This window comes from Nostoc sp. (assembly GCF_036917615.1).
Taxonomy (GTDB): domain Bacteria; phylum Cyanobacteriota; class Cyanobacteriia; order Cyanobacteriales; family Nostocaceae; genus Nostoc.
The window spans coordinates 1-57,671 of the sequence record NZ_JBALCZ010000085.1; the positions used below are offsets into that span (position 1 = coordinate 1).

Genomic DNA, 57,671 nt, shown 5'->3' on the forward strand with positions numbered 1-57,671 from the left:
CTCCGCCAGTAATTACGCCAGTAACTCCGCCAGTAATTACGCCAGTAACTCCGCCAGTAATTACGCCAGTAACTCCGCCAGTAATTACGCCAGTACTTCCTCCAACCACCTGAAACTCTCCCAGAACTGAAGCGATGCTAGCAATCACCGCCTACTGAAACGGGAACAGCAACCCCTCTCAGACTATTTGGAAATATTAACCACATCAAACTGCTGAGGTAACTTGTATTAGAACGTCTTATCAGTTGATTTATCCTTGTTCAGGACAGAGGGAATTACATCACCTGACTAGGACTTTCAGACTTGTAGGAATAATTTATAAACTTAGTTTTTCCAACGTAGCATCTGCATAGATTTATACTCAGCGCCAGAGGCAGAACTATAATGAGTGTTAACTTCTGTCTGTATTGCTGTCAAAGCAAATAGTAAGATTCCCTCTTACCAGAGAACATCTGCTAACGCTAGATTAAATCAAGGATAAGATTTATGTAGGGTTCACTGGATATCCTTTATAGTTCAATCACATTCTCTGTGTAAGTTCCCAGGAACTAACTTGTTGCTAAAGAGATATATAAATTTATGACTTTTGATTACGACCTGTTTGTAATTGGTGCGGGTTCTGGAGGTTTGGCGGCTTCTAAACGGGCGGCTAGCTTTGGCGCAAAAGTGGCGATCGCTGAAGATGATTTAGTTGGTGGGACTTGTGTAATTCGCGGTTGCGTTCCCAAAAAACTCATGGTCTATGGCTCTCACTTTCCTGCACTATTCAGTGACGCTTCAGCTTATGGCTGGAAAGTGGGTAATGCGGAGTTGGACTGGGAACATTTCATTACATCTATAGATAAAGAAGTTCGGCGACTGTCGCAACTACATATAAGCTTTTTAGAAAAAGCGGGAGTGGAACTAATTCCTAGTCGCGCCACGTTGATAGACCCCCACACCGTAGAAGTTGATGGACGTAAAGTTACAGCAGACAAAATTTTAATTGCTGTTGGGGGACGTCCTGTCAAACCAGATTTATCAGGGATGGAATATGGCATTACCTCGAACGAAATCTTTCATCTCAAAGAACAACCAAAACACATCGTTATTATTGGTGCTGGTTATATCGGTACGGAATTTGCCTGTATTATGCGCGGTTTAGGTTCTGAGGTGACACAAATTACCAGAGGTGAAAAGATTTTGAACGGGTTTGATGAGGATGTCCGCATAGAAATCGAAGAGGGGATGACAAACCACGGAATTCGGCTGATTAAGAATAATGTGGTAAAAACAGTTGAAGATGTGCCAGAAGGGTTAAAACTGACTTTATCAGGGGATGATCAACAACCAGTAATTGCCGATGTCTTTTTAGTAGCGACCGGTCGGATTCCTAATGTAGATGGATTAGGTTTGAAAAACGCTGGGGTTGATGTTGTCGCTAGTTCTATCGAAGGGCCTGGATACCCAACCACAAGTGTGATCGCAGTCAATGAATTTAGTCAAACTAGTCAATCAAATATATTTGCTGTTGGCGATGTCACTGACCGAATCAATTTAACTCCCGTGGCCATTGGCGAAGGTCGCGCCTTTGCCGATAGTGAATTTGGGAATAACCGCCGCGAATTCAGTCACGAAACTGTACCCACAGCCATATTTTCTAACCCAGAAGCCGCTACAGTTGGCTGGACAGAAGCCGAAGCACGGGAACAACTTCGTAATGCTGTAACAATTTATCGCACTCGCTTCCGCCCCCTGTACCACAGTTTAACTGGTAAGCAAGAAAAGATAATGATGAAGTTGGTGGTTGATAGCAACACCGACAAAGTACTGGGCGCTCACATGGTGGGTGAAAATGCAGCTGAAATCATTCAAGGTGTAGCGATCGCACTCAAGATGGGCGCGACCAAAAAAGACTTTGACGCCACTGTGGGTATCCATCCCTCAGCCGCAGAGGAATTTGTCACAATGCGGTAATAAGAAAGAGTTAGGAGTTAGGAGTTATGAGTTATGAGTTGAAGAAAGAAACTTATAACTTAAAACTTAAAATTCTTAACTTCTCACTCCTCACTCCTAACTATCTACAGCTTTGCACTACATCTATCTTCACGGCTTTGCTTCCAGCCCTAATTCTGCTAAAGCACGGCATATAGGCGATCGCTTTGCCCAAATTCAGACAAAGCTGAAAATTCCTGACTTGAATACTGGTGATTTTTCCCAGTTGACAATCACTCGTCAGATCATTCAAGTTGCCGCAGAATTCAACAATGATTCTACGCCAGTAACACTTATTGGGTCAAGTTTGGGTGGTTTGACCGCTGCTCACTTGGGTGAGCAATATTTACAAGTACGACGTCTGGTGCTGCTAGCACCAGCTTTTGGGTTTTTATCCCATTGGTTGCCCAAGCTAGGGGATGAGCAAATAGAGTGTTGGCAACAGGAAAAATCTCTCATGATCTACCACTATGGGGAGCGGCGATCGCTTCCTTTAAGTTACGATTTCGTTACAGATGCTGCCCAATACCAAGAAAAGCTTTTACAACGTCCTATCCCTACCCTAATTTTGCATGGTAAAAAGGATGAAGTCATTCCTATCGAAGCTAGTCATGACTTTGCGCGTTCGCGTCCTTGGGTGGAGTTAGTCGAACTCGATAGTGACCACGCCTTGGGTGATGTTATGGAAGAAATTTTACAGGCAATTCGCCTCTTTTGCCAATTACCTTAAGGCTGTAAAATATTAAACTCTCACATAACCTAATATTTTTCAGTAAGTACAACTTAACTCGTAGATTCAAGGAGGCTATATTCACTCACTATCAAGGATGGTTAGGGGAAAATAAGTCTTTTGTGAACAGTATTAATTTAAAATCCAAAATCTAAAATCCAAAATTGATATGCTTCCCTTCATTCGGTCAGATTTAGCCCAATTTACCGCGTACAAACCCCACCCTAGCAGCGATACAGCCGCATCTGTCCCCATACAGTTTGATCGACTGGATACCAATGAAAGCCCCTACGATTTACCAGCTGAGTTAAAAGAGAAGCTGGCCTGGACGTATCAGCAAGTAATTGAAACAAATCGTTATCCCGATGGCGGACACGAAACACTTAAGGATGCGATCGCCAAGTACGTCAATGAGTCAACCACCCTCTCGCTATCCAATACTGCGGCCAATATTTCTGTTGGCAATGGTTCAGATGAGTTGATCCGCTCTTTATTAATCGCCACCTGTCTAGGAGGAGAAGGTTCAATTCTAGTTGCCAATCCCACTTTCTCTATGTACGGAATTTTGGCACAAACTTTGGGCATTCCTGTAGTGGCGGTGGGTAGAAATGAAACAAATTTTGAAATTGACTTAAAAGCTGCACAGTCCGCCATCGAACAAACTCAAAATCCCCCCATTCGCGTAGTTTTTGTAGTGCATCCCAATTCACCGACTGCCAATAGCTTAACTGCGGCAGAGTTGGCATGGTTAAGAAGTTTGAGCGAAGATGTTTTGGTAGTAATTGATGAAGCTTACTTTGAATTCAGCCAAACTACCCTAGTAGATGAATTAGCACAGCATCCCAATTGGGTAATATTACGCACTTTTTCTAAAGCCTTCCGATTGGCAGCTCTCCGTGTTGGCTATTGCATCGCTCATCCCGAAGCGATCGCCATTTTAGAAAAAGTTCGCTTACCCTACAATCTCCCCAGCTTTTCCATAGCAGCAGCATTAGTTGCTTTACAAAACCGTACACTCTTACTTTCGTCAATTCCCCAAACCCTGAGTGAACGAGCCAAACTCATCGAAGTTTTATCTCAGCAACCAGAACTACAAATTACCGCAAGTGCTGCTAACTTTATTTACCTACGTCTTAAACCAAATGCCTTTAATTCACAAGATACTGCATTAAAAACTTTCCACCAGAAACTTAGAACACTTGGCACCCTTGTGCGACACATTAGCGGAGGATTGCGAATTACTGTAGGGACAATAGAGGAAAACGCCCGCACCGTTAATCGAGTTCAAGCTGCTTTGGCAAATTTGGAGTTTTAGCAATTCACTCAGTAATTAAATCGGCTGTCTACCTCACTGCCCAAACGGCGTACTATTCCCACTGTTTGTGGCAGCACACCTACTAAAAGAGCAAAAGCAACATCCGGCAGAAGAGCCACTATTTCTGCTGGAAAGTATTGTTCAAATTGATCAAGAATTTTCTGAACTCGCTGCCCAGGCACTGGGTTTTCTGTAATTTGTTTAATCAATCGAATCCACTGTCGCCTAATCAAGTAAGCCTTCTGACGCTCTTCATTAGATTCGGGAGTTAATAAAGACAGATTACCTATGGGCAGTGCCCTTTGGCAATCACAATCGTAATCCCCACCCACAGCAGCCCCAGGTCCAGCAAACTCTGCATGGTAGCGTTTAAAGAGTATTAATCCATTTCGTCTACGACTATTGACGATGAAAACTTCTCCACTGTGTAAACGTGTAAGAATATCCGAGCCTTGCGATTGCTCAGTTCCATCTGGCATGACAAGAGAGTCAAGGAAACTAGTTTCAGGGTAATAAGTTGATACCATAGAGGTCTGATAGCGTCGATGCTGTTCGCTATCCATGTTTTTTAAACTTTCAACGAATTTGGTAGTATGCACTTCAAGACTGAATTAACTGTTATGTCAAATCAGGTTTTTGAATTCTTTTATTATCAAGAGTCTTTTGGTCAATTTAACTAAGATAAAAATAAATAGGCATTATTTAGTAATTGAGTGATCATATTTTATGGGATATAACTAGATTTGTCTTCAAATTTAGAGAGTGTTTTCTTAAAGTTTTTATAAAGATGAATATCTTAATTACAAAGTTATTATGAGGAATTGCTGATTTATTAAGGGAATTGTACAGCTATTTCCATTATAATTAATTTATTTATATAGAAAAATACTCTAAAAAAGTTGTTGTTTAATGACAAATTAAAAGAAATAAAATATCACATTTAATAATCTAAATGAGATTTCCCAAATTTATACTTTTATTAATGTAACAAATAAGAGTAGCCGGAAAAAGTCTAAATAAAATATTCTTCAATAAATCATCAAAAGCTATATATATCTAGCTATTTAGTTAGATTTAGCTAATATTAGCTAAGTTTTAATGAGGTTAGTTTGTGCTTTGATTGTCGATATTGGTGAGAAATTTTCTCCAAAGTAATTACAACATGAAAATTTATAATTGCCAAAATAAAATTCAGATAGTGGAATCAGCACTCAGGTGCTTGTGCAAGAACATCTGGCTTGAGCGTCCTAGTAAAAATGTATTCCAATTCGATTCGACCTTATGCACCCGATATCCCACCTTGAAATAAAGTTGCCTTGCCTGATGATTATTTTCCAAAACGTGGAGATATAAGTCTTGAAATCCCCACTCGCGAGAGACTTTTTCACAGCTAGTCAGTAACCCTGAAGCCACACCAGATCTACGGTATTTTGGGTGAACCGCTAAATTAGATAAGTAAGGAAAACCCATACCAACCTGGCTCCACGAATCACTGTAACGTACACCCAGTTCCACACTTCCCACTAAGTTATTAGCCGTACCAGTAGTAGCTTCAAAGGCAACTAAACAAATATGACGCGGTGGAGGAGATGCCATACGATGCCTTAAGTCTTCGTAAATACCCAAACGTAGCAATGGAAAGGCCCATCCCCACATACCCTTTTGGGAGTGAAAGCTTTCAGCAATAATTTGGGCAACACCGATCAAATCAGCAGGTGTTGCTGTACGAATTTGAAATTGGCAGCAAGCTGGATCGATTGGCTGTTGCTGGGATGGATGAAAAAACCGATATTTCAAGGCTGGTTTAGTATTGATTTTATTCAACGAAAATTTTCTCAAATATCCTCAAACACCATTTAAACTGAATAAAAACTTCATATCTGCCTAAGAGATTGAACTCACTTAAGATTGCTAATGCGCTTTTGCTTATGGAGCATACAAAGTTTTACACTTTAATTTGGGACTTTATAGCCTGCATTTTTGAAAGAGTCTTAGAAGTTACAGCTTGATAAATCTACAATCTTAAGTTCAGTAGGTTCCGGTGCATCCCTTTTAAGTAGGAAAGATATCAGTCTGTTTACCACAAAAACATCTGTCAAGTCGTACAGGTTTAAGTGAATGGGTAGATAAATAGCATAACCTGTCCGTAGGCATAACCTACAAAATTGTTAAGTAAGTACACTACCGACAAACTCTGGTTGCAAACTATCTTTGGTTGCAGTACTGAACTTATTTAAGCAATTGCCGCTACACTAACAGGACTTTGTTACTAGGTCATAGGAACAGGCTGTACAGGTACTGGGGAAGAATCTGCAAGGTTCCTAATGCCTAACTTGTTAATCACTACCACTTGTCTTAATGATAGTTATGATTGCTAAATTAGAAAGAGGTATTTGTCTAATAGTATACTTTGGCTTTAAATCTTATTGTTTTAATATTCCTGACTCTATTATGACTACCATAAATAAAATTTACCTGCAAGTGTTAGTACAACTGCTACGTGGGGAAAACTTAATATGCAGCTTCATCTGGATTTTCAGCTAGCTATCAGCGCTGTATGTAGTATCCGACATTGCTCACAGGAGGTGAAAGAAGATTTGGCTAGCAAGGCAAGCACCGACTCCATACCCTAAAACTGACTATGAAAGCAATAAAACAGCATCAAAGCAAACGCTAATGAGGGCACAAGCCATTGAGACGAATTACTGTCAGAAATACTCCTACACTCAGCAGTCATGTAGCCAAACAGCCTTATTGGTCAAAATGCTCTGCTCTCACCTGACTCAGAAAAATCCTTACCTGATCAGATTATTCTTTATCCGACTGCCATTGCAGCAGGAAAGCGGTGCATGAAATCCCAAGCAAACAGTAAGCCTAAAATTTTGGTTGTCGATGATGAACCAGACAACCTTGATTTGCTTTACCGCACTTTCTATCGCGACTATAAGGTGCTAAGGGCAGCCTCTGGCCCTGCGGCACTGGATCTGCTGGCTCAAGAAGGAGAAGTCGCAGTGATCATCTCCGATCAGCGGATGCCAATGATGAGCGGTACAGAATTTTTGAGCCTGACAGCAACTCAATATCCAGATATTATCCGGATTATTTTAACTGGCTACACCGATGTCGAAGACCTGGTAGAAGCAATCAACGCTGGTAAGGTATTCAAATATGTCACTAAACCGTGGGAAGCAGAGGAACTTAAAGCAGTAGTACGCCAAGCTTTGGATACCCACAATGTCCTCAAAGCCCGCACCCACGAACTTACCCGCACACTCCGACAAGAATCGCTGTTGAATACCGTCACAAATACGATTCGCAGTGCTTTGGACTATCGCCAAATTTTGCAGGCAATTGTAGATACAGTGGGTCATATGTTGGAGGTGGATGTCTGTCTGTTGCGTCCCTTCCAAGATGAGCAGTTGGCGGATAAAGGATTCATTTATCAGAAAGCTCTTTCTGAAGAAGCTCTTGAGCAGGGGACTGGGGGAGCAGAACAGCAGACGAGCAGAGGGGAAGTTGCAGTAAATCTTTCCTCTGTTTCCTCCCTATCCCCAAAGGGGGTACTGAGTCCTTCCATCCTTTCTCCCTCTCTGCCACTTTTAGCTCAGACGGTGTGGGAAACCCGCGAAGTCCAGGTGATTCACGATGTGATAGATGATGAGCGCATTCACGGTAATACTCCTGAACTGCGCCAGCGTGGGGCAGCTTTTGCTGCCGCTAACATTTGTTCTAGTTTAGTTGTGCCATTGATCTGCCAACAAGAACTGATGGCAGTACTAGCACTGCATCAGTGTTCTCTGCCTCGCTTCTGGGGGAATGATGAGGTGCAGCTAGTATTGATGGTAGCGGATCAGGCAGCTTTAGCTTTGTCTCAAGCTTATGCTTACGAACAAGTACGTGCCCTTGCCAAGCGAGAAGCCCTAATTAATACGATTACTAGCGCGATTCGCTCTAGCTTAGATCCCCAAGATATCTTTGCGGCTATCACCCAACAATTAGGACAAGCTTTACAAGTCGATGGCTGTGTCCTGTCTTTGTGGACAGAGGAAGATGAGTTTGTCGAGTGTGTGGGCTTGTATGACAGTTTTCAACATCCGGAAAATTCGCAATCGCCAGCCCCAAACAAAAATTTAAGTAGCAATAATAACCTATTAACACAGAGATTACCTTATTCTCATGCATCTATACAGGAGAATCCAATCCTCCAACAAATGCTACAGACACATGAACCAGTGGTAATTGGTAATGTGGGTCATTCTCACTCACAAGTGCAGAGTTTTGATTTGCCTTTAAAAATGCCAGCGCGATCGCTAATGTTTGTGCCATTATTGGCTGATGGTAAATGTATCGGTAGTATTACTTTGCATGAAGGTAACAAAGTCCGTAGATGGCTGTCATCTGATATCGATTTGGCTAAAGCAGTAGCAGCTCAAGCAGCGATCGCTGTGCAGCAGTCACACTTATATCAAAAAACTCGCCAACAAGCTGAACGCTTACTGGAATTAGACAAACAAAAAACCGAATTTTTCCAAAATATCTCTCATGAGTTTCGCACACCCATCACCTTGATTCAAGGACCTTTAGAGTCGGCGGTGGTGGCTGGTGAGGGATTATCTTACTCCCAATGTGCGATCGCTCTGCGTAACTCCCGTCGCCTGCTGCGACTCGTAAATCAACTGCTGGATCTACAACGCCTGGACGCGGGGAGAATGCAGCCTAGTTTCCGCCCTTGCGATCTAGTCGAATTTGTCAGCCAAATTGTAGAGTCTTTTCGTCCCTATTGTGAGAAAAAAGGACTGCATCTCACGACCCAGTTAGATGAATGTTCTACGGTGTACTTGGATATGGAAAAATTTGACAAAGTGGTTTACAACCTCCTGTCAAATGCCATGAAGTTTACGCCTGAAGGTGGCACGATCAGCATCAGACTAAAATCGGAAAATAACCGTTGCTTACTGCAAGTACAAGACACTGGTATTGGCATTGTTAAAGAACAAATTCCCCACCTATTTGAGCGTTTTCGCCAAGCTGAAGGTTCAGCAAATCGCTCCTATGAAGGCAGTGGTTTGGGTTTAGCTTTAGTTAAAGAATTGGTAGAATTACATGGTGGTCAAGTCACTGTGGAATCAGTTTACGGCCAAGGCACTACCTTTAGTTTATGGCTTGTTAGTGGAAATGCTCATTTATCCGCACAGCAAGTAATAGAAACGCCTACGGAACTGAATACGAGCCGCGCTAGCGTAGAATTGGCTGATTTAGAAGTGGTAGAGTCAACAACAGACAATATTGAAGATATTACAAGAAACTTCTCCCCCAGTATTGATACTAAAGACTCAGCACTTAAGACTCAGCAACGCCAGACCGCTCAACAGGGGGAAAATACGCACACGGCTGGCTCCTCAATTTTAGTTGTAGATGACAACCCGGATTTGCGAACCTATGTATCTGAAATTTTCCGCCGCAACGGCTATCATGTCCAGACGGCTCGTAACGGTTATGAAGGGCACAGTATAGCTAAGGAAATTAGACCCAGCTTGATTGTGACTGATTTAATGATGCCCTTGGTGAGCGGACTTGAGATGATTCAAATGATTCGCAATGAGGAGAAGCTCAAAGGAACACCAATCATTCTGCTGACAGCGAAAGTTGATGAGGAAACCCGCATCGAAGGTACAGAAAATGGCGCGGATGCTTATTTAGCAAAACCATTCAATGATCGGGAACTTTTGGCGGAAGTTCGGAATCTTTTAGCATTGAAGGAAAATGAACGACGAATTGTGGAGTTAAATACTTATCTAACAGAATCGGTGCTAAAGCGCTTCTTGCCGACTGTGTTGGTGCAAAAAGCTGCAACCGGAGATTTAACGTTAGATTTGCGCCCAGAACCACGCTTAATTACAGTTTTGTTTAGTGACATCGTGGGTTTTACACAGCTAGCAAATACTCTCAGATCCCGGCGAGTAGCAGAGTTGCTAAATGAATATTTAGCAGCCATGACCAAAGTTGTCTTTAGCAATGGCGGCACTGTAGATAAATTTATGGGAGATGCTATCTTAGCTTTATACGGAGCGCCGGAAGAACTAACCCCTAATGAACAGGTGCGTCGTGCCATCAATACAGCAAGAGCAATGCACCGCTCACTGGCTGACTTGAACCAGCGCTGGCAAGACCAAGGTGTATTCGATGGCGACAAACTTACTAGCGTACAGTTCCGGTGCGGTATCCACCAAGGTACAGCTGTTGTGGGGATGTTTGGTAGCGCTGAACGTGCCGATTATACTGCCATTGGCCCAAGTGTGAATATTGCTGCAAGGTTGCAAGCTGCCGCTGTTCCCGGTACGATTTTGGTTTCTGCTGCTGTGGCTGATTATTTACAGGAAGAAGAAATTACTAAAGGTAGTCCGCTAGAACTTAAAGGAGTAGATGAAACAGTTTTGACCTTCGCTGTTACACCAGAGATAATGGTTAAACGCTAAAATTTAGACTGGTTTTTTAAAGCATTACCAATGAGTAAGAGTGCCTAATCATATCCAGTTTCTATAATATGACACCATCGGTTGCAGACAAAACTCCAATTCCAGCTAAGGTTTGGAGGCGACACACTGACCCACCAGGTTTGTGGATTTCTGTAGTTATGGGTTCAGTCTCTCTGCACTTGCTGGCGTTCTGGCTGATGCGCTCATCTAATGCATTTAGTCTGTGGTTTCCCCAGCAAAGTCAATCTGTTGTTCCCATTGAATTGATAGACATTACTCCCAAAACAAAATCAATAACCAAATCAAAATCAACAGCCAAAACAGTTTCGCCAAAGCCACTATCATCAACTCAAAAGTCTGTAACAGGACGTTCCTCAAAAACAGGACGAACTACACCCAGAAATCAAGATTTTGGTGCAATAAATTCAGCTGATAATCTTCAACAAAAGAGCCGAACTTACGCCTCTCAACCTAATAGCCAAGCCTTTAGGCAACAGAGAGTTTCCACGCTGACACCGAAACCTACAGCCACACCAAAACCTATAGCCACACCGAAACCTAGAGTTCCAGTCGGGAATCTACCTTGGAACCGCCGTCAAGAAATCAAAATGGGAAAGGGAACGCCACTACCAACAGGTATTCCATCAAATCCACCAGTTTCGGAAGCTGAAAATAGAGAAACTCCACCAACTCGAACTAGAGAAACTTCACCAACTCCCACCAGAGAAATTCCACCAACTCGAACTAGGGAAACTCCACCAACTCCGACTAGAGAAACTCCACCAACTCCGACTAGAGAAACTCCACTAACTCCGACTAGAGAAACTCCAACAACTCCGACTAGAGAAACTCCAACAACTCATACTGAGGGAGTATCGGTAGCAATAGTAGCTCCTTTACTGAGAGATGAAGTAAGTAACTTGATACAATCAGGAAAATTACGACAAGATGCTTTACCCGACGTTATCGCTTTATACAGGGGAAGCAACACAAAACAATTAGACTCAAGTTTTCTTGTCCACAATTCTGGACTTGAACCAGCACAGCTTTTGGCTAGCTTAATAATTGATCACAATGGCAACTTTCAACAAGCTCTAGTTATAGAAATAGAACCAGCAACACTACAAAGTGAAAAAAGCACATATGAGCGAGTTCTCAATGATGTTTTCAAAACAGAAAACTTTCTTGCCGCTCATAATAACGATGGCACAAAACCAGATTTGAGCAATCTGTATGTAAGAATCAAAATCCAACCTGTTAATTCAAAATAAATGCTTGAATTTTTGCAACAACTGTGTTATATTTATTAGGTTGGAAATTCGCGGGCGTAGTTTAGTGGTAAAACTATAGCCTTCCAAGCTATTAATGCGGGTTCGATTCCCGCCGCCCGCTTAGAACAAAAAACCCTGAAATGCACTAGTGCAAGAAAAAAGTCTGGGCTTAGTAAAATAAGTAGTTAAAAATTTACTGTTTAAATCATGGAATGCATACTATGTAGTGCTCATAAAACCTACAAGTATGGAATAAATAGCAAGGCAAGCCAACATTAGTACTGCGCTATGGGTCACTCTATTGTGGAGTGGGTATCTTGTCCACCCAGCAATGGAAGTCTGATGTTAAACAGCTTAATTATTGCTTTTCTTGACCAAGAAACAACCATAATTGATCAAGTCAGCCAACCTGGGCAAACAAATAAAAAACTAGAGGAATATCGCACAGCTTTAATTTTCGAGTATCCCTCATTGCTTTAACATCAACAATGTGTAATATTTATCCAAATCTGCCGCTAACGTAATCTTTGGTATCTTGTTGCTGAGGATTGTTGAAAATTAGTTCTGTTGCGTCGTACTCTACCATGTAGCCGTTACGACCACCTGTCTCTGTAGTCCGAACATTAAAAAAGGCTGTTTTATCAGAAACCCGCGCTGCTTGCTGCATATTATGGGTGACGATAACGATGGTATATTGCTCTTTAAGTTGGTGAATTAGTTCTTCAACCCGCAAGGTGGAAATAGGGTCGAGGGCGGAGCAAGGTTCATCCATTAATATAATTTCAGGTTGGACTGCGATCGCTCTAGCAATACATAACCGCTGTTGTTGTCCACCAGATAAAGATGAGCCACTTTGTCGCAGTTTATCTTTGACTTCTTCCCACAAAGCTGCTTGCCGCAAACTCCGTTCCACCAATTCATCCATATTACCTTTGTAACCGTTGATTTTGGCTCCAAAAGCAATATTGTCATAAATTGATTTAGGAAACGGATTTGGTCTTTGAAACACCATCCCAATCCGACGACGCACTTCTACAGGATCAATGTCAGATGCATACAAGTTTTTATCGTAAAAAAGTATTTTACCTTCTGCCCGAAATGACTCAATCAGGTCATTAAGGCGGTTATAGCATCGCAACAACGTACTTTTACCACAACCAGAAGGACCGATAAAGGCTGTCACCTGATTTTTCGGTATATCTAGCCAAATATTCTGCAAGGCTAAAAACTTGCCGTAGTAAACGTTGAGGTTTTCGGTGCGTAAAACGGTTTGAGTATCATTGACTGTGCTAATATTAGTAGCCATAAATTAAGTTGAATGTTAGTTTTAGCGATACAAATCCGTTATTTATTTGACTAGTAGAGCACGGCGTAAATAAACCAACCATTCAAAATGGCGCAAAAGCCCGAAATATAATTTTTTTGACTTTTGACTTTTGACTTTTGACTTTTGACTTTTGACTTTTAACTTCCGCCTTGCGCTACTAGGCTTTTTTGCGAGTTGCCCAGCGAGCGATGATACTTGTGATCAGAACCATCAATACCAAGATCAAAGATGCTGCCCAAGCTAGTGATTGCCAATTTTTAAACGGAGAAATGGCATATTTGTAAACCAAAACAGCAAGGGAAGCTGTTGGTTGGAATAAGCTATCGGGCCAAAAGTTGGAAAACAGAGCAGTAAATAGTAAAGGTGCGGTTTCTCCAGATGCTCTGGCGATCGCTAGCGTTGCTCCAGTTACAATTGCTGGTAAAGCTGCTGGTAAGACTACTTGACTCACTGTTTGAAAGTTAGTCGCTCCTAACCCTACAGATGCTTGTCGCAAATCTTGCGATACTAACTGCAAAGCTTCATCAGTAGTTCGCAGAATAATTGGCAACATCAAAATTGCCAGTGCAAACCCTCCACCGAGAGATGAATATGATCCTAAGTTCAACTTTACCAGTGTCAAAACTACAATGCCATAGGCAAATACCCCAGCAATAATTGAGGGGACTCCACTAAGGACGTTAGCCGCAAAACGTACCCATCTGGCTACTTTCGCCGAACTAAATTCTGTGATGTAAATCGCTCCCAAAACCCCAAAGGGGATACTAATCAAGGCAGCAATTCCTACCATCAGCAGTGTGCCTAAGATTGCATTACCAAAACCTCCTCCCTTTTGTAGAGCTTTGGGTGGCAGTTCAACAAACACGGCCAGATTCAGACTGCTAAAGCCTTTAATAATCACGTAGGAAAGCACTGCTAGCAAAGGTAAAAGTGCCAATACTCCGCAGGTAAATGCGACTACGGTCATCACTGTATTAAACAGTGTCCTCTGAGACGTGGGGGAGCGAGTTAAACTGCGCTCTGGAAAACTAGAAGTCATAATTTAACCCAAAACTAAGCTACAGTCGCTTGACTCTCAGAACAATCAACTCTGCCAGAATATTGACTACCAGCGTCAAGAAAAATAGAACTAAAGCCGCATACATTAAAGCCGCAACTTGCAAACCACTCGCTTCTGAGAATTGATTTGCCAGTAGAGAAGAAATCGTATTGGCTGGTGCTAAAAGAGAGATACTGATGTTGTTGGAGTTGCCAATTAACATCGTTACAGCCATTGTTTCTCCCATTGCCCGCCCAAGTGCCAACATCACAGCACTAACTATACCTGAAAAGGCTGCTGGGATGAGAACTTGCAAAATCGTTTCCCAGCGCGTTGCTCCTAGTCCTAGAGCAGCTTGGCGCAAACTGGGGGGTATAGAAATCAAGGCATCGCGGGATAGAGCTGTGATGATGGGCAAAGTCATTATTGCTAATATGACTCCCGCCGGCAACATTCCTGGCCCTGTAGGAGAAGTGCTAAAAAATGGCAGCCAGCCAAAATAACTATTGAGCCATTTTCCCAAGTTGGTTAATATTGGCACCAAAACAAAAATACCCCACACGCCGTAGACAACGCTGGGAATAGCTGCGAGCAGTTCTACTGCGAAAACCAGTACCAGCTTCACTTTAGCGGGCAAAAAATCCTCGCTCAGTACAATAGCAGTACCAATCCCAATTGGTACTGCTATCAGTAGACCAATAAAAGAACTCAACAGAGTTCCATAAATTTGAGGTAGCACCCCGTAGCTATCATTAACCGGGTTCCAAGTCGTGTTGGCTAAAAAGCTAACACCAAACTTTTGGATAGCAGGCCAAGCGCCAATTGCAACCTGCGACCCGATCCATAATAAGGTGGCAGCAACCCCAAAGGCGAAAATTTTAGTCAGCCAAATAAAACCCCGATCTAGGGACTTTTCTGAGTCAGAGCGATTTTTTATCGCTGATGACAGATTTTGAGAATTTGTAGTCATGAATACCGACTTTAACAATTAAATCAGAGAAAAATGTGGGAGGCAAGCAGATTAGTAAAATTGTTGCCTCATCATCTCTTTAAACTGATACATTAGTAACTCTGTGTTCCCAGTTACTAATGTCCATAAAACGACCAGTTGATCAATTATTGATTAGGGATGTTTGATACTTACTTGCTAGCGCTACTACCACTGCCAACAGAGATTTTATACTCTGGACTGATTTGGTCAGCAGCAGCAGCTACCTTGGTGATGACATTTTGGGGTAGAGGAACATAGCCTAGTGTAGTAGCCTGCTTCTGACCCTCAGTTAAAGCGTATTCAATAGCAGCTTCAACTGCCTTAGCTTTAGCCGCATTGGGATATTTCTTATAAGCCAAAATCCAGGTATAAGTGACGATGGGATAGGAATCAGCCCCTTCGGGATCGGAAATAAAGACGCGGAGATCAGCCGGTAGAGTTACTGATTCCAGAGTTTTAGAGGCTGACTCCTCACTAGCTACAACAAACTTACCGCCTTTGTTTTCCAAAGCAGCAAACTTGAGACTATTTTGTTTGGCATAGCCGTACTCGACATAACCAATAGAACCTTGAGTTTGTTGAATTTGGGCGGTAACACCCTCGTTACCCTTAGCACCAACTCCCGTAGGCCAGTTGACAGTTTTGCCTTCACCAACTTTACTCTTCCACTCCGGGCTAATAGCACTGAGGTGTTTTGTGAATACACCCGTGGTTCCGCTACCATCAGAACGATAAACAACTGCGATCTTGTCTTTAGGAAGCTTTGCACCTGGGTTAGCCTTGGCAATTTGGGGATCATCCCAAGACGTGATTTTGCCTAGCAGAATATCGGCATAAACGGCTCGTGGTAGCTTGAGTTCTGGAACATCTGGCAAGTTGTAAGCCAGCACGATACTACCAGCAGTCACAGGTAGTAAAATAACACCCCTATCTGGTGGTACTTTCTGGATTTCTTCATCCTTCATTGCAACATCACTAGCACCAAAGTCTACAGTGCCTTTGATAAATTGCTCAACTCCAGCACCGCTACCAACCGATGCATAGTCAACTTGCAGATTTGGATATTTTTTGTTCAAATCCGTGAACCAGGTATCGTACAGTGGTGCCGGAAAAGACGCACCAGCCCCGGTTAACTTTACGGTTCCGCCAAGGTCTAATTTGGCTGGGTTAGAGGCAGTAGTATCTGTAGCAGTGCCAGAAGGCGTATCCTTGGTCGCTGTATCTGGGGTTCGCTGTCCGCCACAAGCAGCTAGGCTGATTGTCAGTGCTAACACTGAAATTGAACCTGTGAGGCGATGAGTTTTTATTGCACTAAGACGTGAGAGCATCGCTATCAATTTTTTAGTAACTTTCCAGGTGAGCGTTTCTAAGATACCCCTAAAGGACAACGATCAAGATTAACAACAGGTTAATAAAGCAAAAAATCTTTGTTTTTTTTTGATGAAGAGCAAACCCTTATTTCTAGTTTTGCTTGATAAATTTTATACTCTTGCTTTAATTTTAAGCTACAAATAGTACCATAGTTAAGTTGGTTATACGTGTTTACAAAACTTTATCGGTAGTGTAATTTCGTTGGTCAAGTTATGAAAAAAGTATGTAAATAGATGATTAAGCGTCGTCAAACAAAAGGGTTATAAATTTGGGAGCTTATGGAAAACAGTTTCTGCTTACCAGCCGAAGCAGACATGAAGCAAATAACTAAACAATCATCATCTAGGCAGTGAAATTATTGTTAGACAAAGTAGGGGAAGAGAAACAGTAAATTGCTTATGTATAGCAGAATAGGTGGGGCGATCGCCTAACAAAAAGTGCATTAAGAAAATATCTTGAGCACTTTGTAACTAATTTTGCCAGTGCTCTGAGAAGTTAGTATAAATACTGAACTAGCTGATATATATTTTACCATATTTTCGGTCAAATACCACAATCAGAACCCGCCTCAGTCAATAAAATCAGGTAATAGACACCTAAGCCGCAATTCGCAGAACTGAAAAATTACATACCAAAAAAGCAAAATCAAATATGCTAGTTCTTAAGATATCAGCACAAATTTCATTTCAATATTAATGTTTATACTGGTTCCTGTTGGTTTTCCCTTTTGCCTTTCCTTGGTTGCCTGATAAATGTTTGCTGCTTCCAATCAATTACTATGGTCCATGATTGGCTTACTCCTGACAATGGGGGGCAATTTCCTAGAAGCTTATGGCATCACCTTACCTTGGAGTTGGAGTAAGCACGGAATTCAGACTTTTTCTTTAGGTGTCACTTTTCAAATTGGCGCAGTACTGTTGGTGGGTTGTTTAGGGGGCAAAAATGCCGGTGCGCTCTCGCAAATTGCCTATTTAGTAATGGGGTTAACCTTATTACCTGTATTTGCCGATGGCGGCGGTATTGGTTATATCAAGCTATCTCAGTTTGGCTATCTACTAGGCTTTATTCCTGGAGCTTGGATTTGTGGCTTGTTCGCTTTTAAAGCTAGACCTCGACTAGAAACTCTCGCCTTTAGTTGCATCTGTGGCTTGTTAACTCTCCACCTATGCGGTATTACTTATTTGATTATTAGCTATATTTTTCAGTGGAAAGGCACGGAAAATCTACCCTTGATGCAAGCAATCCTCAGATACTCCTGGTTTGCACTACCAGGGCAACTAACTGTGGTCTGTGCCGTTACTGTAATAGCATATGTATTGCGTCACTTAATGTTTTATTAGTTCATTGTCTTTCGTTCTTTGTTATTTGTCAAAAGCTGATGACCAATGACCAATGACCAATGACCAGTGACCAATGACCAATGACCAATGACCAATGACCAATGACCAATGACTAATTCGCCATGCGTTTAAAAAATCGCCTTTTCTGGATCGCTGCCTTCATAGCTTTTTTCTTAGACCAAATAACAAAATACTGGGTAGTGCAAACCTTCACCTTAGGGCAAACACTATCACTCTTACCTGGGATATTTCACTTCACCTATGTCACTAACACTGGTGCTGCTTTTAGTCTGTTAAGTGGGAAAGTAGAGTGGTTGCGCTGGCTATCTTTAGGAGTGAGTTTAGTATTGATAGCGTTGGCTTTGTTTGGTCCAACGTTAAATTTGTGGGATCAGTTGGGCTATGGCTTGATTTTAGGTGGAGCTATGGGCAACGGTATTGATCGTTTTGTTTTAGGCTACGTCGTTGATTTTCTTGACTTTCGCCTGATTAACTTTGCTGTATTTAATGTGGCAGATTCATTTATTAGTATCGGTATTGTTTGCCTGTTAATTGCTTCATTGCAAAAAACACCGACTTCAACTGGCAGGTCGCATTAAACTATTAAGCCTGGGATGATTAATCCCAGACTATTGATTACTAAAACCCTTGCTCAGTCCTATATGCGAAGACTTGATCTATAGGTTCGAGCGATTTTGATTTGTGATTTTACACCTTGACTGTCTAATCAGTATATTTGCGTTTATTCTTTAACGATGATGGTGGGGTTCAAGCTTTTAAATTGAGTTATTGTATACCAATAACACAGCCAGGGATCTTACACCAGTTTGGATAACTGGTGGAAGATATCAAGATGCACCGACGATCGCTGACAGCAAACTAGTATTCAGATTATGCCTCAGCTTTTAATTTAATTACCTGTGCTAGGAGTTTTTGGCGAACTTGGAGTACTGGGAGAATTTCCTGGTTCGGTAGTGCTGCCAGGAGTGCCAGACTCAGGTGAAGTTGAGGTTCCTGGTTGGGGATTGGTGTCAGTAGTACCAGACTCAGGTGTAGTTGGGTTTCCTGGTACGACATTGCTACCAGGAACGCCAGGTTGATCTGGGGTAACGCTTCCTGGTTGGGTAGGGCTGCCAGGAGCGCCAGGTTGATCTGGGGTAACGCTTCCTGGTGCTGGAGTTAAGTTGCCAGGAGCGCTAGGTTCAGATGGGGTAATGGTTCCTGATCCTGGAGTGGTTTCGGGAGTGCTAGATCCACGTGGTGTTCTGGTTCCTGGTCTGGTTCCTGGTGCAGTTGTACTATCTGGAGTAGTGGTACTACTGGGCGTGGTTTCTGGTGGTACCGTAGTGCTACTAGGAGCGCTAGGCGTGGCTGCTGTGCCACCGGGACAGCGAGAGTTGAGCGGAAAATACTCGCACAGAATTTTCATCCCTTCTGGCGACATCTTAATTTCCGTTGGTGCACTAGTGGAGTCGCTGCTGGATTGGGCTATGGGGGATTTACTGGATTCGGCTACAGCAATGTTAGCGGTGAGCGCCAAAGATAGAGCTGTACCAATCATGGTCAGAGATTTTCCCAACATTCTAAAATTAACCTCAACGGAACACTCGCCCCATTAAAACAGACAATAAGATTTAGAAAATCTTCCTAAATGAAGATATTTAGGTTTTTTTCAGAATATGTGGCTCTGTAAAATCGGTAAAAATTCAATCTGTTGCTTCTTGATGATTAGTGTTTAAAAATACAATAAAAAATTATTCTTGTAGTTATTGAACTAGTAATAGTAGATGCAATAAGCTTTTGAGAATGTATAAAAATTTGTATCTCTGGAAATAAGTGACGAAAATCACAAATTAATTCTGATTGCCAGTTAATTTTTAGTATAAATTAGCTCAGTAAGTCCCGTATAGTTAATTTCTGCTTTGGCTTATGAGTAAAATGATGAAAGACTAACATCTAAATTGTAATTCGCCCGATTCTTCACTAAAAAGTGTGATGTGAATAGCCGATGAGTTTTCCCCAACCCCCTCAAAAGCCACAAACGTTACTTGGTCAACTGACTCAAGCGGTACATACTATCCAAGCTAGGGTCGATTTTTCTAAATTGGCGCTCAAGCCTAATGCTAAAGTACCGGAACTCTGGGTGCAGGACGCGGGGGCGGATAAGGCAGAGGTATATCCATTGTTGGGCGATCGCTATATTCTAGGTCGTAGTTCCAAATCCAGCGATATCGTCATCCGTAACCCTGTTGTCAGCCAAATTCACCTGTCACTATCGCGGAATTCTACTCAGCGCACACCAGTTTTCGTCATCAAAGACGAAAACTCCACCAATGGCATTTATCGTGGCAAGCGTCGTGTCAATTCTTTAGAACTGCGTCATGGGGATATTCTCACCCTCGGTCCCCCAGAACTTGCCGCTTCTGTGCGGTTGCAATACGTCGATCCACCAGCCTGGTATGTTAAAGCTGCAAGTTGGACAGCTTATAGTGTCGGCGGTGTCAGTGCCCTGTTAGCGTTGGTGATTGGCGTCGAATGGCTGAAATTTTCAGTTAAACCTCTACCTACAGCTACACGCGCCCCAGTAGTTGTTTACGCTCGTGATGGAGCCACCCCGCTAAGAGAGCCTCGAACTATCTCTCACGTAGATATAAAGCGATTAGAGGAATTTGGCCCTTATTTGCCTGCTGCGGTGGTGGCTTCAGAGGATAGTCGTTATTACTGGCACTTTGGTGTTGACCCTCTGGGGATTTTACGAGCCGTGTTGATCAATAGCCGCAGCGGAGATGTCCAACAAGGAGCCAGCACTGTTACCCAGCAAGTTGCCCGCAGTTTGTTCCGCGAGTATGTAGGGAGACAGGATACCCTTGGACGCAAATTGCGAGAGGCAATTGTCGCCCTGAAGCTAGAAACCTTTTACAGCAAAGATGAAATTTTGCTGATGTACTTAAATCGGGTTTTTTTGGGGGGAGATACCTCTGGTTTTGAAGATGCATCCCGGTATTACTTTGAGAAGTCGGCTAAACAATTAACTTTGGCAGAAGCAGCAACCTTGGTAGGAATTTTACCAGCTCCCAACGCTTTCGATTTTTGTGGGAATGGGCCAAATAAGCTAGAAGCAGCTGAATACCGGAATCGCGTGATTAAGCGGTTGCTGGAGATGGGCAAAATTAAACCTGAGGATGCGAATCGAGCCAGACGCTCCACCGTCCAAGTTAGTCCTAAAGTCTGTGAACAGCAAGCTAAGACGATCGCTCCTTATTTTTACAGTTACGTCTTCTCTGAACTTGAATCAATCTTGGGGGAGGGAGCCGCAAAGGAAGGGAACTATATCATTGAAACCCAGCTTGAACCAGCGATCCAGAGCCAAGCAGAAGCAGCGTTACGGAATTCAGTCAACAACGGTGGCGCAAATTTTAATTTTTCTCAAGGGGCGATGGTGACTCTTGACTCCAGTACTGGTAGCATCCTGGCAATGGTAGGGGGCACTGATTACAAAAAAAGTCAGTTCAATCGTGCTGTTCAAGCCAAAAGACAACCAGGTTCCACCTTTAAAATCTTTACTTATACTGCCGCTATTCAACAGGGAATTTCAGAATCAAAAAGTTATTCTTGCGCCCCTTTAACTTGGCAAGGGTTTACTTACAAACCCTGTCGTGCTGGTGCTGACACTAGTTTAGATATTGCCACCGGGCTGGCTCTTTCAGAAAATCCGATCGCCCTACGAGTTGCCAGAGAAATCGGGCTGAATAAAGTGGTGTCAATGGCACAGAATTTGGGAATAAAGTCAACCCTTGATCCAGTTCCTGGCTTGGTACTAGGTCAAAGTGTCGTCAATGTTTTGGAAATGACTGGTGCTTTTGGCGCTATTGGCAATCGTGGTGTGTGGAATCCTCCCCATGCGATTAACCGGATTTTAGACAGTGGTGATTGCCGCGATCGCAATGATATAAAAACCTGCCGTGTAATCTACTCCTTTGACCAAGATCCGGATGCCAACAAACGAGTGCTGACAAATGGTGTCGCCGATGAGATGACAAGTTTGATGCGCGGTGTAATCACAAGAGGTACCGGTCGTAGTGCTGCCATTGGACTGGGGGAAGCTGGTAAAACTGGCACGACTGATAAAAACGTTGACTTATGGTTCATAGGTTTTATCCCCAGTCGGCGGCTTGTAACTGGTGTTTGGCTGGGAAATGACAATAATGCCCCTACATCTGGTAGCAGCGCTCAAGCAGCTCAGTTGTGGGGGAATTATATGAGGCGGGTTACAAGGTAAATTGGGCATTGGGCACTTGTCCTGAGCGTAGTCGTAAAGCCTGCGGCATAGCTACGCTTAGGGCGCAGCCCAAGGTACAGAAGTATTGGGCATGGGGCATAGGGCATGAGGATTGGGAACTATTGATCAATAAATGATCAATGGACTTTTGTGAGAAGACCTGATTTTTAGGATCTAAAAGTTTATCAACTCGCCCAAAAGCTAGCTAATGAAATTTGGCGTATTGTTCAAGGATGGGACAATTTCACTAAAGATACACTGGGCTAGCAAATTGTTCGGTCTGCTGATAGTAACCCAAGTTGCGGGTTATCAGACAGAGGAATGCTTTTCACCTCAAGGTTCGCCGCACACGACATTTTATAGACGGTAATTATTTCATTTAGCATACTCCCTGGAGTTTTTTCTAACTGGAGGGGATTTTATTGCTTTTGTGTGGGCGTAGCCCGCACTTCTCTACGAGACGCTGCGCGAACGACTTCGCTCAATGACCATCGTAGACATCGCTTTCTCAAATAACTAGCAGCTTGGGTTAATACGGCTACAGCAGTTTAAAGCTGCCACCAAGCCATGCCACAGTTAAAGGAATTGTACAAAATTATCAAACCAGACTTGATGACCATAACTCTAACACTTCCCTTAGATCAGTCAACAGGGTACAGGCTTCGCGGATTCTTGCAGGACTGAACAGACACACGCTGAACAAGGTGCGATACCGAATAGCCCGCCGCAGGCATCGCGGTCGTTGTCTAAGCCATCACTGAAAATTAGCTGTATCTCTGACTACGTTAGAACCTTGGCGCGTCCGTGCCGATTGATTTTCATTGTCAGACTGTAAACCCTGTATCACAGCATACACCTTAACTGTCTTAACTGTCCTTGCGTCTTTGTCAAGATTTTGAGATATTAGATTGAAAAACTAATTCAGATAGAAACTTATGACAACCGAGCAAGAGCTTCAATTGCTTTTTAATACCTTAGATAGCGATCATGACGGCAAAGTCTCCATTAATGATCTTTTTTTAAGTCCTGGCTTAAGTGCAATTATCTCATCAGAAACAAATACCAGTAGTCCCCAGGAGTTACTAGTACAGTATGATTCAGACAAAGATGGTAGTATTACTTTTGAAGAGTTAAAGGTAGCAGTTGAGAAAGCAAGTAATTTAGACTAGCAGTCAAAAATCCACCTCCACCTTTGCTAATCCCTAACACCCAATCGACCTAATCCCTCTCTATAAAGAGGGATTCGCTTTTATACGCTCTTTGGTGACTCTTCAACAGCCTTACTATACGTAAAGCTAGAAGCTGATTCTAAAAAATATTCAGTACAGTCACTAACTTATTTTAGTATCATTCCCATTTGATCAAATAAATCGTTTATCAGCATTGATATCTCGTATACTCGCCGATTCCAGCGCGATTTTTCTAACATGTTGGCAATTAGATGATGGTCTTTCATGTACTCGCAGGCTTTAGTCTGGTTGCAATCATTGAACATCGCTGCGGTTATTAGCGTTGTAATAATTTCAGCATCGCTCACCTGTCTTTGACAGTCTTCACTATGCCCAATCGCCTTGAGCAGGTCATCGATGATAGCATAGACGGTAATTATTTCATTTAGCATACTCCCTGGAGTACTTTTCTAACTGGAGGGGATTTTATTGCTTTTGCGTAGGCGTAGCCCCTCGTAGACATCGCTTTGTCAAATAACTAGCAACTTGGGTTAGTATTTGTGCGAACATCGCAGAAGGTAGAGGTAGGTACAACGATCAAGACAATCGACGTTTTGTCAAGATTGCAAGAGGGTCTTTATATGAAACTATCAGCTGGTTAAAATTAGCCTACGCCAGACAGTTATTGACAAATGAACAGGTAAGCAGATTTAAACCAATTCTTGATGAACTATTACCCAAGCTCAATGCTTATCTAAAATCTATAGGCAATAGGCAATAGAAACTTAATTTTCTTCTCCATGCCCCATGCCCAATGCCCAATCACTGATATCCCTCCCAAGGAGTGACTTCCAGTTTGCCGTTAGGCTTGAATATCACTTGGAAGTGAGCCAGAGGTTCTTTATCGTTGGGAGCTGCTACATTGGAACCGTAGATAGCGTTGAACATCTTGGGAAGGGGTGTTTCTCGGAAATAGTCAAAAGCGACTTGGTTGAGTGGTTCATAGTCAGCAATTACACCATCTTTGTTGACCGCTACCCGATATTTCAAATCTCGCGTAAATGTGGGAGTACCACTCCAGGTTTGGCGAACTGTACTATAAAGCTTTTGGTTTAAACCTTTGACTATATTAGAGTCAGTAATTTTTGCGCCGACTACATCTGGTGTGCTAGCATATCCACGCCAAGGGCTAACTTCTAGCACACTTTGTGTAGTAAATACTACTCTAAATTGAGCAATTGGTTCATTAGAAATCGGAGCGCGGTTAGCAGAATTGTAAAGTAGGTTAGGCAGAGGAGTTTGCCCCACTCCTAGATTCGCCTCTTTATTCACGGCTTTATAACCGACAATCGCCCCATCCGCAGCTACACCTAGACGATAAATCAAATCCTGTTGTAATCCTGAGCGATTAGTCCAAGCTGGATGAATTTGATTATACACTTGGCGATTCAATGCACGCAACTGGGATGGATCAGTAATTTCCGAAACTGTATTTAAAAGTGCTTCTAAATCTTTAACTGCTGGCTTTGCACTAGCTGTGGGCGTTGGTGTAGGCGTTGCAGCGACTATGGGAGTGGCAGCCGCTGATGCTGGAGGAGTGATGCTTTTTGTTGTAGAGCTAGTTTGCTGATCTGCTTTAGGCTGCGGTGGACGTATTTGAGGAGGTGGAATCAAGTTAAAGGCGATCGCTGCTACTGCTAAAGTTGATACTCCCACAGCAGCAGGTACAGCCTGCCTAATCAAAGCCTGACTAGCACCGCCATAGTGTCTAGTAACTGGTTGTAGTTCTAAAGAAAGTTCTGGTAAAGTTTGGGTATCAGCAAAAAACTGATCCACTGCTTCCACCAAATCAAACAACTGCACCGTATTCAAATCTATTTCAATAGGCGGACGTTTGGAATTGTTAGAGTGCTCGAACCCCTCTGGTGCACCTTCTGAATGTATAATTAGCCTGTGTCGGTTGCTGTCAACCTTCTGAAACTCTACTAGCTCCGATTCCTGGTTGTGTGCTTGCGGATTGGGTACACTACTTAAAAATTCTTGGGCATAGCCACTAACAGCCCTCACCAAACTTTCAAAAAATTCCCGCCCTCCCGTTAGGGGTTGATTGTAACCAGATAAATAGCATTCTGCATTTACCAATATTGATAATTCTGGGCGCATTTCTTGGAAGTGTGCAGCCCTAGTGACATCACTTAACCCTTCTAAAAGCAGTGTACAATTAGGTAGACTGTACTTACGTTGAATATTCATTCCACTTCACCGTCAAAAAGACTAATCCAGAACCGCTGCATTCCAGCTGTACCAGTACAAAATAGTAGTTGTCCTAACAAATTTATCGCTAGCTCATCTAATTTTTCATCGGAAGTTAATGCTAGTACACCAGAACGTCGAGCATTCATCCGGCTCTTAAAATGCGCTCTAAACCGCTCTAAATAATTAGATAGCCGCAAATTCTGTTCTAATGGAATCTGTTTTTCTTCCATTTGTTGACATATCATTAGTAACTGGCGGATGACAACAGTTAAACGCCGCGCTATGTAGCAAGCAATAACCACCAGAGCTTTTGCTTCCATGATAGTTAAGGGACGGCGCATGTGCGCTCTTCGTAGCGGGTTAGAACTACGCATCCGCCATAAATTCACCCTGTCTTTAACAATTCCTTTAAGATCCAACTCTTGAGCAAAAGCCAGGATTGCTTCCGAACCACCAAGCTCTAAAGCTTCAATTGCCAATAAAATCAGGTCAATTTGCAACCGAGTTCTCCGAGGACACGTTTTGGAAGCGATCGCAGGATCTGGTAAAGTGTCCAGAACCATCGGCAATGACTCTTGGATTGGACTGTTGAACGGCGTTAAACTTGCTGAGACATTCATTCTATAAATACCTTGTGCGGTTCCAACAGACTAGATAAAACAAATTTAAGATCGGTAGCCAAGACTTGAACATTAGACTTGTAGCAGTCGCATGACTACCTGATATATACATTAGTTAACTCTTTCTACTCAAAGGTTTCCCTATATTGAAATCAAAGTTTTAAAACATCAGTTAATTCACCTCATTTATTAGTGCAATCCCTTTTCTAGCTTGGTTTAGATTCTAATTATCGTCAATCAAGGGCGAAGTTTCAGCCTCGACCCCCAGCGTATGACATTATAGTGTACGATTTTTCAGGTATCTGAAATTGGGCATTGGACATTGGGCACTTGTACTGTGCATCTCGACTTCTCTACGAGACGCTACGCGAACGCTCGATGGAGCCGTAGTCGTTGGCGCACTTGTGCTGAGCGTAGCCGTTGGCGCAGCCTCTCGCAGAGAAGTAGCCTCTCGTAGAGAAGTATTGGGCATTGAGCATTGGGCATTGGGCATTTGTCAATAATCAATAGTTATTCTTCCCTTGCTTCCCCTGCTTCCCCTGCTTCCCCTGCTTCCCCTGCTTCCCCACTCTCCATGCCGCATTTCCCATGCCCCATTCTCTAATCCCTATTTTATGGATTTGAAGTCTCTCGTTCGTGACATCCCAGATTTTCCCAAACCCGGAATTTTATTTCGGGATATTACTACGCTGCTGCGCGATCCAGAGGGACTGCGCTATACTATTGACTTTTTAACACAAAAATGCCATGAAGCTGGGATAACGGCAGATTATGTCATTGGTATAGAGTCGAGGGGATTCATTTTTGGCTCACCTCTGGCTTATAAATTAGGAGCTGGTTTTATTCCCGTCCGCAAAAGAGGGAAGTTACCAGCAGCGGTTCACTCAATTGAATATGAACTAGAGTATGGTACAGACTGCCTGGAAGTGCATCAAGACGCTTTACACCAAGGTAGCCGAGTTCTGATTGTGGACGATTTGATTGCCACGGGTGGAACTGCTAATGCAACAGCAAAGTTAGTACAGAAAATTGGCTGCGAACTGGTGGGGTTTGGGTTTATTATCGAGCTACGGGATTTACAAGGGCGTAAATATCTGCCGGACGTGCCGATTATCTCTCTAATTGAATATTAGTCATTAGTCATTAGTCATTAGTCATTAGTCATTAGCAAACAACAAATGACGAAGGACAAATGACAAATGACGAAGGACAAAGGACAAAGGACAAATGACATCTACGAGAATTTCCTTGGAAACAGGTCGGGATTGGCTGATCAGGCTAATCACGAGCGAAACTTTTGTTTATGTGGCAAAGCGGCTATTACAGGCACTACTGACTTTGTTTTTGGCGTCAGCGTTGTCGTTTTTCATTATTCAACTCGCTCCTGGTGATTATGTAGATACGCTGCGGCAAAACCCAAAGATATCCCCAGAAAGAATTGAGGAAATCAAGCGGCAGTTTGGTCTGGATAAGTCTTGGCCAGAGCAATTTTGGCTGTGGATATGGCGAATCTTGACAAAAGGGGATTTTGGCACGAGTTTTATTTATCAACGTTCAGTGGCATCGCTGTTGTGGGAACGGGTACCAGCGACTTTGCTATTAGCGATCGCATCTTTAATTGTCACATGGGCGATCGCCATCCCTCTAGGGATCTTTGCCGCTGTTAACCAAAATAAGCTATCAGACAGGTTTTTACAGGTGATTAGTTATGCCGGACAAGGTTTTCCTGTTTTCATCACTGTCTTAGCGCTGCTGGTTTTCGCCCAACGCACCTCGCCCTTATTCCCAGTGGGTAGCATGACTAGCATCTATTACTCAGAACTGACGTGGTTTGGCAAAATCTTAGATATCGGCTGGCACATGATTTTACCCACGATCGCCCTCTCAATTACTAGTTTTGCTGGTTTACAACGCATCACTCGTGGCGAATTATTGGATGTGCTGCGTCAAGATTACATCCAAACGGCTCGTGCCAAAGGTCTACCAGAAAACCGCGTTATCTACGTTCATGCTCTCCGCAATGCGATAAATCCCTTGATTACCTTATTGGGTTTTGAATTAGCTGGTTTATTAAGCGGTGCCTTCATTGCCGAATTTTACTTCAACTGGCCCGGTTTAGGGAGGTTGACTCTACAGGCTTTACAAGCTCAAGATTTATATTTATTAATGGCAAGCTTGGTAATGGGCGCAGTGTTGCTGATTGCTGGTAATTTAATTGCCGACTTAATGTTAAAAGCAGCCGATCCACGCATTCGCCTAGAAAATCTCAATTAGTTATTAGTCATTGGTCATTAGTCATTGGGTATGGGGCATTGGTTTAGTTGTCCTCCCCTGCTTCCCCTGCCCCCCTGCCCCCCTGCCCCTTCATCTCCCTTATCTCTATCATCTCCATGCTGTCCGAAGTCTATTACTTGGTGCGCTCAAAAACTGACGGGAATTATCTCATAGCTCGTCCTGACGCCGAAACATCAGGTTATTTATTACTGTTTCAGGAAAACTTTGATGCCTTAAGCTATCTCAACACCCATGCGGCAGAAGTAGCAAATCGCTTTGCTGTAGAATCTATTGCGCGCACACAGTTGGGAAACTTGCTCAAACGCTGGGGTTTTAGCGGTGTGGGTATTGTGACTGACCCGTTATTGCCCAAAGTTGAGTTTTTACAGCACAGTTAAGCTGTACTTTCTATTTGTTAATTGGATATCGGTAATGAATGTTGGGTTTCGTTCCTCAACTAGCGAGGGGAGCGATCGCACTTGTATTTTTTATTATTCAATTCGCTCAAATTGATGTCTCTGAGATCAAACCCACTCAGTTTAGCCCCACTCAAATCAATTCCACTGAAATCTCTCTTTCCAGCAGCATACCTTTCCAACAGTTTTTCAACGTCCATAACTTACCTCCCACGTCAAACAACACCACTTGCTATTGTGTTAAGTAAATAAGGATGTGATCGCACAAGTAAAATCAGGCAATATCGGTGAATTCAATTGATCACCATTGAACAACGTAGCAACTAACTTTAAACTCGCTTGTTCACGTCGATAAACTTCCACCTGTTGCTTGCGCCAATCTACAATCCAATATTCTCTGACACCTCTTGCTGAGTAAAGTTTTAGTTTAAATTCCCTGTCCCGCTTTTCATTTTCACTCCCGGCAGATAGCACCTCTACTACCAGTTCTGGCGCACCAGTCAAATGCCCCGCTTCGTCCAAAAGTAGGGGCAATCTCTCATTGCTAGCCCAAACCACATCGGGAATCACATTATCATTATCGCCAAAAATTATGCCTGGAGCAGTCACAACTTCTCCCAAACCAGTAGCCTGTGACCAAGTATCTAAGGAAGTGCTAATTCTGACACAAGTTTTTTGATGATTCCAGTGAGACGCTCTGGTCACAAACAATTCTCCGTCAATAATTTCATAGCGGTTCCCGTTATCTGGAAACAACTCTAAATCGGCGGTAGTCCAGCGCACTCTCTCAGATATAGGCTGGTTCATAAACTATCTTTGTTAGGGGATTTACCTATTTTAGCCGCAGTGGAAATGGGACATTAGTTAGGAGTCATTCAATTTTGGATTTTAGATTTTGAATTTTGGATTGAAGGAAGAATTCAAAATCTAAAATTGGCAGAGTTACAAGTTAGGAGTTATTATTCACCCCTTGTTCCTCCTATTCTCGCATCTCCCTCATCTTTTTAATAGCCCCAGCCCCTACACTATTACCTTTTCTAAACTCAACTTAGAACGCTTCACTTGCTCAGGAATCGCTACGGGATAATCTCCGGTGAAGCAGGCAGAGCAAAAACTATTGGTGTCTTCTCGTGTTGCTTCTAACATTCCCTGCCAACTGAGATAGGCGAGGCTGTCTACTTCCAGTTGCTTGGCAATTTCCGCTACTGACTTGGTAGCAGCAATCAGCTGATCCTGAGAATCGGTATCGATGCCATAAAAGCAGGGATGAGTTACTGGCGGGGAGGAAATTCGCATATGTACCTCTACTGCACCAGCATCACGCAAGGTTTTGACCAATTTACGGCTGGTAGTACCCCGGACAATCGAGTCGTCTACGATGATCACTCGTTTACCCGCCAGCACATCTTTGAGGGGGTTGAGTTTCATCCGGATACCCAACTCGCGCATGGTTTGAGTTGGCTGAATGAAAGTTCGCCCAACATAGCGATTTTTAATCAGACCTTCGGCGTAGGATACACCAGACGCTTGGGAAAATCCAATAGCAGCAGGTATACCAGAATCAGGAACACCAAAAACAATATCGGCATCTACAAAAGACTCTGCTGCTAGTTGCCGCCCTAACCGCATTCGGTAGCTGTACAAACTCTCGTTGTGCATGACACTATCAGGGCGGGCAAAGTAAATCATCTCAAAGATACACAATTTCCGCTGGGGCTGTTGACTCCAATGATAGGAAGCCAAACCTTCTTCAGTAATCCAAACTAATTCACCTGGTTCTACGTCTCGCAGGTATTCGGCTCCAATTATATCTAAACCACAAGTCTCGGAAGCCAAAACGTAACGAACTGGATTACCAGCTAAAGTCCCAATTACTAGGGGGCGAATGCCATTAGGATCACGGACACCCATAACGCCACTGGAAGTGCCAATGACTAAACTAAAGGCTCCTTGGCAACGGTGAAATGCCTGAATTGCACCTTCTAGCCAATCTGCGCCAGCATTTATCGCTTGTGCGATCGCAAAAGCGATCATTTCTGAGTCTGTTGTCGTGACTAAGTTACATTTATTCTCAAGCAACTCTTGACGCAGTTGCACTGTATTGACTAAATTGCCATTATGTGCTAATGCTAATGAACCTAAACGGGTTTCCACTACTGCGGGTTGGGCATTAACTTTGCGACTAGAACCTGTGGTGGAATAACGAGTGTGGCCAACAGCAAGGCTACCAGGCAATTCATCCAAGATGGATTCATTGAAAACTTGAGACACCAAGCCCATATCTTTGTAAAGATGTACTTGTGTACCCTCAAAGGTGGCAATACCGGCTGATTCTTGACCCCGATGCTGGAGGGCATACAATCCAAAGTAGGTCAGTTTAGCAACGTCTTCTGCTGGTGCGTAGATGCCAAAAACACCGCAAGCTTCTTCTGGCTTGTCAGGCTGATTTTCATGACTATTGATTGGGTTGTTGGTCTGCTCTGGGTATTCATCCGAAGTGACAGAATGAATAGAAATCATGCTAGCTTTGCTCCTGGTGGGGGGGTCAATCAATTTTGGATTTGAGATTTATAATTTTGGATTGACCGCACCCTAGTAGGAATGCGGCTTGGGATTTGAGAGTGCTATTTTTAAATTTGTTTCGCTCACTAGGAGCAAGACATGAACCAGAAGAAACACCCCCAATCCAAAATCTAAAATTCAAAATCTCAAATCGGTAGTCAAGTCACTGGGATTATATAGATAGTAGCGGAGTTCTTAACAAATCTTTAACCATCCATTAAAACAGTACCGTAATTGTGCTCAGGGACGTTAATAAAAGAGTGAGGAGTGAGAAGTTATGCTTTTTATTCCTAACTCCTGACCTTTAACTCCTAACTTCTTTAACTAGGGGTAGTGGTGTGGATGGCGAGACGTCTGGCGATCGCCTGGGAATAGCGATCATTCATATCTTCGATCCTAACTTTGATTAAGGCTTGGTTATCAGTAGTGAAAACCCCCAAACCCGTCTGAAAATTGCCAACTATACCCAGTTTTTGCCCCTCTTGACCCAGATGTTCCTGTAAGTATGATTCCCAAATTTCTTGTTGTTCTGATGCTACAGAAACTAAAATCCTGGCACCACCTTCGGCAAACAGCACCTCATCAAGGCGAGGCAGTGCCTGAGTTGGTTGTATTTCTAAATTGATTTGGGCACCAAGGTTGCCAGCAATACAACATTCGGCTAGAGCGATCGCTACCCCTCCCTCAGCACAATCATGGGCTGAACGTACCCAACCATTACGAATTCCTTCACGACAAACTTTCTGGACGCGGCGTTCCAAGTCGAAATCTACCCGTGGCGGTTTTCCGGCAACAGTACTGTAGATAGTGGCTAAATACTCGGATGCTCCTAAACTGATTTTGGATGCCAGAGGTAATCCGAGAAGATAAATCACATCGCCGGATGCTTGCCAACCTTGACCACAAATTTTGGTTATATCGGGAATCAAGCCTACCATACCTACAACAGGAGTGGGATAAATGGGTTGGGGAATGCCTTGGGAATCGAGGGTTTCATTGTATAAAGAGACATTTCCGCCTGTGACGGGTGTCGCCAATTCTCGACAAGCTTCTGCCAAACCGCGACAAGCTTCTGCCAATTGCCAGTAACCAATCGGTTTTTCTGGAGAGCCAAAATTCAAGTTATCTGTCACCGCCAGAGGTTCTGCACCCACACAGCTAAGATTGCGTGCAGCTTCTGTTACCACTGCCTTAGCTCCCTCGTAAGGATCAAGATAAACATAACGAGGATTGCAATCTACCGTTGCTGCCACCCCTAATTTTAGATTTGGGATTTTAGATTTTAGATTGGGGATTTTTTCTAGGGGGCGCAAACGGATAACAGCGGCATCTGCACCACCTGGCAGGATTACTGTATTATTCTGTACTTGATGGTCATACTGACGATATACCCAGCTTTTAGAAGCGATCGTGGGTGTATCGAGCAAAGTTAAGAGAATATCATTCCAAGTTTGCAGGCGTCCTTGAAGTTCTATTCCAGTAGTTGTGCAATCAGGTAAGGAATCAGCAGTCCATTCCCAAGCTTGACGCGCATATTCTGGTACTTCTGCCAACAACTCTCGGTGATATAGTGGGGTATTTTCCGCCAAAGCTTCAGCGGGAATTTCTGCTGCTACTTCACCCTGGAAGAAAATCCGCACGATCGGTTCAGCTATGACTGTACCGGCAACAACGGCTTGAAGTCCCCAACGGTGAAAAATGTCGATTAACTCCTGCTCACGCCCCTTGTGGGCAACGAACAGCATCCGTTCTTGAGATTCCGAAAGCAGATATTCATAGGGAACCATCCCCGTTTCCCTTACAGGAATCTTATCTAAATCTAGTTCAATTCCCACACCGCCTTTTGCGGCCATCTCTGAGGTAGAACAGCTGATTCCCGCTGCTCCCATATCCTGAGCGGCGACAACTGCACCTGTTTTAAACGCCTCCAGACAAGCTTCAATTAACGACTTTTCCAAAAATGGATCGCCCACTTGCACAGCAGGACGGTCATCCATTGACTGTTCGCTCAATTCTGCACTAGCAAAACTCGCGCCTCCCATGCCATCGCGCCCAGTGGTGGAACCAACATAAAGCACGGGGTTCCCTAAGCCAGATGCTCCAGATTTGACGATTTCTGGTGTTTCCATCAACCCTAGTGCCATAACGTTCACCAGAGGATTACCAGAGTAAGCAGAGTCAAAGTAAACTTCGCCGCCAACGGTGGGTACTCCCACACAGTTGCCATAATGGGCAATTCCTGAAACCACACCAGTAAATAACCTTTGGGTTTTAGCATCTTCGAGGGAACCAAAGCGCAGCGAGTTCAATATCGCAATGGGACGCGCACCCATTGTAAAAATATCTCTGAGAATACCTCCTACTCCTGTTGCCGCTCCCTGAAAGGGTTCGACAGCTGAAGGGTGATTGTGGGATTCAATCTTAAAGGCTAGTTGTAATCCGTCACCCAAATCTACAACCCCAGCATTTTCACCAGGCCCTACGAGGATGCGAAACCCTTCTGTAGGAAACTGTTTGAGTAAAGGTCGAGAATTTTTGTAACAGCAATGCTCTGACCACATTACGCCAAACATTCCCAGTTCAGCTTTGTTGGGATGACGCCCTAAGCGACGGACAATTTCTGCGTATTCTTCTGGTTTTATACCTTCAGCAGCGATTTCTTGGGGGGAAAAGGGAACAGGAGATGTGGCGGTCATGGAAATAATGCACCAATTGTACAGAGCATTATTCTATCGATTTACTTGCCCTCTAAATGCAGATATAGGATTGTTCATCGCTAGATGCTACAGATCGGCTGAATAAATAAATCTACTTAGGGACTTTCAAAGAATAATTTATCTAGAACTTACGCATCAAGTACGAAATATAGGGGCAATACCCTGCCTTAAGCCGCTTCTCTACGAGACGCTTTGCGTAGCTTGCTTTTCCGTAGGAGTATGCGTCTACATGAATTGCCCCTATGTAAATCAAGGCTTTCACTGCCTTTTGGCGTAAGTCCTGTTATCGAACAAGTAGGGGAACAGCACCGATTAAATATCTGTTTCACCGAAAGTCTGTGGATGCTATACCCCTACAACTTGGGTATTTTTTTAATTGCAAGTCCCTAAAGATAAATATTGTAATACGTCTAAAGATAGATTGTATTAAATCCTAAAATATTGGTAATTGTACTAATGATTACGAAGTAATAAAATTTTCTTTCCTTGTAACGTGCATAAGTGATTTCCAGATTATGGAAATGACTATTAGTCTGTCAAATGACTCATTATAAGGCAGAAAAATTATCAGATGCGATCGCACCTGATAAATGTGGATTTAATCCCCTGCAATCTAATTAATTCCTTGGAACTTCATCCAGATAAAATGATTCCTACAACAGCGAACTAAATCACTAAATATCTCTTGGAGAAAGGATTCCAGGAATTTGTTTAAGAAACAAACCGACCGTACTAACCTAATTGAGAGGATTTTGATCATGCCTAGACTTACCGTTCCACCCAATTTTATCGGCACCGCCGGTTCTGACACTCTGGTCGGAGAACAGTTAAATGCATCTCCAGCAATAGGTATTGATATTTTAACTGGAGGTTTTATTAGTCCGCGCTCAGGGAATGACATCGTTGAGGGCACGGGTGCTGGCCGCATAGGCATCGGCGACTCCATTAGGGGTGGGAATGCGATTGGCATAGCCAACCGTGGCAGTCTGAATACAGGAAATGGAAAAGACGCGATCTCCGGTACAGCTACTGGCGGCATCGGTAGTCAGGATTTTGACTACGCTCCTGGCGATGGTGGTAATGCAACCGGCATCGTTAACACTGGCAGTCTGAATGCAGGGGACGCAAATGACACGATCACCGGTAAAGGTACTGGCGGCATCGGTGGCGAGGCCTTCGCAGTCGGCGATGGCGGTACTGGAATCGGCTTCAGCAATAGTGGCAAACTTGATACAGAAAACGGTGAAGACACGATCATCGGCACTGGTATTGGCGGCGATGGCGGCAGTGGTATCGCCGGCGAGGGCGACAGCGGTGCTGGAATCGGTATCCAGAACATTAAAGACGGCACTATCACTACAGGGTGGGGCAAGGACACGATTACTGGTTATGGGAACACTTATGGAGTAAACAGCACCTCCTATGGCATATTCAACGATGGAATAATTGATACTGGCAATGGTTCTGACAAGCTTACCGGCCAGGCTACAGCAACAATTGGTGTTACTGCCTATGGCATTTATGGACAAGGAATCATCAAGACTGGCGATGGGAATGACTCTCTTATCGCCACCAGTATCTTAGATGGAGTCCAGCAGAAAGTCTCTATCGGTGGCGGCATCAAGATTGCTCTGGGCACTGGCGATGACTACTTCAAAGGATTCGGGGAAGCGACTGTTGATGGCGGGGACGGTTTTGACACCCTCGATCTGAGAGCTTTCAATCGCTCTGAACTCTTGGTATCTGGTGTGACTTCTGGCAATCCCCTTAAAAGTGCCAACATCACTTTTAATAACAATGGAAACTCCATTAGCTTGTCTACGACTGGCTTTGAGAAATTTCTCTTTGCAGATAGCTCTTTCTGCTACAGCACTTTGGCAAACGGGGCATGAGTTTGTTAATTACTCTATCTGGTGTTTTCTCAAGAAAGATTCAACGCAGAAAAAATCAGATTCCGCGATCGCACCTGATGAATATGGGTTTAATGTCCTGGAATCTAATTAATTCCTTGGAACTTCATTCGCCTGAAATGACTCCTACAACAGCGGACTCAATTCCCAGAATAGCTCTTGGAGAAAGGATTCCGGGAATTTGTTTGAGAAACCTCATCCAAATGAGTAAACCGACCGTACTAATCCAAGTTGCGGGTTATAAAATTTCAGGTGCTTGGTAACGGTCGATTCAGGCGATCGCCCACTCGGAAGTTGTAGTGGCACTACGTGCAACCGCAACTTCGACTCGATCAAAAATACAAATATTGAATTAGCTTTAAGTATTAATTGTTGCTTTTTTTAGCAAGGTTTATCGAACAGTAAATGCAAAAATAAATGCTTCTATTTTCAGTAAAAATCCTTCATATGTGACCGCATAAATTGATTTTGGGAAAACACAAGTGATACTACTAAAAACGGTTTCAATCTAATGCCGAGTATATTGTTTAATATATTGATTTCAAGCTGGATATTGACGTTTGAAATTATTTTTTTGTATGACTTGTAGTTAAATTTGACTTGATTGTTTCAAATCATCCTCAGCAGTGTAATCAGTATAAGCCGAGTCTGCGTATACCTCACTTTCAGGTGGCAAATTCAACGGTAATGCATTCAAAGCACGCACATCGCTTGCACTACCAGGTAAAAATGCAAACTCGACCGGAATACCTGTTTTCCTAGTTAGCAACTGGACTCTAACTCCGTAGAAGTAGCGTTTTTTGGAAGCAATATAGCCCCTGAATTGTTCTGATTAAATTAACCTAACATTAAAAATCCGAATATTGTCAGACATTGGTACGGGGAATGAGTCTAAAAGATATTCCGTATTATCCTCCAATTGTTTGAGTATCATTACTACTTGATGAAACAAGTCGTTGATTAACATTGATAAATTTATCTAATCTCCGATTAAATCATGACTTTTCTAACATTATTCGCGTCAGTTTCTGGTCTCTCATATAGTCACAAGCCTTACTGTGATAAACAAAAGAAAAACATCGCCGCAACCAGTGCCGTAGTGATTATTTCTGCATTACTTATCTCTGGACGGATATCTTCACGGTGTCCAATAGTTTTCAGTATGTCGTCGATGATAGTATAGATCGCAATTGTTTCATTTAACATATGCCCCTCTGAATTTTCTGATTGGAGGGGATTTTGTTGCTTAAGTGGTCACGTGCGATCGCACTACCGCGTAACTAGCAACTTGGATTACTAATCTAATTGAGAGGATTTTGATCATGGCTAGACTTACTGTTCCACCCAATTTCATCGGCACCCCCGGTACTGACATTTTAGTTGGGGAAGAGTTAAATGCATCACCGGCAATTGGTATTGATATTTTAACTGGAGGTTTGATTCGTACACTCTCAGGGAACGACAGCATTAAGGGCACGGGTGCTAGCAGCAACAATCCCTCCGGTAAGGGCGAGAATGGAACTGGCATCGCTAACAATGGAGGCAGTCTGAATGCAGGGGACGGAAAAGACACGATCACTGGTAACGGCACTGGCGGCAACGGCAGCAACGGCGACAGCCCTGGCGACGGTGGTACTGGGACAGGTATCGCCAACAACAGTGGCAGCCTGAATGCAGAGGACGGAAACGACACGATCACCGGCATCGGTACTGGCGGCAATGGCGGCAATGGCGGCAACGGCCGCAATGGCGGCAACGGCAATACTGGGACAGGCATTGTTAACAGTGACAGTATTAATGTAGGGGACGGAAACGACACGATCACTGGCAACGGCACTGGCGGCGATGGCGGCATCCGCGGCATCGGCCGCACCGATGGTGGTAGCGGTGGTACCGGGACAGGCATCGTTAACAGTGGCAGTATTAATACAGGGAATGGACAAGACACAATCATCGGCACAGGGAAGGGCGGCACACCTACTGGCGGTTACTACGGCGGCGATGGCGGCGACGGGACAGGTATTAGTAATAGTGGCGAATTTGATACTGGAGTCGGAGAAGACACGATCACTGGCATCGGTATCGGCAGCACCGGCGGTGAGGGGACTGTCAGCGGCTCCGGCGGTACTGGAACCGGCATCGTTAACAGTGGCAGTCTGAATACAGGGGACGGAAAAGACACGATCACAGGCATGGGTACTGGTGGCAACGGCGGCAAGGGTAGCTTCGCCGCCGGTAGAGCCGGTGCTGGAATCGGCATCGCTAACAGTAGCGAACTGTACACTAGGGATGGAAAAGACACGATCATCGGCACAGGGAAGGGCGGCAACGGCGATGCCGCCGACAGGGGCGCCGGCAACGGCGGTGCTGGGATCGGCATCAGCAACAGTAACAAACTAGATACCGGAAACGGAGAAGACACGATTATCGGCACAGGCAAGGGCGGCAACGGCGGTATCAGTGCCAGTGGCATCGGTGACAGCGGTGCTGGAACTGGCATCCAGAACACTAAAGACGGCACGATCACTACAGGGTCGGACAACGACACGATTACCGGTTATGGCAACAGTTCAGGAAAAAACGCCACCACCTATGGCATCTTCAACGACGGAATAATTGATACTGGCAATGGTTCTGACAAGCTTACCGGACAAGCATCTTCAACAATTAGTGGTACTGCCTATGGCATTTATGGACAAGGAATCATCAAGACTGGCGATGGCAATGACTCTCTTATCGCCACCAGTATCCTAGATGGACTTCAACAAAAAGTCTCTATCGGTGGCGGCATCAACATTGCTTTGGGCACTGGGGATGACTACTTCAAAGGCTTCGGGGAAGCAACTGTTGATGGTGGGGACGGTTTTGACACCCTCGATCTGGGCGCTTTCAATCGCTCTGAACTCATTGTATCTGGTGTGATTTCTGGCAATACCCTTAAAAGTGCCAATATCAGTTTCAACAATGATGGAAGCTCCATTAGCTTGTCTACGACTGGCTTTGAGAAATTCATCTTTGCAGATAGCTCTTTTAACTACAGCACTTTGGCAAACGGGGCATAGGTTTGTTAATTCCTCTATCTCGTGTTTTAACCCATGAGTGTCTAATATGGTGTTATTTGCTCTTCATCTGAAAAAGCATCTATGAGCGTATATACTCTTAGCTCTAAACTTGCATAGATTCACTGGAACTCAGAGATTATTCGGGTATATGCAGTTTAGCTGTAACAATCAAGTGACGACAATCACACTTATGTATGATTAGGATCGTCTCCCTGCGATGGCTAACTAGGCATAATTAATGACAACTGAACTCTAGCCGAGTCATTAATAGGGAACACACTTAATTGCCGACAGCCTTAATCAAGGACTGTCGGTTTTTTATGTCCGTATGTCCTTCATCCTTTGAAAAATGCCCGATAACTACTGTCCGTTCGCTTATTTCGATTTGACTTTTCTTTTTTACTGACCACAGAATTGGTGTTTCAGGCTTTCCCAGAATAGCGTACCCCTACGGGGAAGCAAGCTACGCGCAGCGTCTGGTATAGAAGTGTTAGCGAGTCTTCTCTCAAGGGCGAATCGAGCGTCATAGCCCGTCGTAGACATCGCTATAAAGCAGGCGGGTACGCCATTGCCACTTAATAGTTAATTTGAACTCTAAATCCCAAACAAAAAGGGAGATGAAAAATTGTCTACGAAAGTTTAAACCCTTATTCAGATATAGGTTTTATTCAATTCGAGCAAATGTCAAAAAATCAGCGAACGGACAGTCAGTAACTATACCCAATAAAATTTCCCCACAACTGGTTGGTAACTTGACAAAGATTTTGCCAGAGCCACTACCAAATGTGGGGAGGATATGATCAAATTGGGGATCTTATGCCTATCGAGCGCTAATATCTTGCACTCACTCTAGTAGACCGGAAGTATACTCCTAGAACTAGCACACACTTTGTATTAAGACATCGCTTGAATGATGTAATCAAAGTAAGGTGCTGCTTCGGCAGCGTCTTCCGCACTCAGTAAGCTAAGGGAGGCTGTTTTGAGGGAATTGATCGCTTCTACCATTCCAGGCACGGGAACGCCCAATGAATTGTACATTTCCCGCACGCCAATTAAACCAATCTTCTCAATTGGCTCTTTGTCGCCGGCAAGTACACCATAGGTAATTAGGCGTAAGTACCAGCCAAAATCACGGATGCATAGAGAACGCTGGCGTTCTCCATAAGCATTACCTCCAGGGGAGATAAAGTCAGGACGCTTCTGCCAAAGTTGTTTGGTTGCTTCCTGAACTATCTTTTTTTCGTTTTCAGCTAAGGAAGCTGCAATCCGCGTCCGTTGTACGCCGGTTTGCAAAAAGTCTTTGATATTTTTAAGTTCGCCACTGCTGGGATAACGCAGTTCATCGTCGGCTTTGAGAATAACTTGGCTAATTACAGTCATGATTATTGAAATCACCTGAAATATTATCTGTTAGTTTAGCGAGTCTGAGGTACACAAGTGAAGGGATAGGAGCTACTTATGTATTGAATTTATCTATTTGGGGAGATGAGGGGGATGAAGGGGTAGGGGTGCAGGGAAAGCAGGGGAGGACAACTAAACCAATGCCCCATACCCAATGACTAATGACTAATGACTAATGACTAATGACTAATGACTAATGACTAATGACTAATGACTAATGACTAAAATAGTTTGGCAACAGGGTGAATTAATTGAAGTGACGATCGCCAACCTGAGTGATACAGGCGATGGTGTGGGACGCGCTGATGAACGTGTGGTGTTTGTCCCGGATACTGTCCCAGGCGATCGCGCGATTGTGCGCTTGATACATGTTAAACCCAAATACGCCCACGGGAAGCTCCAGCAGCTATTGGAACCATCCCCCCACCGGATACGACCTAGTTGTATTGTGGCTGACAAGTGCGGTGGTTGCCAGTGGCAGCATATTAATTATAATTACCAGCTAGTAGCCAAGCAAAATCAGGTTATCCAAGCTTTAGAACGCATTGGCGGTTTTGTCCAACCACCAGTAGATTCGGTACTCGCCGCCCCTTCTGCTTTAAACTACCGGAATAAATCTACCTATCCTCTGTTGCGAGCGGCAACAGGACAGATACAAGCTGGTTACTACCAAAAAGGTAGCCACCAATTAATTAACTTAAATCAATGTCCAGTCCAAGACTCGCGGTTAAATCCTTTGCTTGCCGAAGTTAAGCAGGATATCCAACAGCGGGGTTGGCAAATTTACGACGAACAGCGCCACCTTGGACAAATTCGCCATCTTGGTTTACGCATTGGCCGCCACACAGGAGAAATGTTGTTAACTTTGGTGGTGAAGGACTGGAATTTATCAAGAATTGAAACTCAAGCCCAGGAATGGTTAAAGCGCTATCCCCAGTTAGTGGGAGTGTCGCTCAATCGCAACTCTGATCGCACAAATGCTATCTTTGGATCAGAAACCCGTTGCATCGCTGGAGTCCCCCACCTGCGTGAAAAATTTGCTGGAATGGAATTTCAAGTGCGCCCAGATACATTTTTCCAAGTGTATACAGAAACAGCAGAGGCTCTATTGCAGGTAATTCAATCAGAACTCAATCTTCAAGGGCATGAGTTGCTAGTTGATGCCTATTGTGGTATTGGGACTTTAACTTTACCCCTCGCCAAAAAAGTACGTCAAGCTACAGGATTAGAAGTGCAACCAGCAGCAGTAGAACAAGCTATTTTGAATGCCCAGTGTAACGGAATTGATAATGTGACATTCCAAGTTGGGGCAGTAGAGAAATTGCTGACAAAAATGGGCACAATACCAGAAGTAGTAATACTCGATCCGCCACGTAAGGGATGCGATCGCACTGTCATCGACACTTTACGCCAATTGAAACCATCTCGGATCGTTTACGTTAGCTGTAAAGTAGCTACCCTGGCCCGCGACCTGAAATTGCTTTGTCAAGATGGGCAATATACTATCACACGGGTACAACCTGCCGATTTTTTTCCTCAAACTGCTCATGTTGAAGCTGCCGCCTTTCTTGTGCTATCACATTTGGACAAGGATACTAAATCTTTTAAAAAAAACTGAAATTTTAAATTTGTAGTTTACTGCATACCAAAGATGCTAAAATTGAATTAAGCTAAAAATAGGAATTCATTTTGTTTAAATAAATTCAAGCTGCATAGGCTCTTAAAAATATGAATTGGATTGTGTAAATAAAAAATCGGCAATTAACTCAGAGTATAGCGATACTCTATTAAATTATTAGCATCTTTTTAAGTTGCTAACTTGATTATCTAATTTATTTCAGCCGCTATATATCTAAACAATCCCAAATCATACATACAGCCAATGCTCCCTAGCATTTTCAAAATTTAGTTTTAAAGACGCAAGTTTGAAGGCAGCATGACCACCTCAAGTTTTATCAGGGTGCCTGTAATAGCAAACTGATGTCTAGCTAACTGAAAGCTATGGGGTTTCTCTTGTGATTACTATTTCACTCCGTCCAGTTGGACGTTATTGGGGCACTATTAGTTTTGCCTCAACCCTCTATCTTTGTCCAATATTAGATTTACTGTTGGCAGAAATTCCACCAAGATTACAAGCAGAATTGCGGCTAGGACTTCAGGAAGCTCTAGTAAACGCAGCTAAACATGGCAATAATCTTGATCCAAGTAAAACAGTTGTAGTCCGTTTTTCTTTAATAGATAATCAATATTGGTGGATAATATCAGACCAGGGTAGTGGCTTTACTCCTTCATCTACTAATGAAGAAGAACCAACAGACTATTTACCACCAGATGAATCAGAAAGTGGTCGTGGTTTATGTCTTCTCCATCAAATTTTTGATCAGGTAGAGTGGAACCGCAAAGGCACAGAATTGAGGCTTTGTAAACAAATGGAAAATCGTCCCCGTTTATCTCTGCGACGGTCGTTTATTTAGAAGTTAGGAGTTAGGAGTTAAGAGTTAAGAATTTCAAACTTTTAACTCCTGACTCCTAATTTTTAACTTTTTCCATGAGTCGGACAGGGAGGGGCAGAAATAGAGCGATCTAACCAACCGACTGCTTGTTCTAATCTAGCTTGAGCTTCTTGTGGCTGATTCTTTAAAAGATACACAATAGCTGCTGCCACTTGTTCATTAGCGCGGGAATTGCGGTTAGACTTGAGGCGATGCCAATCGTTAGGGGAAATGCTTAGTCTTTCCATAAGGGCTTGAGCTAGTTCCAGAGTACTAAGTTCATTCAGTTGACTGGTTTGAGGCAGCTGGGTAGATTGGGACATAACTATTGGCACATTTGCATTTACTTCTACTGTACTACTTGTAAATGAAGCCGTCTAAACAATCACAGTCGTCAGCAGAAAATCCCGAACCAGATTTTGAACAAGAACTAGAGGAAGTAGAGCGATCGCTCCTGTCCTTAAAAGAACGTTATGATCAAGTGCAGCGTGATCGCCAACAACAGGCACAATGGCAACAGCACCGAGATAAACTGAAGCACAATAAATCTCAGACACCAGAAATCAAAGCAGAGTTACGGCAAATTCAACAGCAGTTGGAAATGCTAGAACTAAACTTAGAAAGCCAGTTATTTTCTTGGCGTAGCCTCAAAAAACCTTTCTGGCAAGTCGTCCGCTTTGGTGGAATGGGCGTTATCATAGGCTGGATATTAAAGTCTTATGCTGGATAAATATGGTAAATCGACGGATTGCAGAAATATTGCGAAGTGGTCAACCTGATGAGTCTCTCCAAGTGCAAGGCTGGGTGCGGACGAAACGCGAGTCCAAAGGGTTTGCTTTTATTGAAGTCAATGACGGCTCATCACTAGCTAATTTGCAAGTCGTCATTAATCAGAATTTGCCAGACTATGAAGCTATATTGAAAAAACTAAATACAGGTGCTGCTGTTGAGGTGACAGGAGTACTAGTAGCTTCGCTTGGAAAAGGACAGCGGATTGAGTTGAAAGCCGAGACAGTAAAAGTTTACGGAGAAGCTGATCCCGATACATATCCCCTGCAAAAGAAACGTCATTCCTTTGAGTTTCTGCGAACTATTGGACATTTGCGATCGCGTACCAATTCATTTGGTGCAGTTTTCCGCGTCAGAAATGCTTGTTCGACAGCAATTCACCAATTTTTCCACGAAAGAGGCTTTTTGTGGGTACACACACCGATCATCACTGCTAGCGACTGCGAAGGTGCGGGTGAACTTTTTAGCGTTACAAGTTTGGATTTAAAGAATATTCCGCGCACAGAAAACCAAGCAGTAGATTACAGCCAAGACTTTTTTGCGAAACCCACATATTTAACAGTTAGCGGCCAGTTGGAAGCAGAAGTTATGGCGATGGCGTTTTCTAACGTCTACACCTTTGGCCCTACCTTCCGTGCAGAAAATTCCAATACCTCCCGCCACTTAGCAGAATTTTGGATGGTTGAGCCAGAAATGGCTTTTTGTGACCTAGAAGGCGATATGGATTTAGCCGAGGCGTTTCTCAAACACATTTTTAAATATGTGTTGGAAACTTGCCCAGAAGATATGGAATTTTTCAATGAACGCATTGATAAATCTGTGTTAGCAACAGCCGAAAATATTATTAATAATCAGTTTGAGCGCTTAACTTATACAGAAGCGATCAAACTTTTAGAAAAAGCTGATGTTAAATTTGAATATCCTGTGAGTTGGGGTTTAGATTTACAATCAGAACACGAACGCTACTTAGCTGAACAGCTTTTCAAGAAGCCTGCGATCGTTACAGATTACCCAGCGCAAATCAAAGCTTTTTATATGCGTTTGAATGACGATGAAAAAACCGTCCGCGCAATGGATATTCTTGCACCTAAAATTGGCGAAATTGTCGGCGGTTCGCAGCGAGAAGAACGCCTAGAAGTTCTAGAACGCCGCGTATTAGCGCAAGGATTAAACCCAGAAGAGTTGTGGTGGTATCTCGATTTACGTCGTTACGGTACTGTTCCCCATGCTGGTTTTGGACTAGGTTTTGAACGACTCGTGCAATTTATGACTGGTATGGGAAATATTCGTGATGTGATTCCCTTTCCCCGTACACCGCAGAGTGCTGAGTTTTAGTTTAAATTTTAGACCTGGCTATTTATAATCGCCAGGTTTTTGACTTTTGTGGATAAAGAGAAATCCATCTAAGAAGATTTATCATGAGCATACAAGACCAAACCATTGGTAAAATCCGGCAGATGCCAGAGGCTTTAGTTCAGGAAGTAAGTGATTTTATCGACATCCTATTAATGAAGCATAGCGGTAAGAACTGGGAACTATGGCTTCAGTTTAGCGAGTCGTTAGAAATAGTAGAATCAGATTTTTTAGAATATTTATCTAATTTAGAAGATTATGAAGAACGCTTGGCGCGTGGAGAAATCCAGTGGTAGATATCTCAAGAAAAGATGTAGTTTTGTGTAATCTAAATCTTGTTATCGGTACAGAACAAGCAGGGATTAGACCTGTTGTAGTAGTGCAAATTGATCGGGCAAATGCTGTTAGTCCCCATACCATTATCGCAGCAAGTATACAAGGTATCAGTGCTCCACTTCTAAGGCTCTATTTGCCGAGATAAACGAGGTAATTTGCCTCACTATCTTGCTTAAAGGTAATAATTAGAGGTATATTTATTATCTCTAAGTCAGGAAATAAGATAGTAAATTAGCCACGTTAACCTAGTAAATGCTTTGTGTCAACTTTATTTTCTATTGAGGAAAATTTTTTGAGGTATTTTTAGAATTTAGTCTGGGGATAGCATCAAAATGTATTTGACAGAATATCGACTTGAAAACGCAGGACCAATTGCAAATCTAGATATAAGTTTGCCATTTAATGACGATGGAAAACCTCAGCCTTTGGTTTTAGTTGGGATCAATGGTTCGGGGAGAAGCATATTTATTTCATATATTGTTGATGCACTAACTAAATTTGCTAAAACTGCTTATCAAGATATATTAGTTGGGCAACAACCCATGTATTCTCCATATTTCAAGATAACAGGTGGTATAAATCAGAAAGTATATTCAGAATATAGTATTGGGTTACTAGAATTTTCCAAAAATGATAAAAAATACTGCTACGTGGATAAATCTGGAAATCTTGATCCTAATACATATAATGAAAATAGACGAGAGCGATTTCAATCTGTAGCATCATGGACTATAGATGAAAATCAGAAATTGATTGCACCAGAAGATAAAAAAGCTTTTGAAGATTTTTTTAGAACAAATGCTATTTGTTACTTTCCTCCAAGTCGAAAAGAACTTCCACACTGGTTGAACCGCCACAGTCTATCTGATGAGTTAAAATTTATTATCGAGCCAAAGTTTGCCGAGAGACTGGGTAAGCCGATTTTTATTGAGAGTAGTGTGCAAGAAAATAAAATTTGGTTACTTGATGTTTTCCTTGATTGCATGATAGAAATTGAAGATGTTGAAGGTAAGTTAAGTTTTAAAGGAAATGTAAATGACAAAGTTTTATTAAATCAAAGCCGACAGAATGTTGAAATTCTTTTAAAGCAGGTGCTTCAAGATAATTCAGCTAAATTTGCAGTTAATTATCGAAGTACTAATCAATTTCGTTTATGTATTGTTAAAGACAATTTGAGAGCTATTCCTAGTTTAGATGCTCTATCTTCCGGTCAGTCTATACTATTTAATATGTTTGCGACAATAATTCGTTACGCTGACAAGGGAGATATATATAAAAGTATCAATTTAACAGATATTGAAGGAATTGTAATTATTGATGAAATTGACGTTCACTTACATACAGAATTACAATATAACGTTTTACCAAAATTATTAAAACTATTTCCTAAAGTTCAATTTATTATTACATCTCACTCTCCATTGTTTCTACTCGGTATGGAAGAAGAATATGGTGAGCAAGGATTCAAAATTCTTGAAATGCCTAAAGGGGATTTTATGTCGAGTAGGAAGCTAGAATGGCAATTCCAAATAAACAAGTAAAATCTAATACTGATATTTTAGATAATAGACGCACCCAAACTCGCATCAAAGTTCACATTCATAAAGACTTGCATGGAGGAACCAGTCATTTCACGACTGGTTTCTCACTATGGGGTAACAGTCATTATTGCTGATGCTCAGGTAAGCGCAAACGTGCCACAATATAGCTGCTTCGATCTGGAACTACGGGGCACTGTTTCCCAGATTGAAAGCGCCCTAACTTACCTGGATGAACTGGATTTAGAAGTTTTGCACCAATCCAGCCCTGAAGAAGATGGGTGGTAATCAATTTTCGATTTCGGATTTTGGATTTTAGATTAATAATCCAAAATCCAAAATCTAAAATCTAAAATCGGCTATGCCATTTGATTTTCAATCGCCCACCGCGCTAGTTCAGTGCGGTTGTGGAGATTGGTTTTGCCCAACATATTGGACACATGGCTTTCAACCGTGCGCTGACTAACATTTAGTTCTTCAGCAATTTCCCGGTTAGCTAAACCCCTAGCGACAAACTGGACTACTTTCAGTTCGGTTGGGGTTAATTGCACATCGAAGGGAACCTGGATACGGGAACCGTTTTCGCCTCCTTTTGCTTGGTGTTCTTTCCAACGGATAGTTTGTTTCAGCGAGGATTCAACTTGGGCTACGAGTTCTTCTGGCTCAAAGGGCTTGACCATATAAACATCAGCACCTTTATTCAGACCTTTAACTCGGTCTGCACTTTGTCCCTTAGCTGAAAGGAAAAGAACCGGAATCCAACTGGTGCGTTCGTTTTGCCGGACTTGTTCCACAAAAGTATATCCGTCCATTTCCGGCATCATCACGTCGCAGATGATCATGTCTGGAACATCTTGCTCTAAAATTTCCAGAGCTTCACGTCCATTTTCGGCGGTGATGACTTCATATCCCCGGAATTCTAAGTAATCCTTCACCAGCAAGATGAGGTTAGGGTCATCATCAATCAATAGAAGTCGTTTGTGATCTTTCATGCTGGGCTCTTTCATAGCAGTGGCACTTGTCGCGCTTCGGTCCATCAAGGTCTTGAATATTTATCCTCTATGGTGGGTTATTTCGAGATGTTGTCCTTTTTCCTACTTAACTTGCCTTTGCTGTCTCGAAGTCTCAAAAATGCCGAGCACTTTCAAGAGACTAGTAGCTCGATAGCAAAAGTCCAGCAAGGATACGTATAGCAGTAGTATCTATAATGCGCTATTATATATCGCATTGAAAGTGGCGGGCGAAAAAACACTGATTAAATAATAATCTTTCTGACTACCAAGTAAGTATTGGCTTAAAGATGACCCTACCTCAAAACCAACCCGCACTTTCTTAAAGCTTACTGCTATACCATATCCTTCGGTTGTTAAGCCTCTATAAGGTGTTCACAAGAAACTAGGGAAGTTTCTGGCAAAGGATGGCTTAAAAATGCATATTCTTCAACCGCCATTATGCCTATTAAGTGTTCTTGGATGATCCGCTCAATAACTTTTGGGTTTGCTTGGCGATACCAGACCCCATCAGGGTAAACCACCATTATGGGTCTAGAACAACAAACGCGCAAGCAGTTGGCTTTAGTTCTAAAGACGCAAATAGGATGACTCTGTTGCGGCTCATCAAGTTTTAACTCTTTAAGTCGCTTTTTTAAGTATTCCCAGGATTCCAGACTAGCTCGTTTTGAGCAGCAGTTGGCAATTGTCTGGTCAGCGCAAATAAAAATGTGTCGCTGAATTTTTGCAAGTCCTAAAGTTTTTACACAATTACTCAGGGCTTTATGTTCTGGAGACTTAGTGGTTTTGGGGATTTGATGGCTGGACTGGATCACTGTAATGTTACTTATCGAGTGGCTCCCTGATTACAGTTCTATAACAATTTCTAAGCTTTGCAAATAAAGTTGAATGAAAAAGGGACTGGGTAATGGGAAATGGGTAATGGGAAATGGAAAAGAATTCTTATAACTCCTAACTTTCAACTCCCAACTCCTAACTCCCTTTGACCAGATAAAAATATTCGTAACTTACAGAACGGAACTTGAAAGGTAGAAATGCTCAAGCATTTATACTTAAGCACACCTAAGTACACCGATGATCTTCTAGTTCGGGAACCCGTACTCAAGGAATTCTTGCCATTGGACGCCACTTTTCGGTAGATTAGCACTCAGGAGTTGAGAGTGCTAAACTCTGGAGAAAATAATATGGCAGCTTTATCTTTAAGCGTTTCTACAGTTAAACCTTTGAGCGATCGCGTTTTCGTAAAAGTGAGCGCCTCTGAGGAAAAGACCGCAGGTGGTCTGTATTTGCCCGATACCGCCAAGGAAAAGCCCCAGGTAGGGGAAGTAGTCGCCCTTGGCGCTGGCAAGCGTAACGATGACGGTAGCCGTCAGGAATTGGAAATTAAAGTCGGCGATAAGGTGCTGTACTCTAAGTACGCTGGCACTGACATCAAACTCGGCACCGAAGAATATGTACTGCTTTCTGAAAAAGATATTTTAGCAGTCGTTATCTAATTGTCATTAGTCACTGGTCATTAGTCATTAGCCAATGACAAAGGACAAAAGACAAAGGACAAAGGACAAAGGACAAATGACAAAGGACAAATAATATGGCAAAGCGCATTATCTACAACGAAAACGCCCGTCGCGCCCTAGAACGAGGCATTGACATCCTGGCTGAGGCTGTAGCTGTTACCCTTGGCCCCAAAGGTCGTAACGTAGTTCTAGAAAAGAAATTTGGCGCACCGCAAATTGTCAATGACGGTGTAACGATCGCCAAAGAAATCGAATTAGAAGACCACATTGAAAACACTGGCGTAGCTTTGATTCGTCAAGCTGCTTCTAAAACCAACGATGCTGCGGGCGATGGCACCACCACTGCCACCGTTTTAGCCCATGCGATCGTCAAAGAAGGCTTGCGGAACGTTGCAGCTGGTGCTAATGCGATTTCGCTGAAGCGTGGTATAGACAAAGCTACTGCCTTCCTCGTAGAAAAAATTGCTGAACATGCTCGTCCAGTCGAAGATTCCAAAGCCATTGCCCAAGTTGGTGCGATCTCGGCTGGTAATGACGAAGAAGTCGGTCAGATGATTGCCCAAGCAATGGACAAAGTGGGTAAGGAAGGCGTAATTTCCCTAGAAGAAGGGAAATCTATGTTCACCGAGTTAGAAATTACTGAAGGGATGCGCTTTGACAAAGGCTACATCTCTCCCTATTTCGCCACCGATGCTGAACGGATGGAAGCGGTTTTTGATGAGCCTTTCCTACTGCTGACCGATAAGAAAATCGCCCTAGTACAAGACCTCGTACCAGTGTTAGAGCAAGTAGCTCGTGCTGGTCGTCCTTTGGTGATTATTGCCGAAGATATCGAAAAAGAAGCTTTGGCAACCTTAGTAGTAAACCGTTTGCGCGGTGTACTCAACGTTGCTGCTGTTAAGGCTCCTGGCTTTGGCGATCGCCGCAAAGCACTACTAGAAGATATCGCTGTTTTAACTGGTGGTCAACTGATTACCGAAGATGCTGGTCTGAAGCTAGATAACACCAAGCTAGATAGCCTGGGTAAAGCTCGCCGGATCACCATTACCAAGGACAGCACTACAATTGTTGCCGAAGGTAACGAAGTTGCTGTTAAGGCTCGTGTCGAACAGATTCGTCGTCAAATCGACGAAACCGAATCTTCTTACGACAAAGAGAAACTGCAAGAGCGTCTTGCTAAACTCTCTGGTGGTGTAGCTGTGGTGAAAGTGGGTGCAGCCACCGAAACTGAAATGAAAGACAAGAAGCTGCGCCTAGAAGACGCTATCAACGCTACCAAAGCTGCTGTGGAAGAAGGTATCGTTCCTGGCGGTGGTACAACTCTAGCTCACCTCGCTCCTGATTTGGAAACTTGGGCGAAGGAAAATCTTAAGGATGAAGAGTTGATTGGTGCTTTGATTGTGGTTCGCGCCTTACCCGCACCTCTGAAGCGGATTGCTGAAAACGCTGGTCAGAATGGTGCTGTGATCGCTGAACGCGTGAAAGAGAAAGAATTTAGTGTTGGCTACAACGCTGCAACAAACGAATTCGTCGATTTGTTAGCCGCTGGTATTGTTGACCCTGCTAAAGTGACTCGTTCTGCTCTGCAAAACGCTGCTTCCATCGCTGGTATGGTGTTGACAACCGAATGTATCATAGTTGACAAGCCTGAGCCTAAGGATGGCGCTCCGGCTGGCGCTGGTGCTGGTGGTGGAGACTTCGATTACTAATACTTTGTAGTCACATAATATTGTAAAACAGCTGCTTCCTTTATGGAGGTGGCTGTTTTTTTGTGTCAGGAGAAGAGGAAAAGGGTGAGTTACGACAACGCTTGTAAATATTTAGCTGAACAGTACCCAGCCGAGTTTGTGCGTTGGTTGCTTGGAGTAGAGGTGCAACAAATTGAAGTCTTAAAAACGGAACTCACGCTTGAACCAATTCGTGCAGATTCTGTGACATTTTTGCAAGCAGCTAACCAAATTTTGCACATTGAATTTCAAACTTTGGCGAAATCTAATCCGGCGCTTAATTTCCGAATGCTTGATTATTCTGTAAGATTGAAGCGTCAATACCGTTGTTCTGTAGTGCAAGTACTAATCTTTTTGCAAGAAACTACTAACGAAATGGCTTTTACTGAAGAATATCGGGACAACACGACGATTCACCAATATCAGGTTGTTCGTCTTTGGGAGCAAGATTCAACACTATTTTTAGTTAATCCTGCGCTGTTACCTTTAGCAAGTTTGACGCGAACTGACTCGCCACAAACTTTACTGGCACAAGTGGCTGAACAAGTCGCTACAATTCCAGATAGAGAGGAGCGACAAAATATCGCGGGTTGTGTAGAAATTCTGGCGGGTTTGCGGTTTGACAAGGATTCGGTTCGTCAATTTTTACGGGAGGATATTATGAAAGAGTCTGTAATTTATCAAGATATCGTTCAAAAGGAAGCGTTTAAATTGATTAGTCGTCAGCTTAGACGGCGCTTTAGTGATATTGATGCATCATTAGTTGAGCAGGTTCGGAGTTTATCTGCTGAACAGTTAGAAAATTTAGGAGAGGAACTGCTTGATTTTTCCGAAGTGGCTGATTTGGTAGCTTGGTTAGAGCAGCAGTGGAGGAATTAATAAAAATGATTTATTTTTAAACCTGCATTATGTTTTAGAGATTGAGGCTGCAAGTAGTTTTCCACTTTTATCTTGAGCTTGTAATTTTTGAATAATATGCTCAATAATACTATTCAAATCCTTCCGGCGGCGCATAGAGCGTTTCGGGTCAAGTTGACCGTGTTTTAATAATTCTCTAACCTGTTCTCCTAACTTAGTTAAGTAAAGCTTCAGTTGTTCTTCGCCCTGTTCGCGTAAAATTTGCCGACATTCAGTTAGGATAATATCGCCATTTTTGAGAGTTTTATTAGCGTCTAACTGCTTTGGTGTTGCATCGGATGAATCTTTACTTTTTTGAGCGTTTAAACTGTTAGTTAGACATTTTTCTACAGCCTTGGCAAGTTTTGGATCAGATTCTACAACTTCTGCGATCGCCCTTAATAAGTTTGCAATTTGTGTTCCTTCCATTATCTACCTACTCGTTGAATAAATTCTTTAGCTAACTTCATCATAGAATCATGAGAATCGTCATATTTTTGTTTATATGTCAAATAATTGTTCAATTCTAACCCTTCAGCAATTTTTGCTCTTTCTAGAATTTTGGTTTCAAAAACTGGTGGATAGAAAGGGTTGACAATAATAGAGTTTAACTGTTCAGTTTGGGCTATAGTTCGGTTATAACGTGAAATTAAAGTTCCTACTGCTTTTAATTTATGTACATAATCTCTATTAAACTTATCAATGTGTTCAAGTAATAACTCTAATCCATGAATTGACATCCGGTTTGGTATACAGGGGATTATACAAGCATTACTAGCTAGAAATGCACTTTTAACTACTCTGTTAATATTTGGGGCACAGTCTATTAAAATATAGTCATAATTCTTCAATAATGGTTTTAGAATTGTACTAATAAGCTCAACAGGTTTTAAATTACAAGAATAATAGTCTGATGGTAAATCTTCTTGAATTTCAAAGAGCCTTGGACTACTAGGTATCAGATGTAAGTGGGTAAAAGAGTTTCTGTTTCTAACATTTGAAATATTCTGTTTAACTATAAAACTTTCGTTTTTAACATTTTCTAAAAAATATTCAGGATCTTTAAATAAATAAGGTAATGTCAATTTTTTATTTTCAAATTCTTTTTCCCAAACTTCTTCAGACATTAAAGCACTAGTTAAATTACTTTGAGGATCAAGGTCAATAGCAAGTACACGCTTACCATACATGGTATCGCCTGCTAAATATTCTGCTAATGCCATGACAATGGTAGTTTTACCAACTCCACCCTTGAGGTTGCAAATGCTTATCACTTTAGCTGTCATAATTTCTGGTAGATTGAGGCATTTCATGGGCTACAGTTCTATGTTTCCCTGGAAATAGACCTAAGTAACAGGTTAATTCTCAATATCGCAATTATTTTTGTGTCTTTGCAGTTCAATTTCTTCAACACAAAACTGATGCACAGTTCGTATCGCTTTTCTGAACTACAGCGATCGCACCATATTCTACCTTTACATAAAAACCCATGAGCCAAATTAATCCTGAAACAACTCTCTTACATACCTTAAACCCACTCAACCTATTTTCTGACAGAGCATTTAAAAATAAAAATGGGAATCATAAGAAGTAGGGTGCGTTAATTCACTCTCAATAAATATCAGGATTCACATGGCACAACCAAAATATGAAGGTTATTGCGAATGCACTCCTACCAAATTAGTCCGAGAAAAGTTTGGAGATGTCAATGTTTTTGCACAAAATGTTAAATCACTCTTAACAAAAGCTACTGGTTTTATTGGTGATTATGATTTCACTCTAAATCCTTACAGAGGATGTCAATACGGTTGTAGTTATTGCTATGCTGCTGCATTTACCCCTAATGCTCAAATGCGCGAAGACTGGGGTAAATGGGTAATTTTTAAGGAAAATTCTGCTGAAATTTTAGCGAAGGAATTAAAAAAATGGTATGAAAAGAATCCCCAGATTCCTCCTAGTATATACATGAGTAGCGTTACTGATCCTTATCAACCACTTGAGTCTAAACATCAGCTGACTCGTCGGTTGTTAGATGTAATGCTTGATGTGAGTATTAACGGTTATCCTACTCCAACTTTGGTAATTCAAACTCGTAGCCCAATTATTACTAGAGATATTGATTATTTACAACGATTTAAGCGATTACGAATTAATATGAGCATTCCCACTGGTAGCGAATTAGTGAGAAAAGATTTTGAACCGCGATCGCCCAGTATTAAAGGCAGATTAAATGCTCTCACTAAAATTAAACAAAGTATTGATTATTTCAAAGGTTTTCTTCCCAAAATTTCGATCACTATTACCCCTCTACTTCCTACTTTACCAACTGATGAAGCTGCTTTTATTGACAAACTAGCCATCGCCGATAGAGTTGTAATTCAAGCTTTTCATCCTAGCCAGAGTCGTTCTCTTATGGCATCAACTCGCCAAGAAGCTGAAAAAATTAAGCAAAAATACGCTTGGTGGTATGAAGATGAGAAATTAAGCTATATGAAATTTAAGGAAAAATTAGTTTCTCAGCTTCCAGGTGTAGAAATTATGGAAGGCAAAGAGGGATTTGGCTATGAATAGTCCTATCGTAAATTGGTGGCGAAGTCAGCAGTTCAAATTATCTTTAAAACGTGGGGATATTCGACGTGCAGTCCAACTATTGCAAGAGATTCAAAAATCAGGTGCAACATTCTCATGGTTAGAAAAACTATTTAGGGATAAACTTCAAGTTGAACGTTATTCCCAAGAATACAAACGACAAACAGAAACTTTAAGTAAACAACTAACAGAAGCATCCCAGCAAAAAGTTAATCTCATCTTAATGCCAGATGAGGAATTTGTAAAATATATCTATAAAGTTTTTAATTTAATAGAACACGATGAATATAAACTGCAATCTACTGGTATTGATGAACGGATATTTGATGATTTTGAATCAAGGCTAGTTGAATATCTAAAAGAAGAATTTAGCAAGATTTCTGAAAAACAGCTAGCTATAAAACTAGAAGACGCTCTTGAGGATATTAATAACTTAAAAATTGGACAAGACCCAGACTACCGTTTTAGTCTAACTCCTCATGTCTACTTTATGAAGTATTTTTTAGAAAATGTATATTGCATATATTTAGCTTGGTTTCTCATTTACCAAGATGCTTTACTACCAAGTAAGGTTAATATTCTTGATATTGCAGCAGGCCCAGGAACAATTGCTTATGGTTTAGCTTTATTTCTCCAAAGTAGTAGCGGTTTTTTTCATATTCCGCAAATGCACATATCTTACTACTCTTTAGAAAAACAAGATGCTTTCCAGTTCCGTGGACTTCAGTTTTGGCGACGATATATAGAGTCGCGTCTAACCACAGTGAATGCTTACTTCCGCTTTGTTACTACTGATATTTTTACTTGGGAAACTCAATCAAATAATCTACCCAAAGACTTTTTTGACTTTATCGTAATTTCCCACTGCTTTTTTGCAGATCCAGCCAAGAGGATTGAAGCTAATAATATCTACAAGCAAATATTTGTCAGTAGCTTAAAAAATTCAGGTTATGTTCTGCTAATTGTACAAGATAAAAAGTTATTCAAAGTTTACGATATTCACCAAGTTGAAAACCAAGAGCAAGAAAAAAATGTAGTGCATAAATTTCTGGCAGAACTTGGATTAAAATTAGTTTGGTATAAATATCTAACTTCAACAGGTTCAAGAATATCTTTGCCCGTTGCTGAATTTGGTAAGTTTGCTAAAGAAAAATTACCCAAACAACTGTATATGAGTCCAATAATGCAACACTATTTTGGTCAGAAGTATCAGTCCCACTATATATTAGATGATTATGTAATCTTGGCGAAAAAATCATGATAAATTGCAGGTGAAGCAGCAAAGAATGTATTAAATAAATATAAAGCAAGATGTTTGGATTAGTGATATTTGTCCCTGGAAGATCCCCCCAACCCCCCTTAAAAAAGCTTACTCTAATTTCCTCCTTTTTAAGGAGGGTTAGGGAGGAGCAAGCCTTAACCCAAGCGTATTGAAATATAAGATATCTGAACTTTAATCTTGAATTTATAAATGACCTGCAACTCACAAATAGCAGAAGGTTCGCATGGCAAACTTAATTTAGTCTATGCCGATCGCCAAGGTGCAACCCAGTTAATTTACAATTACCAACAAGCGCCTCTGAAGGTACAACGCCCATTTTATCCAGAAGGTGAAAAAGTTTGTCATAGCGTAATTTTACATACAGCTGGGGGAATGGTGGGAGGCGATCGCTTATCCTCCAATATCCACCTCCAACCCCAAGCCCAAGCCTTAATCACTACAGCGGCTGCAAGCAAGATATATCGTAGCAATGGCTTACAAGCTAGACAAACCATCCAAATGCAAGTTGATGTTAATGCATGTTTAGAATGGTTGCCGCAAGAGACAATTTTATTTAACGGTGCGATTTATCGCCAAGATTTACGGGTAGAATTAGCAACCGGGGCCAGTTGGTTAGGTTGGGAAATTAGCCGATTTGGTCGCAGTGCTAGAGGAGAGAAATTCTTGCAAGGGGAATGGCGATCGCACACCGAAATTTGGCAACAAGGCGTTCCTTTATGGATTGATCGACAATGCTTATCGGGTAGGGAAGACATTTTCCACAGTCCCCACGGCTTGGCTGGAAAACCAATAGCAGGTAGTCTAGTTTGGGTTGGTGGTGCAGTTTCAGCAGAAATTGTCGAAAAAACGCGAAATTTATGGGATGGGGAAGGAGAAGCGGGTGTTACCAAGTTACAACATGGATTATTGTGTCGATATCGCGGTTTTTCTACATCTGAGGTGAGAAACTGGTTTATTGATGTTTGGCACATGCTGCGAGTTTCTTTTCTGAATCGTGGTAATTGTATACCAAGAGTATGGCAGGTTTGAACGTAGACGCGTAGCGGCTTGCCACAGGCTACCGCAGAGGCGCAGAGAACACAGAGGAGGTAAGAATGCAATTGACGCCGCAGGAAAAAGATAAGCTATTAATTTTTACTGCTGCTTTATTAGCAGAAAGACGTAAAGGAAGGGGTTTAAAACTAAATTATCCCGAAGCGATCGCTTATATTTCTGCTGCTATTTTAGAAGGGGCGAGAGATGGGCAAACTGTAGCAGAATTGATGAGTTATGGTACAACACTATTAACGCAAGATGATGTCATGGAAGGAATATCAGAAATGGTGCTTGAAGTACAGGTAGAAGCAACTTTTCCTGATGGTACAAAGTTAGTTACAGTACATAATCCAATTCGTTAGTTTTGAAATTTTTAATTTATTATGATTCCTGGAGAAATTATTACACCACAAGGTGAAATTGAACTAAATGTTGGTCGTTCAACTGTAAAATTGCGAGTATCAAATACAGGCGATCGCCCCATACAAGTCGGTTCCCACTATCACTTTTATGAAGTCAACACCGCCTTAAATTTTGACAGAGAACAAGCGCGAGGAATGCGGCTGGATATTCCCGCTGGAACCGCAGTTCGTTTTGAACCCGGCG

52 protein-coding genes, 1 tRNA gene and 3 pseudogenes (1 of these 56 running past the window's edge) are annotated in these 57,671 nt (G+C 42.5%); 35 read left to right on the top strand and 21 right to left on the bottom strand.

Features of this window, described 5'->3' with window-relative positions:
* Nucleotides 1-579: 579 nt before the first annotated feature.
* From gor to V7K85_RS31155, 3 genes are all read left to right on the top strand, one after another.
* Entirely contained in the window at nucleotides 580-1,956 is a 1,377-nt protein-coding gene (gene gor, locus V7K85_RS31145; protein ID WP_334819758.1) for a glutathione-disulfide reductase, read from the top strand.
* Between the two features lie 112 nt (nucleotides 1,957-2,068).
* Nucleotides 2,069-2,704, top strand: a complete 636-nt coding sequence (locus V7K85_RS31150; protein ID WP_334819760.1) for a YqiA/YcfP family alpha/beta fold hydrolase — start codon at nucleotides 2,069-2,071, stop codon at nucleotides 2,702-2,704.
* A gap of 169 nt (nucleotides 2,705-2,873) precedes the next feature.
* On the top strand, nucleotides 2,874-4,019 hold the full coding sequence (locus V7K85_RS31155; protein ID WP_334819761.1) for a histidinol-phosphate transaminase: 1,146 nt from the start codon (nucleotides 2,874-2,876) through the stop codon (nucleotides 4,017-4,019).
* Between the two features lie 8 nt (nucleotides 4,020-4,027).
* On the opposite strand, the gene V7K85_RS31160 is transcribed toward V7K85_RS31155, so the two are convergent.
* Together V7K85_RS31160 and V7K85_RS31165 are read right to left on the bottom strand one after the other, a co-directional pair.
* Nucleotides 4,028-4,582: a hypothetical protein gene (locus V7K85_RS31160; protein WP_334819763.1), complete on the bottom strand. Its 555-nt coding sequence runs from the start codon at nucleotides 4,580-4,582 to the stop codon at nucleotides 4,028-4,030.
* Nucleotides 4,583-5,210: 628 nt separating this feature from the next.
* Complete coding sequence (locus V7K85_RS31165) at nucleotides 5,211-5,843, bottom strand: GNAT family N-acetyltransferase (RefSeq protein ID WP_334819765.1); 633 nt, start codon at nucleotides 5,841-5,843, stop codon at nucleotides 5,211-5,213.
* A 1,025-nt stretch (nucleotides 5,844-6,868) separates the two neighbouring features.
* Here V7K85_RS31165 and V7K85_RS31170 point away from each other — a divergent pair.
* From V7K85_RS31170 to V7K85_RS31185, 4 genes are all read left to right on the top strand, one after another.
* The gene (locus tag V7K85_RS31170) at nucleotides 6,869-10,495 is read left to right on the top strand and encodes a response regulator (protein WP_334819767.1); all 3,627 of its coding nucleotides are present in this window, start codon (nucleotides 6,869-6,871) and stop codon (nucleotides 10,493-10,495) included.
* A 68-nt stretch (nucleotides 10,496-10,563) separates the two neighbouring features.
* Entirely contained in the window at nucleotides 10,564-11,766 is a 1,203-nt protein-coding gene (locus V7K85_RS31175) for a hypothetical protein (protein WP_334819769.1), read from the top strand.
* 50 nt (nucleotides 11,767-11,816) lie between these two features.
* A tRNA-Gly gene (locus V7K85_RS31180) sits at nucleotides 11,817-11,887 on the top strand.
* Between the two features lie 167 nt (nucleotides 11,888-12,054).
* Complete coding sequence (locus V7K85_RS31185; RefSeq protein WP_334819770.1) at nucleotides 12,055-12,246, top strand: hypothetical protein; 192 nt, start codon at nucleotides 12,055-12,057, stop codon at nucleotides 12,244-12,246.
* A 19-nt stretch (nucleotides 12,247-12,265) separates the two neighbouring features.
* Here V7K85_RS31185 and pstB read toward each other — a convergent pair whose 3' ends face one another.
* From pstB to pstS, 4 genes are all read right to left on the bottom strand, one after another.
* Nucleotides 12,266-13,072 (bottom strand): phosphate ABC transporter ATP-binding protein PstB, encoded by an 807-nt coding sequence (gene pstB / locus V7K85_RS31190; RefSeq protein ID WP_334819772.1) that lies wholly within the window; start codon nucleotides 13,070-13,072, stop codon nucleotides 12,266-12,268.
* Nucleotides 13,073-13,250: 178 nt separating this feature from the next.
* On the bottom strand, nucleotides 13,251-14,132 hold the full coding sequence (pstA, locus tag V7K85_RS31195) for a phosphate ABC transporter permease PstA (protein WP_334819774.1): 882 nt from the start codon (nucleotides 14,130-14,132) through the stop codon (nucleotides 13,251-13,253).
* Between the two features lie 19 nt (nucleotides 14,133-14,151).
* The gene (gene pstC, locus V7K85_RS31200; RefSeq protein ID WP_334819776.1) at nucleotides 14,152-15,102 is read right to left on the bottom strand and encodes a phosphate ABC transporter permease subunit PstC; all 951 of its coding nucleotides are present in this window, start codon (nucleotides 15,100-15,102) and stop codon (nucleotides 14,152-14,154) included.
* A gap of 170 nt (nucleotides 15,103-15,272) precedes the next feature.
* Nucleotides 15,273-16,451: a phosphate ABC transporter substrate-binding protein PstS gene (gene pstS / locus V7K85_RS31205; protein WP_334819778.1), complete on the bottom strand. Its 1,179-nt coding sequence runs from the start codon at nucleotides 16,449-16,451 to the stop codon at nucleotides 15,273-15,275.
* A 795-nt stretch (nucleotides 16,452-17,246) separates the two neighbouring features.
* On the opposite strand from pstS, the gene V7K85_RS31210 reads away from it, so the two are divergent.
* Together V7K85_RS31210 and lspA are read left to right on the top strand one after the other, a co-directional pair.
* On the top strand, nucleotides 17,247-17,834 hold the full coding sequence (locus V7K85_RS31210) for a biotin transporter BioY (protein ID WP_334819780.1): 588 nt from the start codon (nucleotides 17,247-17,249) through the stop codon (nucleotides 17,832-17,834).
* A 122-nt stretch (nucleotides 17,835-17,956) separates the two neighbouring features.
* Nucleotides 17,957-18,433 carry a signal peptidase II gene (gene lspA, locus V7K85_RS31215; RefSeq protein WP_334819782.1) on the top strand — a complete coding sequence of 159 codons (477 nt, stop codon included), beginning with the start codon at nucleotides 17,957-17,959 and terminating at the stop codon, nucleotides 18,431-18,433.
* A 311-nt stretch (nucleotides 18,434-18,744) separates the two neighbouring features.
* On the opposite strand, the gene V7K85_RS31220 is transcribed toward lspA, so the two are convergent.
* A complete protein-coding gene (locus V7K85_RS31220) occupies nucleotides 18,745-19,416 on the bottom strand; it encodes a hypothetical protein (RefSeq protein ID WP_334819784.1) in 672 nt (223 codons plus the stop codon).
* Nucleotides 19,417-19,842: 426 nt separating this feature from the next.
* Here V7K85_RS31220 and V7K85_RS31225 point away from each other — a divergent pair, with 426 nt between their 5' ends.
* Nucleotides 19,843-22,113, top strand: a complete 2,271-nt coding sequence (locus tag V7K85_RS31225; RefSeq protein WP_334819786.1) for a transglycosylase domain-containing protein — start codon at nucleotides 19,843-19,845, stop codon at nucleotides 22,111-22,113.
* Nucleotides 22,114-23,048: 935 nt separating this feature from the next.
* The gene (locus tag V7K85_RS31230; protein ID WP_334819788.1) at nucleotides 23,049-23,282 is read left to right on the top strand and encodes an EF-hand domain-containing protein; all 234 of its coding nucleotides are present in this window, start codon (nucleotides 23,049-23,051) and stop codon (nucleotides 23,280-23,282) included.
* A gap of 170 nt (nucleotides 23,283-23,452) precedes the next feature.
* Here V7K85_RS31230 and V7K85_RS31235 read toward each other — a convergent pair.
* A pseudogene (locus tag V7K85_RS31235) lies at nucleotides 23,453-23,734 on the bottom strand (IS982 family transposase); the annotation flags it as partial.
* Between the two features lie 101 nt (nucleotides 23,735-23,835).
* On the opposite strand from V7K85_RS31235, the pseudogene V7K85_RS31240 reads away from it, so the two are divergent.
* Nucleotides 23,836-24,063 (top strand): annotated as a pseudogene (locus V7K85_RS31240) (four helix bundle protein); the annotation flags it as partial.
* Between the two features lie 41 nt (nucleotides 24,064-24,104).
* Here the strand turns inward: V7K85_RS31240 and V7K85_RS31245 are convergent.
* Both V7K85_RS31245 and V7K85_RS31250 read right to left on the bottom strand, forming a co-directional pair.
* Nucleotides 24,105-25,535, bottom strand: coding sequence for a DUF4335 domain-containing protein (locus V7K85_RS31245; protein WP_334819792.1), 1,431 nt, complete (start codon nucleotides 25,533-25,535; stop codon nucleotides 24,105-24,107).
* Complete coding sequence (locus V7K85_RS31250; RefSeq protein ID WP_334819794.1) at nucleotides 25,532-26,158, bottom strand: DUF3038 domain-containing protein; 627 nt, start codon at nucleotides 26,156-26,158, stop codon at nucleotides 25,532-25,534. Before V7K85_RS31250 ends, V7K85_RS31245 begins: the two co-directional genes overlap by 4 nt.
* Before the next feature lie 308 nt (nucleotides 26,159-26,466).
* On the opposite strand from V7K85_RS31250, the gene V7K85_RS31255 reads away from it, so the two are divergent.
* The 4 genes from V7K85_RS31255 (at nucleotide 26,467) to V7K85_RS31270 (ending at nucleotide 28,830) form a co-directional block, all read left to right on the top strand.
* The gene (locus tag V7K85_RS31255) at nucleotides 26,467-26,661 is read left to right on the top strand and encodes a hypothetical protein (protein ID WP_334819796.1); all 195 of its coding nucleotides are present in this window, start codon (nucleotides 26,467-26,469) and stop codon (nucleotides 26,659-26,661) included.
* 111 nt (nucleotides 26,662-26,772) lie between these two features.
* Nucleotides 26,773-27,291, top strand: a complete 519-nt coding sequence (locus V7K85_RS31260) for an adenine phosphoribosyltransferase (RefSeq protein ID WP_334819798.1) — start codon at nucleotides 26,773-26,775, stop codon at nucleotides 27,289-27,291.
* A 94-nt stretch (nucleotides 27,292-27,385) separates the two neighbouring features.
* Nucleotides 27,386-28,432, top strand: a complete 1,047-nt coding sequence (locus V7K85_RS31265; RefSeq protein WP_334819800.1) for an ABC transporter permease — start codon at nucleotides 27,386-27,388, stop codon at nucleotides 28,430-28,432.
* A 116-nt stretch (nucleotides 28,433-28,548) separates the two neighbouring features.
* Entirely contained in the window at nucleotides 28,549-28,830 is a 282-nt protein-coding gene (locus tag V7K85_RS31270; RefSeq protein WP_334691509.1) for a hypothetical protein, read from the top strand.
* A gap of 59 nt (nucleotides 28,831-28,889) precedes the next feature.
* On the opposite strand, the gene V7K85_RS31275 is transcribed toward V7K85_RS31270, so the two are convergent.
* The 4 genes from V7K85_RS31275 to purL all read right to left on the bottom strand — a co-directional run bounded on the left by V7K85_RS31275 (nucleotide 28,890) and on the right by purL (nucleotide 34,106).
* Nucleotides 28,890-29,048, bottom strand: a complete 159-nt coding sequence (locus V7K85_RS31275; RefSeq protein WP_334819802.1) for a pentapeptide repeat-containing protein — start codon at nucleotides 29,046-29,048, stop codon at nucleotides 28,890-28,892.
* 40 nt (nucleotides 29,049-29,088) lie between these two features.
* A complete protein-coding gene (locus tag V7K85_RS31280; protein WP_334819804.1) occupies nucleotides 29,089-29,655 on the bottom strand; it encodes a Uma2 family endonuclease in 567 nt (188 codons plus the stop codon).
* Nucleotides 29,656-29,868: 213 nt separating this feature from the next.
* Nucleotides 29,869-31,368, bottom strand: coding sequence for an amidophosphoribosyltransferase (purF, locus tag V7K85_RS31285; RefSeq protein ID WP_334819806.1), 1,500 nt, complete (start codon nucleotides 31,366-31,368; stop codon nucleotides 29,869-29,871).
* Nucleotides 31,369-31,730: 362 nt separating this feature from the next.
* Nucleotides 31,731-34,106 carry a phosphoribosylformylglycinamidine synthase subunit PurL gene (purL, locus tag V7K85_RS31290; protein ID WP_334819808.1) on the bottom strand — a complete coding sequence of 792 codons (2,376 nt, stop codon included), beginning with the start codon at nucleotides 34,104-34,106 and terminating at the stop codon, nucleotides 31,731-31,733.
* Nucleotides 34,107-34,885: 779 nt separating this feature from the next.
* Between purL and V7K85_RS31295 the strand changes: the two genes are divergently transcribed.
* Both V7K85_RS31295 and V7K85_RS31300 read left to right on the top strand, forming a co-directional pair.
* Nucleotides 34,886-36,019 (top strand): hypothetical protein, encoded by a 1,134-nt coding sequence (locus tag V7K85_RS31295; protein ID WP_334819810.1) that lies wholly within the window; start codon nucleotides 34,886-34,888, stop codon nucleotides 36,017-36,019.
* Nucleotides 36,016-36,300 carry a hypothetical protein gene (locus V7K85_RS31300; protein WP_334819812.1) on the top strand — a complete coding sequence of 95 codons (285 nt, stop codon included), beginning with the start codon at nucleotides 36,016-36,018 and terminating at the stop codon, nucleotides 36,298-36,300. Before V7K85_RS31295 ends, V7K85_RS31300 begins: the two co-directional genes overlap by 4 nt.
* Before the next feature lie 128 nt (nucleotides 36,301-36,428).
* On the opposite strand, the pseudogene V7K85_RS36730 reads toward V7K85_RS31300, so the two are convergent.
* A pseudogene (locus V7K85_RS36730) lies at nucleotides 36,429-37,243 on the bottom strand (IS982 family transposase).
* A 116-nt stretch (nucleotides 37,244-37,359) separates the two neighbouring features.
* Here V7K85_RS36730 and V7K85_RS31310 point away from each other — a divergent pair.
* A complete protein-coding gene (locus tag V7K85_RS31310; RefSeq protein ID WP_334819816.1) occupies nucleotides 37,360-39,099 on the top strand; it encodes a hypothetical protein in 1,740 nt (579 codons plus the stop codon).
* An 894-nt stretch (nucleotides 39,100-39,993) separates the two neighbouring features.
* Here the strand turns inward: V7K85_RS31310 and V7K85_RS31315 are convergent.
* Nucleotides 39,994-40,479: an allophycocyanin subunit alpha-B gene (locus tag V7K85_RS31315; protein ID WP_334691503.1), complete on the bottom strand. Its 486-nt coding sequence runs from the start codon at nucleotides 40,477-40,479 to the stop codon at nucleotides 39,994-39,996.
* Between the two features lie 238 nt (nucleotides 40,480-40,717).
* On the opposite strand from V7K85_RS31315, the gene rlmD reads away from it, so the two are divergent.
* Entirely contained in the window at nucleotides 40,718-42,118 is a 1,401-nt protein-coding gene (gene rlmD, locus V7K85_RS31320) for a 23S rRNA (uracil(1939)-C(5))-methyltransferase RlmD (protein WP_334819818.1), read from the top strand.
* 397 nt (nucleotides 42,119-42,515) lie between these two features.
* Nucleotides 42,516-42,974, top strand: a complete 459-nt coding sequence (locus tag V7K85_RS31325; RefSeq protein WP_334819820.1) for an ATP-binding protein — start codon at nucleotides 42,516-42,518, stop codon at nucleotides 42,972-42,974.
* A gap of 62 nt (nucleotides 42,975-43,036) precedes the next feature.
* Here V7K85_RS31325 and V7K85_RS31330 read toward each other — a convergent pair whose 3' ends face one another.
* Complete coding sequence (locus tag V7K85_RS31330) at nucleotides 43,037-43,315, bottom strand: DUF6439 family protein (RefSeq protein ID WP_334819822.1); 279 nt, start codon at nucleotides 43,313-43,315, stop codon at nucleotides 43,037-43,039.
* A gap of 44 nt (nucleotides 43,316-43,359) precedes the next feature.
* On the opposite strand from V7K85_RS31330, the gene V7K85_RS31335 reads away from it, so the two are divergent.
* The 6 genes from V7K85_RS31335 to V7K85_RS31360 all read left to right on the top strand — a co-directional run bounded on the left by V7K85_RS31335 (nucleotide 43,360) and on the right by V7K85_RS31360 (nucleotide 47,296).
* On the top strand, nucleotides 43,360-43,722 hold the full coding sequence (locus tag V7K85_RS31335) for a hypothetical protein (RefSeq protein ID WP_334819824.1): 363 nt from the start codon (nucleotides 43,360-43,362) through the stop codon (nucleotides 43,720-43,722).
* Between the two features lie 2 nt (nucleotides 43,723-43,724).
* Nucleotides 43,725-45,116, top strand: coding sequence for an asparagine--tRNA ligase (gene asnS, locus V7K85_RS31340; RefSeq protein ID WP_334819826.1), 1,392 nt, complete (start codon nucleotides 43,725-43,727; stop codon nucleotides 45,114-45,116).
* Nucleotides 45,117-45,199: 83 nt separating this feature from the next.
* Nucleotides 45,200-45,430 carry a hypothetical protein gene (locus V7K85_RS31345; RefSeq protein ID WP_334819828.1) on the top strand — a complete coding sequence of 77 codons (231 nt, stop codon included), beginning with the start codon at nucleotides 45,200-45,202 and terminating at the stop codon, nucleotides 45,428-45,430.
* Nucleotides 45,424-45,615: a type II toxin-antitoxin system PemK/MazF family toxin gene (locus V7K85_RS31350; RefSeq protein WP_334819830.1), complete on the top strand. Its 192-nt coding sequence runs from the start codon at nucleotides 45,424-45,426 to the stop codon at nucleotides 45,613-45,615. Before V7K85_RS31345 ends, V7K85_RS31350 begins: the two co-directional genes overlap by 7 nt.
* A 187-nt stretch (nucleotides 45,616-45,802) precedes the next feature.
* Complete coding sequence (locus V7K85_RS31355) at nucleotides 45,803-47,011, top strand: AAA family ATPase (protein ID WP_334819832.1); 1,209 nt, start codon at nucleotides 45,803-45,805, stop codon at nucleotides 47,009-47,011.
* A gap of 72 nt (nucleotides 47,012-47,083) precedes the next feature.
* A complete protein-coding gene (locus V7K85_RS31360) occupies nucleotides 47,084-47,296 on the top strand; it encodes an NIL domain-containing protein (RefSeq protein WP_334819834.1) in 213 nt (70 codons plus the stop codon).
* Between the two features lie 71 nt (nucleotides 47,297-47,367).
* On the opposite strand, the gene V7K85_RS31365 is transcribed toward V7K85_RS31360, so the two are convergent.
* Nucleotides 47,368-48,045, bottom strand: a complete 678-nt coding sequence (locus V7K85_RS31365; protein WP_012407592.1) for a response regulator transcription factor — start codon at nucleotides 48,043-48,045, stop codon at nucleotides 47,368-47,370.
* A gap of 329 nt (nucleotides 48,046-48,374) precedes the next feature.
* Nucleotides 48,375-48,833 carry a (2Fe-2S) ferredoxin domain-containing protein gene (locus tag V7K85_RS31370; RefSeq protein WP_334819835.1) on the bottom strand — a complete coding sequence of 153 codons (459 nt, stop codon included), beginning with the start codon at nucleotides 48,831-48,833 and terminating at the stop codon, nucleotides 48,375-48,377.
* A 369-nt stretch (nucleotides 48,834-49,202) separates the two neighbouring features.
* Between V7K85_RS31370 and groES the strand changes: the two genes are divergently transcribed.
* From groES to V7K85_RS31385, 3 genes are all read left to right on the top strand, one after another.
* Nucleotides 49,203-49,514 carry a co-chaperone GroES gene (gene groES, locus V7K85_RS31375; protein ID WP_292795100.1) on the top strand — a complete coding sequence of 104 codons (312 nt, stop codon included), beginning with the start codon at nucleotides 49,203-49,205 and terminating at the stop codon, nucleotides 49,512-49,514.
* Between the two features lie 95 nt (nucleotides 49,515-49,609).
* Nucleotides 49,610-51,244, top strand: a complete 1,635-nt coding sequence (groL, locus tag V7K85_RS31380) for a chaperonin GroEL (RefSeq protein ID WP_334819837.1) — start codon at nucleotides 49,610-49,612, stop codon at nucleotides 51,242-51,244.
* A gap of 84 nt (nucleotides 51,245-51,328) precedes the next feature.
* Nucleotides 51,329-52,141, top strand: a complete 813-nt coding sequence (locus V7K85_RS31385; RefSeq protein WP_334819839.1) for a DUF4351 domain-containing protein — start codon at nucleotides 51,329-51,331, stop codon at nucleotides 52,139-52,141.
* Between the two features lie 27 nt (nucleotides 52,142-52,168).
* On the opposite strand, the gene V7K85_RS31390 is transcribed toward V7K85_RS31385, so the two are convergent.
* On the bottom strand, nucleotides 52,169-52,588 hold the full coding sequence (locus V7K85_RS31390) for a hypothetical protein (protein WP_334819841.1): 420 nt from the start codon (nucleotides 52,586-52,588) through the stop codon (nucleotides 52,169-52,171).
* Nucleotides 52,588-53,445: a ParA family protein gene (locus V7K85_RS31395; protein ID WP_334819842.1), complete on the bottom strand. Its 858-nt coding sequence runs from the start codon at nucleotides 53,443-53,445 to the stop codon at nucleotides 52,588-52,590. The genes V7K85_RS31390 and V7K85_RS31395 overlap by 1 nt, the downstream gene beginning before the upstream one ends.
* A 346-nt stretch (nucleotides 53,446-53,791) precedes the next feature.
* Here V7K85_RS31395 and V7K85_RS31400 point away from each other — a divergent pair, with 346 nt between their 5' ends.
* The 5 genes from V7K85_RS31400 to V7K85_RS31420 form a co-directional block, all read left to right on the top strand.
* Nucleotides 53,792-54,730 carry an SPL family radical SAM protein gene (locus V7K85_RS31400; RefSeq protein ID WP_334819844.1) on the top strand — a complete coding sequence of 313 codons (939 nt, stop codon included), beginning with the start codon at nucleotides 53,792-53,794 and terminating at the stop codon, nucleotides 54,728-54,730.
* A complete protein-coding gene (locus tag V7K85_RS31405) occupies nucleotides 54,723-56,009 on the top strand; it encodes a photosystem II assembly protein (RefSeq protein ID WP_334819846.1) in 1,287 nt (428 codons plus the stop codon). Before V7K85_RS31400 ends, V7K85_RS31405 begins: the two co-directional genes overlap by 8 nt.
* Before the next feature lie 210 nt (nucleotides 56,010-56,219).
* Nucleotides 56,220-57,059, top strand: coding sequence for an urease accessory protein UreD (locus V7K85_RS31410; protein ID WP_334819848.1), 840 nt, complete (start codon nucleotides 56,220-56,222; stop codon nucleotides 57,057-57,059).
* Between the two features lie 65 nt (nucleotides 57,060-57,124).
* Nucleotides 57,125-57,427: an urease subunit gamma gene (ureA, locus tag V7K85_RS31415; protein ID WP_334819850.1), complete on the top strand. Its 303-nt coding sequence runs from the start codon at nucleotides 57,125-57,127 to the stop codon at nucleotides 57,425-57,427.
* Nucleotides 57,428-57,448: 21 nt separating this feature from the next.
* Nucleotides 57,449-57,671 carry the 5' portion of an urease subunit beta gene (locus V7K85_RS31420; RefSeq protein WP_334819852.1) on the top strand. It continues 83 nt past the right edge of the window, so the window shows 223 of its 306 coding nt (coding positions 1-223); the start codon lies at nucleotides 57,449-57,451; the stop codon falls past the right edge of the window.

Coding starts and splice junctions, on each gene's coding strand:
- rlmD (WP_334819818.1), top strand. CDS start 40,718: ATGACTAAAATAGTTTGGCAACAGGGTGAATTAATTGAAGTGACGATC.
- V7K85_RS31335 (WP_334819824.1), top strand. CDS start 43,360: ATGAAGCCGTCTAAACAATCACAGTCGTCAGCAGAAAATCCCGAACCA.
- lspA (WP_334819782.1), top strand. CDS start 17,957: ATGCGTTTAAAAAATCGCCTTTTCTGGATCGCTGCCTTCATAGCTTTT.
- V7K85_RS31365 (WP_012407592.1), bottom strand. CDS start 48,045: ATGGACCGAAGCGCGACAAGTGCCACTGCTATGAAAGAGCCCAGCATG.
- V7K85_RS31405 (WP_334819846.1), top strand. CDS start 54,723: ATGAATAGTCCTATCGTAAATTGGTGGCGAAGTCAGCAGTTCAAATTA.
- V7K85_RS31400 (WP_334819844.1), top strand. CDS start 53,792: ATGGCACAACCAAAATATGAAGGTTATTGCGAATGCACTCCTACCAAA.
- V7K85_RS31170 (WP_334819767.1), top strand. CDS start 6,869: ATGAAATCCCAAGCAAACAGTAAGCCTAAAATTTTGGTTGTCGATGAT.
- V7K85_RS31225 (WP_334819786.1), top strand. CDS start 19,843: ATGAGTTTTCCCCAACCCCCTCAAAAGCCACAAACGTTACTTGGTCAA.
- V7K85_RS31265 (WP_334819800.1), top strand. CDS start 27,386: ATGACATCTACGAGAATTTCCTTGGAAACAGGTCGGGATTGGCTGATC.
- V7K85_RS31345 (WP_334819828.1), top strand. CDS start 45,200: ATGAGCATACAAGACCAAACCATTGGTAAAATCCGGCAGATGCCAGAG.
- pstC (WP_334819776.1), bottom strand. CDS start 15,102: ATGACTACAAATTCTCAAAATCTGTCATCAGCGATAAAAAATCGCTCT.
- V7K85_RS31280 (WP_334819804.1), bottom strand. CDS start 29,655: ATGAACCAGCCTATATCTGAGAGAGTGCGCTGGACTACCGCCGATTTA.
- V7K85_RS31160 (WP_334819763.1), bottom strand. CDS start 4,582: ATGGATAGCGAACAGCATCGACGCTATCAGACCTCTATGGTATCAACT.
- groES (WP_292795100.1), top strand. CDS start 49,203: ATGGCAGCTTTATCTTTAAGCGTTTCTACAGTTAAACCTTTGAGCGAT.
- V7K85_RS31210 (WP_334819780.1), top strand. CDS start 17,247: ATGTTTGCTGCTTCCAATCAATTACTATGGTCCATGATTGGCTTACTC.
- V7K85_RS31410 (WP_334819848.1), top strand. CDS start 56,220: ATGACCTGCAACTCACAAATAGCAGAAGGTTCGCATGGCAAACTTAAT.
- V7K85_RS31250 (WP_334819794.1), bottom strand. CDS start 26,158: ATGAATGTCTCAGCAAGTTTAACGCCGTTCAACAGTCCAATCCAAGAG.
- gor (WP_334819758.1), top strand. CDS start 580: ATGACTTTTGATTACGACCTGTTTGTAATTGGTGCGGGTTCTGGAGGT.
- V7K85_RS31330 (WP_334819822.1), bottom strand. CDS start 43,315: ATGTCCCAATCTACCCAGCTGCCTCAAACCAGTCAACTGAATGAACTT.
- V7K85_RS31310 (WP_334819816.1), top strand. CDS start 37,360: ATGGCTAGACTTACTGTTCCACCCAATTTCATCGGCACCCCCGGTACT.
- groL (WP_334819837.1), top strand. CDS start 49,610: ATGGCAAAGCGCATTATCTACAACGAAAACGCCCGTCGCGCCCTAGAA.
- V7K85_RS31360 (WP_334819834.1), top strand. CDS start 47,084: ATGGAGGAACCAGTCATTTCACGACTGGTTTCTCACTATGGGGTAACA.
- V7K85_RS31175 (WP_334819769.1), top strand. CDS start 10,564: ATGACACCATCGGTTGCAGACAAAACTCCAATTCCAGCTAAGGTTTGG.
- V7K85_RS31315 (WP_334691503.1), bottom strand. CDS start 40,479: ATGACTGTAATTAGCCAAGTTATTCTCAAAGCCGACGATGAACTGCGT.
- purL (WP_334819808.1), bottom strand. CDS start 34,106: ATGACCGCCACATCTCCTGTTCCCTTTTCCCCCCAAGAAATCGCTGCT.
- ureA (WP_334819850.1), top strand. CDS start 57,125: ATGCAATTGACGCCGCAGGAAAAAGATAAGCTATTAATTTTTACTGCT.
- pstB (WP_334819772.1), bottom strand. CDS start 13,072: ATGGCTACTAATATTAGCACAGTCAATGATACTCAAACCGTTTTACGC.
- purF (WP_334819806.1), bottom strand. CDS start 31,368: ATGATTTCTATTCATTCTGTCACTTCGGATGAATACCCAGAGCAGACC.
- V7K85_RS31275 (WP_334819802.1), bottom strand. CDS start 29,048: ATGGACGTTGAAAAACTGTTGGAAAGGTATGCTGCTGGAAAGAGAGAT.
- V7K85_RS31295 (WP_334819810.1), top strand. CDS start 34,886: ATGCCTAGACTTACCGTTCCACCCAATTTTATCGGCACCGCCGGTTCT.
- pstA (WP_334819774.1), bottom strand. CDS start 14,132: ATGACTTCTAGTTTTCCAGAGCGCAGTTTAACTCGCTCCCCCACGTCT.
- V7K85_RS31390 (WP_334819841.1), bottom strand. CDS start 52,588: ATGGAAGGAACACAAATTGCAAACTTATTAAGGGCGATCGCAGAAGTT.
- V7K85_RS31155 (WP_334819761.1), top strand. CDS start 2,874: ATGCTTCCCTTCATTCGGTCAGATTTAGCCCAATTTACCGCGTACAAA.
- V7K85_RS31395 (WP_334819842.1), bottom strand. CDS start 53,445: ATGACAGCTAAAGTGATAAGCATTTGCAACCTCAAGGGTGGAGTTGGT.
- V7K85_RS31270 (WP_334691509.1), top strand. CDS start 28,549: ATGCTGTCCGAAGTCTATTACTTGGTGCGCTCAAAAACTGACGGGAAT.
- V7K85_RS31230 (WP_334819788.1), top strand. CDS start 23,049: ATGACAACCGAGCAAGAGCTTCAATTGCTTTTTAATACCTTAGATAGC.
- V7K85_RS31185 (WP_334819770.1), top strand. CDS start 12,055: ATGGGTCACTCTATTGTGGAGTGGGTATCTTGTCCACCCAGCAATGGA.
- V7K85_RS31300 (WP_334819812.1), top strand. CDS start 36,016: ATGAGTTTGTTAATTACTCTATCTGGTGTTTTCTCAAGAAAGATTCAA.
- V7K85_RS31220 (WP_334819784.1), bottom strand. CDS start 19,416: ATGTTGGGAAAATCTCTGACCATGATTGGTACAGCTCTATCTTTGGCG.
- V7K85_RS31355 (WP_334819832.1), top strand. CDS start 45,803: ATGTATTTGACAGAATATCGACTTGAAAACGCAGGACCAATTGCAAAT.
- V7K85_RS31245 (WP_334819792.1), bottom strand. CDS start 25,535: ATGAATATTCAACGTAAGTACAGTCTACCTAATTGTACACTGCTTTTA.
- asnS (WP_334819826.1), top strand. CDS start 43,725: ATGGTAAATCGACGGATTGCAGAAATATTGCGAAGTGGTCAACCTGAT.
- pstS (WP_334819778.1), bottom strand. CDS start 16,451: ATGCTCTCACGTCTTAGTGCAATAAAAACTCATCGCCTCACAGGTTCA.
- V7K85_RS31260 (WP_334819798.1), top strand. CDS start 26,773: ATGGATTTGAAGTCTCTCGTTCGTGACATCCCAGATTTTCCCAAACCC.